Source organism: Streptomyces sp. NPDC051104 (assembly GCF_040682835.1).
Taxonomy (GTDB): Bacteria; Actinomycetota; Actinomycetes; order Streptomycetales; family Streptomycetaceae; genus Streptomyces; species Streptomyces cynarae.
This window is the reverse complement of record NZ_JBFBBS010000048.1, coordinates 1-41,334: the sequence shown is the minus strand read 5'-3', so window position 1 is coordinate 41,334 and position 41,334 is coordinate 1. Positions and strand designations below refer to the sequence as shown.

Here is a 41,334-nt window from a genome sequence, read left to right as displayed (position 1 = left end):
GTAGCCGAGCATCGTGGTCGGGGAAGACGGCACGAACGGCGGGTTGTGGTGCTCGCCCGTCGCGAAGACGTCCAGACCGACCTCCTCCGCCTTCAGCGCGATGGCGACCATGGCCTTGATCCGCTCGCGCTCGGTCGGCGTCCGGCCGGTGGTCGGGTCCGGCGTGACATCACCGACGCTGAAGATCCCGAACTGCATGATCGCTCACACCCTCCAAGTTGTTTACGATTCAACTATACCCGCAAACGGTTCCGCCCTTCCCGGTATTCCGCCCCTGTCGGTGCCCCCTCGTACGATCCCGGACATGGCCGCCCCACGCCGTGACACCAGAGGAATCGTCGACGCGGCGGAGCTCTTCGCGCGCGTGGACTTCCGCCGCCGCGAACCGGCCGCACCCCTGCGGCCGTACCTGGAGCACTACTGGCTGATCGACTGGGACCTGACCCGGCCGTACGCCTCACACGTGGTCCCGCACCCGTCCGTGAACATCGTCTTCCAGCAGTACGCGGACCGGGAGCCCTTCGCCGAGCTCGCCGGCATCGGCCTGGAGCTCTTCACCCAGAAACTGGAGGGGAAGGGCCGGGTCTGCGGCATTCAGTTCCGCCCGGGCGGCTTCCGCCCCTTCTTCCCCAACCGGCCGGTGTCGGAGTGGACGGGCAAGCGGCTCCCGCTCCCGGAAGCCGACGCGGCCGCCGTCCTCGCCCCCGACGACGAGGACGCCCGTGTCGCCGCCCTGGACACCTTCCTCCTCGACCTCGCCCCCCGCCCCGACCCCCGGGCCGACCTCGCCATGGCCCTGGTCGACCGCATCCGAACGGACCGCACCATCCGCCGCGTCACCGACTTCGCCCGGTCCGAGGGCATGTCCGTACGGGTCATGCAGCGCCTGTTCGCCGCGTACGTGGGCGTGGGCCCCAAGTGTGTCGTCCTGCGCTACCGCATCCACGAGGCCCTGGAACGCGCGGAGACCGAGAGGGCGGTGGACTGGGCGGGCCTGGCGGCCGACCTGGGCTACGCGGACCAGGCCCACCTGGTGCGGGACTTCACGGCGACGGTGGGGGTGCCCCCCACGGCCTACGTTCGGCACAGCCCCCATGAGGGCCGCTAGAAGGCGTACTCGTCCCCCGTCTCCAGCGCGAGCACCTGCTGCCGGTCCCCGACGGGGTCCCGGTCGGCGGCGTCGCCGTTGTGCAGGGTCTCGACCTCCAGCCGCACCTCGGCGGGCGCCCCCGCAAGACCCACCCGCAGCCGGATCTCCCGGCCCACCCCGCCCGCCGCGAGCGGTCCCGTCCCGCACACCACCGTGTTCGAGTCGGCCGCCGCACAGCCCTCCGGCAGCTGCTGCGGACCGCTCAGGGCGCGCGAGAAGCGCAGCCGCACGGTGGCCCCGGCGACGGCGGCCCACCCGTCGTTGCGCGGGGTCAGCCGTACGTCGGCCCGGCCACCGGTCAGGGTCACATACCCGTGAGAGGCGATGGCAATCTTGGGCACCACCGCCACGGCGGGCACGGCGGCACCCACCGCCAGGGCCGCACCCAGCACACCTGCGATCCGCTTCCGCATACGTCACTTCCTCCGCGTCGGTCCCCGGACGATCACCGCATGTATGCCACGCGGACGACGGGACAGGCGCCGCCGGGCAGGTGAGGTGCGAGCGGAAGTCGGCGGTGAAGCGCTGGGGCCGGTGGACATGGCACGGTCCCTCCCGTTCGTGGTGCGGGCAGGCCGGTCCGACTGCGGCCCCGGCTGCCGTGGCGCCAGGCTTCGCCCCACGCCCGTCCGGGACCGGCCGGCATGCGAGGGTGGCCGCATGCTGATCCTCCGCTCCGCCGCCCTGTTCCTCCTCGCCGCGCTGTTCGAGATCGGCGGCGCCTGGCTGGTCTGGCAGGGCGTGCGCGAACACCGCGGATGGCTGTGGATCGGCGCGGGCGTCATGGCTCTCGGTATCTACGGCTTCGTCGCCACATTCCAGCCGGATGCCCACTTCGGCCGCGTCCTGGCGGCGTACGGCGGTGTCTTCGTGGCCGGTTCACTGGCCTGGGGCATGGTGGCGGACGGCTACCGCCCCGACCGCTGGGATGCGACCGGGGCGCTGATCTGCCTCGCCGGAATGGCCGTGATCATGTGGGCGCCCCGGGGCCACTGACCACGCCTCGGGCACCAAGCCGGGCGCGTGCCCCCGCCGCCTATCCTGGGCAGAGGCCACTCATACGCCCCATGAACGAGCAACTGCCGAACGACCGTCGAGGAGTCGACCATGACCGCCGCAGCACCCTCCGCCGCCTCCCGTATCGCCGTCGTCACGGGCGCGAGCAGCGGAATCGGCGCCGCGACGGCCCGGCAGCTCGCCGAAGCGGGCTACCGCGTGGTCCTCACCGCCCGCCGCAAGGACCGTATCGAGGGGCTCGCGGAGGAACTCACGGGCGCCGGCCACTCGGCGACGGCGTACGCGCTCGACATCACCGACCGTGCGGCGGTCGACGAGTTCGCCACCGCCTTCAGGACGATCGGCGTCCTCGTGAACAACGCGGGCGGCGCGCTCGGCGCCGACCCGGTCGCGACCGGCGACCCCGAGGACTGGCGCCGGATGTACGAGACGAACGTCCTCGGCACCCTCAACGTCACCCAGGCCCTGCTGCCCGCCCTGACCGCGAGCGGCGACGGCACGGTGGTCGTCGTCTCCTCCACCGCCGGCCACGCCACGTACGAGGGCGGCGCGGGCTACGTCGCCGCCAAGCACGCCGAGCACGTCCTCGCCCAGACCCTGCGCCTGGAGATCGTCGGCATCCCGGTCCGCGTGATCGAGATCGCCCCCGGGATGGTGAAGACGGACGAGTTCGCGCTGACCCGCTTCGGCGGCGACGAGGACAAGGCGGCGAAGGTCTACGAGGGCGTCGCCGAGCCCCTGACGGCGGACGACGTCGCCGACACGATCGCCTGGGCGGTCACCCGCCCCAGCCACGTCAACGTCGACCTCCTGGTGGTCCGCCCCCGCGCCCAGGCCTCGAACACCAAGGTCCACAGGGACCTGTGATACCCGACCCGGTCCCAGCGGACGACCCGGAGCAGGCCGCCGAACAGGAACGCCTGGCGCTGGAGAAGAAACGCGAACGCTATGTCTGGTACTACCTGGCGTACTTCCTCTTCGGCATCCACATCGTGGCGTTCGTGATGATCTACGCGGTACGACACGCCAAGTGAATCCGGGACGCCGGATTGAGGGGACGGGCCATGGGCGCGGCAGATGACCGCCGCGCCCGTCCCGGCACTCAGCCCTTCACACAGATGAACTGCTTCAGCTTCGCCACGACCTCGACGAGGTCACGCTGCTGCGCCATCACTTGGTCGATGTTCTTGTAAGCGGCTGGAATCTCGTCCAAGACTCCCGCGTCCTTGCGGCACTCGACGCCTCGCGTCTGCTCCTCCAGGTCACGTACCGTGAAGCGTCGCTTGGCCGCGTTGCGGCTCATGCGCCGACCGGCGCCGTGCGATGCCGAGTTGAAGGCCTTCTCGTTCCCCAGGCCCTTCACGATGTACGAGCTGGTGCCCATCGAGCCCGGGATGATTCCGTACTCACCGGAACCCGCGCGGATCGCTCCCTTACGGGTGACCAGCAGGTCCATACCCTCGTACCGTTCCTCGGCCACGTAGTTGTGGTGGCAGGAGATCTCCGGCTCGAAGGCCGGCTTCGCCTTCTTGAACTCCTTCCGGATCACGTCCTTCAGAAGTGCCATCATGATCGCACGGTTGTACTTCGCGTACTCCTGCGCCCAGTAGAGGTCGTTTCGGTATGCGGCCATCTGGGGTGTGTCCGAGACGAATACCGCCAGGTCACGGTCGACCAGGCCCTGGTTGTGCGGGAGCTTCTGCGCGACGCCGATGTGGTATTCGGCCAGCTCCTTGCCGATGTTGCGGGAACCGGAGTGCAGCATGAGCCAGACCGCACCCTCGGTATCCGTGCAGCACTCAACCAGGTGGTTCCCGGCTCCCAGCGTTCCCATCTGCTTCAGCGCCCGCTCCTCGCGGAACCTCACCGCTTCGGCCACCCCGCCGAACCGCCCCCAGAACTCCTCCCACCCCGAGGTGGCGAACCCGTGCAGCCGCCCCGGGTCGACGGGGTCGGCATGCATCCCCCGCCCCACCGGAATCGCCTGCTCGATCTTCGAGCGCAGTCGTGACAGATCCCCCGGCAGGTCGTTCGCCGTCAGTGACGTCTTCACGGCCGACATTCCGCACCCGATGTCGACCCCGACCGCCGCCGGACACACCGCGCCCCGCATCGCGATCACCGAGCCGACCGTCGCGCCCTTGCCGTAGTGGACGTCCGGCATGACCGCCAGGCCCTTGATCCACGGCAGGGTCGCCACGTTCCGCAGCTGCTGCATCGCGGCGTCCTCGACCGTGGTCGGGTCCGTCCACATGCGGATCGGGACCTTCGCCCCCGGCACCTCTACGTACGACATATCGTCCTCAATCCCCCGGAATCACAACAGAAGTCTGTAAGCGCAAAACCGGCGCCAAGGTCGACGTAAGGGACAACGGACCGGCGTCCACGGCAGTGCGTGCGATACACATTGTCTCCAGGGGTCCGCCCCGTGCGGCAACCGAATAACCAGCGGCCCCACCCCGCGGAACACCGTCGAGAGGAGCCTGACCGTGCAGCGGAAGGCGTACGTACCGGGCGCCGCCGTGCTCCTCGCGGCCCTGTTGGCCGCCTGCACCGGCGGTTCCGGCAGCGGTGGCCGGGCCACGGATCCCAAGGCCGGTTCCACCACGAGCGCCGCCGCCCCGCAGCCGGGCAAGTACCGCACCCTCGCCGACGCCTGCAGTGCCGTGACCCATGACACCCTCGACGCACTTCTGCCGGGCCTGACGCGCATGGCGGACCAGGAGCAGCGCGACAAGGCGTACCAGGGCGATGCCGCCCTCACCTACAACAACGACCGCCGCTCCGGCTGCCGTTGGAAGGCGGAGTCGACCGACGCCACGGACCATCTGTTCGTGGACTTCGAGCGGGTGGTGTCGTACGACAACGCGGTCTCCGACGACAACGCCGCCCACCAGGTCTACGCCACCAAGGAGCAGGCCGCGAACCTTCCGGAGCCCAGCGCCGGTTCCAGTTCGAGTTCCGGTTCCCCTGCGAGCCCGAGTCCCGGTTCCGGTTCCGGTTCCGGCTTCGCTTCTCCGTCCTCATCCGCCTCCGCCTCCGCCACCGTTTCCGCCGCCGGGGCCAGTGGCAGTCCCGACCCCTCGGCATCGGCGTCCGGCTCTCCCTCCGGCAGTCCCTCCGTCACCGGAACCCCGGCGGATCTCCAGCCACGCACTCTCGACGACCTCGGCGACGAGGCGTTCATCGACGACGAGCTGAGCACCGCCCAGCAGCGGACCGTGACTGTGGTGTTCCGCACGTCCAACGTGATCGTGACCATCGAGTACGACGAGCAGCCGGCCGCCCCCGGGACCACCCCGAGCAGCGAGGACATGCAGGACAAGGCCAGGAAACTGGCCGGACAGCTGGCCGGCTCGCTCGGCTGAGGGACCCCCTCGCCGCGGTCTCGCGAGGGAACCGGATCTCACCCCGCATGCGTCCCCACCGCGTACCGTGGCCCCTCGGACCCGTTCCGACCGAACGACCACGAGCGTCACAAGCGTCATGAGTGAAGGAACCATGCACCGACCTGCACAGCGAGAGCAGCGAGACCAGCACGATCACAGTGATCAGGGCGAGCGGGGCGAGTGCCGGCCGGGCCGGCGGGGTTCGCGCGTGAGCCGTTTCCTCGTCTGCGCGGCCGCCGTCCCTGCGGTGCTCGTCGCCGCCGGGTGTTCCTCGGGCTCCTCCGGTTCGGGCTCGGGCGGCGACGCCAAGCCGCAGGCGCAGGAGTCGAGCGCACGGCCCTCGCAGAGCGCGTCGGCGAACGCGGTGCGGCCCGCCGCGTACGCGACGCTGCCCCAGCCCTGCTCCGTGCTGTCCCAGAAGACCCTGGGCGATCTGGTCCCGAAGGGTGCCAAGTCCGGCAAGGCGGGCTCGACGGACGACGCGAAGACGCGGTCGAGCTGCGCGTGGAGCAGCCTGCAGAACAACGGCGTCAAGGGCTCCCAGTTCCGCTGGCTCAACGTCTCCCTGCTGCGCTTCGAGTCGGACGCCACGCGCGGCGACGGGAACAAGCTGGCGCAGCAGTACTACGACCAGCAGGTGCAGGACGCCAAGGCGGTCGACGGCGCGAAGGGCACCAAGGCGGTGCCGGTTTCCGGGGCGGGCGACGCGGCGACGGCGGTGACGTACGACCTGAAGAAGAAAGAAGGCGACTTCAAGCAGCAGACGGTGGTGGCGCGCGTGGAGAACGTGGTGGTCACCGTCGACTACAACGGCGCGGGCCTGGCCGGCGACAAGACGCCGGACGCGGACGACCTGACCAAGGCGGCGGAGAAGGCCGTCAAGGAAGTGGTGTCCGCGGTGTCGGCCGCGAACAACGACGGTGGCAAGGCGGCGGGCGGGTCCCCGTCGCAAGGTGCGTCGAAGGGCGCCTCGCCGTCGAAGTCGGCGTCGCCGTCGTCCTCCGCGTCGGCGAGTCCCGCGAAGGGCGGGTCTCCGTCGGCGTCGGCCTCGCAGAAGAACTGAGCCGGCTGCCGCGCGGAACTCGTAGCGCGCGCAGGGCGGTTGCGGGGGTTCGGTCCGGTGCGGATGGGGGGGTCTCCCCATACCGGCCACCCGTTCACCGCACGCGTGTGCCACCCTGTTGCGCGCAACAACAGGCACTGGGAGGGGAGTACGGGTGACCGCGCCACTGCAGTTGACACGGATGCACCGGATTCTCATCGGTGTGGTCGTCACCGGTGCAGTCATCATCGCCGGGATCGGTTTCGCGGGTTCGTACGCGGCCGTCCGTGAGCTGGCCATCAAGAAGGGCTTCGGGAACTTCAGTTATGTCTTCCCGGTCGGTATCGACGCGGGCATCTGTGTGCTGCTGGCCCTGGACCTGCTGCTGACCTGGATCCGCATTCCCTTCCCGCTGCTGCGCCAGACGGCGTGGCTGCTGACGGCGGCGACGATCGCGTTCAACGGCGCGGCGGCGTGGCCGGACCCGCTGGGTGTGGGCATGCACGCGGTGATCCCGGTGCTGTTCGTGGTCGCGGTGGAGGCGGCCCGGCATGCGATCGGCCGGATCGCGGACATCACGGCGGACAAGCACATGGAGGGCGTCCGTCTGACCCGCTGGCTGCTCTCGCCGGTCCCGACGTTTCTGCTGTGGCGGCGGATGAAGCTGTGGGAGCTGCGGTCGTACGACCAGGTGATCAAGCTGGAGCAGGAACGCCTCGTCTATCAGGCGCGCCTGCGCTCCCGCTTCGGCCGGGCGTGGCGTCGTAAGGCTCCGGTGGAGTCGCTGATGCCGCTGAGGCTGGCGCGGTACGGCGTCCCGCTGGCGGAGACGGCTCCGGCGGGCCTGGCGGCGGCGGGCATAGAACCGGCGCTGATACCCCCGGCGCCGAGGCTGGAGGCGGCCGCGGGCAGTCGTGCGCCCGGGGCGGCTCCCGTCCCGCAGCAGGCGGTCCCTCCCGGCGGGCAGCGCCCCGAACTCCAGGGCAACCAGAACGCCGGACAGCCGGGATACGAGGAACTGGACGACCAGAGCCCCTGGTTCCAGGCCCAACGGCAGATCGACTACCACGGCGGCTACGACCCGACGTACGAGCCGGAACCCCCGTACGACGACTGGTACGAGGACCAGCACCCCGAGCAGTTCGAGCAGACCGTCCCGCAGAAGTTCCAGGCGCCCGTCCCGCAGGGCTCGCAGCAGCCCGGCCCGCAGGGACCCCCGCAGCCGTCCCCCGAGGACACCGGCAGCTTCCCCATCCCCGTCGGCCCGAACCGCACCCGCGAGCTCGGAGAGGGCGGCGGCACGCCCCAGCCGGACGAGGACGCGTACTACCAGGTCTTCAAGCAGTCGATCAACGGCAGCTACCCGACGCCCCGTGAGTTCAGCGAGAACGTCGAGGCGGAGTTCAGCATCGGCCTCCCCCCGGAAGAGGCCAAGCGCATGGTCAACCGCTTCACGAACCGCTACAACGCGGAACTGGAAGAAGACCACATCGCCTAGATCCTGCGTGGAAAGGCGCCCGGTGCCGAGGAGCACCGGGCGCCTTCTCTTTGGCTTACTCCCCGAGGAGGGCCCGCACCCGGTCCTGGCCCACCGCGAGCAGCAGCGTGGGCAGGCGCGGGCCGGTGTCGCGGCCGACGAGCAGGTGGTACAGGAGCGCGAAGAACGACCGCTGGGCCGTCTTGATCTCCGGCGGCAGCTCCTTGGGCGTGGCGTCCGCGGAGAATCCGGCCTGGACCTTGGGCACGCCGTACACGAGGTGGGTGAGCCCGTCCAGCGACCAGTGGTCCTCCAGGCCGTCGAGCAGCAGCCGGATGGACTGCTGGGAGGGCTCGTCGAGGGACTTCAGCAGTTCGACGTCGGGCTCGTCGCGGACGATGGTGCGCTGGTCGGCGGGGACGTGGGTGTTGATCCACGCCTCGGCCTTGTCGTACCGCGGGCGGGCCTCGTCGAGCGAGCTCAGCGGGTTGGCCGGGTCGAGGTCGGACAGGATGCGCAGCGCCTGGTCCTGGTGGCCGGCGGTGATGTCGGCGACGGACGCGAGGGTGCGGTAGGGCAGCGGGCGGGGCGTCTTCGGCAGCTCACCGGCGGCGGTGCCGACGGCGCGGGTGTACGCGGCGACGTCACCGGGGAGGGCGGAGCCGTCGGCGACCTTGCCCGCGAGCTTGTCCCACTCGTCGTAGAGGCGCTGGATCTCCTGGTCGAAGGCGATCTTGAAGGACTGGTTGGGCCTGCGGCGGGCGTAGAGCCAGCGCAGCAGCTGGGGCTCCATGATCTGGAGGGCGTCGGCCGGGGTGGGGACGCCACCGCGGGACGACGACATCTTCGCCATGCCGGAGATGCCGACGAAGGCGTACATGGGCCCGATGGGCTGCTTGCCGTCGAAGATCCCGACGATCTGTCCGCCGACCTGGTACGAGGAGCCCGGCGACGAGTGGTCGACACCGCTCGGCTCGAAGATCACGCCCTCGTAGGCCCAGCGCATCGGCCAGTCGACCTTCCAGACCAGCTTGCCGCGGTTGAACTCGCTCAGCCGGACCGTCTCGCAGAAGCCGCACGCGGTGCAGGTGTACGTCATCTCGGTCGAGTCGTCGTCGTACGCGGTGACCGTGGTGAAGTCCTTGCCGCACCGGCCGCAGTACGGCTTGTACGGGAAGTAGCCGGCGGAGCCGGAGCTGCCGTCGTCCTCCGACGCGGCGCCCGAGCCCTCCTCGGCCTCCAGTTCGGCCTCGTCGACGGCCTTCTGCTGCTGCTTCTTGGCGGGCTTCGCCTTGGTGCGGTACTGGGCGAGGACCGCGTCGATGTCGCCGCGGTGCTTCATCGCGTGCAGGATCTGCTCCCGGTACGCGCCCGAGGTGTACTGCGCGGTCTGGCTGATGCCGTCGAACTCCACGCCCAGCTCGGCGAGCGAGGCGATCATGGCGGCCTTGAAGTGCTCGGCCCAGTTCGGGTACGCCGAGCCCTCGGGGGCCGGGACGGAGGTCAGCGGCTTGCCGATGTGCTCCTTGAACGTGTCCTCGTCGACACCGGCGATGCCCTTGGGGACCTTGCGGTACCGGTCGTAGTCGTCCCAGGAGATCAGGTGCCGCACCTCGTACCCGCGCCGGCGGATCTCGTCGGCGACCAGGTGCGGGGTCATGACCTCGCGCAGGTTCCCCAGGTGGATGGGGCCGGACGGAGACAGTCCGGACGCGACGACGACCGGTTTGCCCGGGGCCCGACGCTCCGACTCCTCGATGACCTCATCCGCGAAACGGGAGACCCAGTCGGTGGTCTCGGTGCTCTGAGCCACGATCGGCACGTCCTCTTTTTCTGAAGGTTCTCCACGAGCAGCCGGTACGGTCGCACGGCTGACCGCTCCATTGTCCCAGGCTGCGCCACATCCACGAAAACGCCTTTTCAACGCGTTGGACGGGTGAACGGGGGCCGCCGTTCACCGGGCGAGAGGAAAATTCGCTTTACCCCGCATGGGATACTGGCCGTGTCTATCCATCCCCACGAGGAGAACGGCACCCATTCCTATGGCCTCGGTCACGTCCCTCACGTCCGCCGTCCACCAGCGCCTCGCGTCCGCCCTCTCGGCTGCCCTGCCGGAGACCGCCGACGCGGACCCGCTGCTGCGACGCAGCGACCGGGCGGACTTCCAGGCCAACGGGATCCTGGCGCTGGCGAAGAAGGCGAAGGCGAACCCGCGGGAGTTGGCGACGCAGGTCGTCGGCCAGGTGGTCACCGGTGACGTGATCGGGAAGGTCGAGGTCTCCGGTCCCGGCTTCCTCAACATCACGGTCACGGACAAGGCGATCACCGAGAACCTCGCCGCCCGCGCCGCCGACGCCGAGGGCCGCCTCGGCGTGCCGTACACCGAGCAGCCGGGCACCACGGTGATCGACTACGCCCAGCCGAACGTGGCGAAGGAGATGCACGTCGGCCACCTGCGTTCCGCGGTGATCGGCGACTCGGTCGTCAAGCTTCTCGAGTTCACCGGCGAGACGGTGATCCGCCGGCACCACATCGGCGACTGGGGCACCCAGTTCGGCATGCTCATCCAGTACCTGGACGAGCACCCGCACGAGCTGGACCACAAGGCCGCCGAAGTGACTGGCGAGGAGGCTATGTCGAACCTCGACCGCCTCTACAAGGCCGCGCGCAAGCTCTTCGACTCCGACGAGGAGTTCAAGACGCGGGCGCGGCGCCGGGTGGTCGACCTCCAGGCCGGCGATCCGCGCACGCTCGCCACGTGGCAGAAGTTCGTCGACGAGTCGAAGATCTACTTCTTCTCGGTCTTCGAGAAGCTGGACATGGAGATCCGGGACCCCGACATCGTCGGCGAGTCCGGCTACAACGACATGCTGGCCGAGACCTGCCGTCTCCTGGAGGACTCGGGCGTCGCCGTCCGCTCCGAAGGGGCGCTCTGCGTCTTCTTCGACGACATCAAGGGCCCCGACGGCAAGCCGGTCCCGCTGATCGTGCAGAAGTCGGACGGCGGCTACGGCTACGCGGCGACGGACCTGTCCGCGATCAGGGACCGTGTCTTCAACCTGAAGGCGAACTCGATCATCTACGTGGTGGACGCCCGCCAGTCGCTCCACTTCAAGATGGTCTTCGAGACGGCACGGAGGGCCGGCTGGCTGAACGACGACGTGAAGGCGTACCAGCTCGCCTTCGGCACGGTCCTCGGCAAGGACGGCAAGCCGTTCAAGACCCGTGAGGGCGAGACGGTGCGGCTGGTGGACCTGCTGGACGAGGCGATCGACCGCGCCTCCGCCGTCGTACGGGAGAAGGCGCAGGACCTGTCCGAGGAGGAGATCGCCGAGCGGGGCGCCCAGGTGGGCATCGGCGCGGTGAAGTACGCGGACCTGTCGACGTCGGCGAACCGGGACTACAAGTTCGACCTGGACCAGATGGTCTCGCTCAACGGCGACACGTCCGTCTACCTCCAGTACGCGTACGCCCGTATCCAGTCGATCCTGCGCAAGGCCGGCGACGTGCGGCCGTCCGCGCATCCGGAGCTGGCGCTGACGGACGTGGAGCGCGCGCTCGGCCTGCACGTGGACGCCTTCGCGGAGACGGTGGCGGAGGCGGCGGCGGACTACGCCCCGCACAAGATGGCGGCGTACCTGTACCAGTTGGCGTCGCTGTACACGTCGTTCTACGACAAGTGCCCGGTGCTGAAAGCTCAGACGCCGGAGCAGGTGGAGAACCGCCTGTTCCTGTGCGACGTCACGGCCCGGACGCTGCACCAGGGGATGGCGCTGCTGGGCATCCGGACGCCCGAGCGGCTCTGAGCCCCACCCTGCCAGGGCCGCGGCCCGTCCTCTCCCCCGTGGGGAGGACGGGCCGCGGTGCTTTGGGAAGGGCGACTCTCGCAGGCGGTCGTCAGGCGTAGTGGTTGGCGAACCACTTGAAGGCGGCCCTGGTGTCCTTCCCGGCGATTCCGTCGATCTTGCCCTTGTAGCCGCAGTACTTCTTCAGCATGCGCTGCAGCGCCTTCACCGTGTCGCTGCCGACGACGCCGTCGATCTTCTTGTTGTAGCCCCAGTACTTGTGGAGGTAGCGCTGCATGGCCTTCCAGCTGTCGGTGCCGAGCCGGCCGTCGATGGCTCCCTTGTAGCCCCAGTCGCGCTTCAGCACCCGCTGGATGCCCTTGGCCTCCTTCGTGTTCAGGCCGAGGTTGTTCACCGCCTGCACGGAGACGGCCTGGGCGCTCATCGCCGGCTTGGCGGTCGGCGCGGAGGCCGCGAAGCCGGCGGTCGCACCCGCGAGGCTCCCGGCGGCGATCCCGGCGACGGCGGTGGCGGCAACGAGGGTCCTCGCCATGAGGTTCGGTCGCATGCGTGTCCCTTTCGGGTGATCGGGCGGCGCCTGAGGTGGTGGGCGCCGCTGGCAACTCGAGAGTGCGGGCCGGGCGCCGAGCTCCGCCACGGGCGCCGCCGCAATGACGACTTCGTGGGACGTCCCGGGCGCTGACCTGCGGGGACACGTCTTGGCAGGACGCCTGGGCGGGACGCTTCGACGCGACGGCGGCGGGGAGCGGGTGGGGCGGGCGGGTGGCCTATTCGGTGCCGGGGCGGGAACCGATAGGTGGGGTGCGCCGTGAAAGTTCATGCAGAATGCGGCGGAAACAGGGACCGACGACCAAGGTCCCGGGACGCGAGTAGGGGGGAACATGCCGCGTTGGAAAGCGCTGCCCGCAGACCTGGATCCGCGTGTGCGGCAGTTGGTGGTGCGATTACGGCGGCTGAAGGACCACGGCGATCTGAGCATGCATCGGCTGGCGGCGAAGACCGGCTACAGCCAGAAGTCGTGGGAGCGGTACCTCAACGGCAGGTCGCTGCCGCCCCGGGAGGCCGTGGAGGCACTGGCCCAGGTCGGCGGTGAGGATCCGACACGGCTGCTGGTGCTGCACGAACTGGCCGCGGAGGGCTGGGAGAAGCGGCGCCGGGGCACGCAGGTGGCGGAGGCGGACGGGGAGGAGCCTTCGTCGGCCGAGGCCGGGCCGTCCTCGGCCCACGACGAGACCCCGGTCGCGGCGGACGGCAGGGCGGCGCGGCCGCACGGACGTTCGTTGCGCCTCGCGGTGGCGGCCGGAGCCGTGGCCCTGGTGCTGGCCGTCGTCTCGGCGGTTCTCCTGGCCGTCCGCCTCACGGACCACGGCACCGACGACAAGGCGGCTGCGACCCGCCCCGCCTCGACCGCCGGAACCTTTCCGACGTCGGGGTCGGCGCCGTCGTACACCTGCCGCATCCAGCGGACGGACGGCCACTGGTACGCGGGCAACAGCCGTACGCAGGACGCGATCCTCGCCCAGGGCGTGGCGGGGCCGGACGTGGCCGAGGCGCAGTGTCTGCTGCGCCGGGCGGGCTTCTCCCCGGGCGGCATCGACGGCGTCTACGGACCGCTGACCGAGCGCGCGGTCAAGGACCTGCAGAAGCGGGCCGGACTGCCCCCGGACGGCATCGTCGGACCGCACACCTGGGGGGCGCTCCGCAAATGACCCGGCCGACGGGGACGCAGGGGACGACGTCCGCGGAGCGGGCGCGGCTGGCGGCCGAACTGCGCGCGCTGAAGGCACGCACCGGTCTGAGCCTGGCCCGCCTGGAGGAACGCACCCCGTACAGCAAGTCGTCCTGGGAGCGCTATCTCAACGGCAAGACCCTGCCGCCGCGCCAGGCCGTGCTGGATCTGTGCCGCCTCGCCCACGAACCCGCCGGTCGCTGTCTGGCCCTGTGGGAACTGGCGGAGTCGGAGGCGAGCGGACGCGCACGGGCGGAGGAGCCGCCGCCCACGGCCCCGGTACAGCAGTCACCCCCGCCTCCGGCTGCTTCATCCCCTTCCCCCTCCACGGACGGGGACACGGCGGGAGCCACGGATGCGGACGCGGCGAAGGACGCGGCGAACGCCACGGACACGGCGAAGGCCACCGGCACCGCCCCTGCCCCGGCCGAGGAAACCGGACACGCCGTCCGGAAGGGCGCGGCCGCCGCGCTGGTCACCGCCGTATGCGCCCTCGCCACCGGGGCCGTCGCCCTGGCCCTCTTCCTCCTGCCGCACCCGGGCGGCATCCCACGGCCGTTTCCGTCCCCGCCCCAACCCGCCCTCGCCCCGCTCTGCGGGGGCGCCACCTGCGAGGGCGGGGACCCGATGGCCCTGCACTGCGGCCCCCACCCGGCCACCCTGGCGTCGCGCCACACCGCCGCCGGCGTCGGTATGGAACTTCGCTACAGCACGGAGTGCGGCGCGAGTTGGGCCCGGGTGTGGGGCGCCCATGTCGGCGACCGGATCGAGGTGACCGCGGACGGCCGTAGTCACTCCGCCCGGGTCAAGGACGCCGACGAGGCGAAGGACTACGTCTACACCCCCATGGCCGCCACCCGCCCCGGCACCGCCGTCCGGGCGTGCTACCGGCCGACGGCGGGCGGGCAACCGGCGTGCGTCGAGGGCCGCGTCACGGCCCCGCCACCGACCCCGGCGAGCCGACCCTCCGGATGAGGAGGTGGTGTGCCGGCTGAACTGCGACACATCTGGGAAATGTGTCGCACCTGCGGATTCAACGGCCTGCCGGCAGTCGCTCCACACATGGCCGTGGACGTGACCTTCGCGTGCGTCGCTGACATCGAGCCGAACTTCACGAGGCCATACGAACTCGCACCACACCACCTTGCCGGGGTCCCGCTCCCCCACCCCCCACTTGTCCGAGAGCGCCGCCACCAGGAGCAGGCCCCGGCCGCCCTCGTCCGCCTCCAGCGGAATGCGCGGCTCACCGGGACCGCTGTCGTGCACCTCCACCCGCAGCACCACGCCGTCGTACCGCAGGAACACCCGGAAGCAACGGCCCGGCGGTACGCCGTGCACCAGCGCGTTCGTCGCCAACTCGCTGACACACAACAGCACGTCGTCGCCGCGCTCCGCCTTCGCGAGCCCCCAGTCGGCCAGGACCTCGTACGCGAACTGCCGTGCGGCCGGGACGGACCGGCGCTCCCGCCGGAAGAACCTCTCGCGCAGGGGCGGGAGTTGGATCATCTCGTTCACGGGACGAGTGTTGCGGAGAGTCACTACCGTGGATCACTCGGTGAACCCGTACGGTTTTTTTGTACGGGTTCCTTCGGGGTCGCGAACGGGCACGCACGGGGAGTTGGACCAGCATGACCTCCAGGAAGCCTCCACGGAAGAAGAACGTCTCGGCCATGAAGATGCTGGGCGTCCAGCTCGGCACGGCCCGCCGCGCGGCGGGCTACACCCAAGGGTCCCTGGCCCGAGAGCTGATGGTCGACGAGGAGACCATCGCGTCGATCGAGCAGGGGCGACGGCCGCTGAAGCCGGACCTGGCCGAGGTGCTGGACCAGCTCCTGGACACGAAGGGGTTATTGACCGCAGGGGTGGCCAACCTCCCGGAGATCGACCAGTTCCCGATGTGGGCCGAGCTGTACATGCAGCACGAGCAGGAGGCCATCGTCCTTTCCTCGTACGCCAACCAGGTTCTGCCTGGCCTCCTCCAGACCGAGTCGTACGCGCGCTCCGTACTACGCGAACGCGTTCCGGCGTACGACGCGGACGAGATCGAGACCAGGACCGCCGCCCGCGTCGGCCGCCAGGACATCCTGCACCGCAAGGTCCCGCCTACGGTCAGCTTCGTCATCTGGGAGCCAGTGCTGCACCTGGAGATCGGCGGCCCCAAGGTGCGCAACGAGCAACTGCGCCACCTGCGAGAGTACGCCGAACTGCCGGGTCTTTCCGTGCAGTTCCTGCCGCTGGCCAGCCCGTCCCATGCCGGGCTCAACGGCCCATTCGTACTGCTGGAAACCCCGGACCACCAGCACCTGGCCTATATCGAGGGCCAGCGAGGCAGCCAGTGGGTCTCTGACCCGGACGAGGTGTCCATCCTGTCGCGCAAATATGCGATGCTGCGGGCACAGGCCCTGACTCCCCAGGAGTCGAAGGGACTGCTGGACCGACTGCTAGGAGAGCAATGAGCACCGCACTCGAGTGGTTCAAGTCGACCTACAGCGGCGATGAGGGCGGCGAATGCCTCGAAGTCGCCTTCCCCACCCCCCAGTCCAACGACAACGCGGCGGTCCACATCCGCGACTCCAAGAACCCCACCGGCCCCACCCTCCGGGTAACCCCTGCCACCTGGGTCGCCTTCGCCACCTACGCGGCCCGCTAGGCGACCCTCAGCTGAGCCCCTTCCCGAGCCTGCGCAACCCCTCCTCGATCTCCCCCGGCGTGTGCGTGACGAAGCACAGCCGCAGGGTCGACCGGTCCGGCACGTCGGCGTAGAACGGCGCACCCGGGACGTACGCCACGTCCTGCTCCACCACCCGCGACAGCAGCGCCGTGGTGTCGTACCTCTCGGGGAGTCGCGCCCAGAGGAACATGCCGCCCTGGGGGCGGTTCCAGACGGAGCCCTCGGGCAGGGCCTCCGCGAGGCCGGCGAGCATCGCGTCGCGGCGTTCGCGGTACGCCGCGGCGACCCGGGCGACGTGCGCGTCGAGGTCGCGGTCCGCCAGGTACCGTGCGGCGGCGAGCTGGTTGACGGACGGCGTGTGCAGGTCGGCCGCCTGCTTGGCGATCGCGCAGGCCCGCCGCAGCGCCGCCGGCGCCCGCAGCCAGCCGAGGCGCAGGCCGGGGGCCATCACCTTGGAGAACGACCCGAGGAGCGCCGCGCGGTCGTGGGCGTCCTCGTACGAGGCGATCCACGGGACGCGCTCGCCCTCGAAGCGGAGCTCCCCGTACGGGTCGTCCTCGACGACCCACAGGCCGTGCCGGGCGGCGCCGCCGGCGATCGCGGCGCGGCGGTCGGCGGGCAGGGTGCGGCCGGTGGGGTTCTGGAAGGTGGGGACGGTGTAGAGCAGCTTGGGGCGTTCCCGCACCACCAGCTCCTCCAGCGCGTCGGGGTCGATACCGTCCTCGTCGCAGGGGACGGCGACGACCCTGGCGCCCGCGAAGCCGAAGGCCTGGAGGGCGGCGAGGTAGCAGGGGTTCTCCACGAGAACCGTGTCACCGGGCTCCAGCAGGGCGGTGGCGAGCAGGGAGAGTGCCTGCTGGGAGCCGGTGGTGACGAGCAGGTCGTCGGGGCCGGTGGCGAGACCGCGCGCGGTGGTGCGGTCGGCGAGCGCGGCGCGCAGCGCCGGTTCGCCCTCGGTCGTCGAGTACTGCAACGCCCGCTGCGGGACCTCCGTCAGCACGGCCTGGAACGCGGCGGCGACGCCCTCGCTGTCGAAGAGCCCGGGGGCGGGCAGGCCGCCCGCGAAGTTGACGACTTCGGGACGCGCGGTGACGGCGAGGATGTCCCGAACGGGGGAACCGCCGACCGAGGCGACCCGGGCGGCGAACGCGGGCTGTGGCGGACCGCTGGGCGTGCTGTCGCTGGAGGTCACGGAGGGCGGCTCCTCAAATGTACAGGTGTTCATCAGACGTAATACGTCATAGGGAACACCACTCGAAAACACCTCGTTCATGCACCTTAGGGAAATCGCTGTCCCTTACAACAGTCTCGTTTCGCCATGCGGACGGCGGTCCGCGGGCCCTAGCATGCGGCGCATGCTGCCGAGCGTCGACACGAACGACGAGTTGAAAGCCATGGTCTCGGACGAGGGGGTGTTACGCCCGGCCGTGCTTCATCTGCTCGACCAGATGGGCCTCGTGGGGCTGGCGGTGCGCCGCTTCCCGGACGGGACCCTGCCCGTGTACGCCGTCGGGGGCGACCTGGTGCTGAAGCTGTATCCGCGGTTCGAGGCGCGGGAGGCCGTGCGTGAGGCACGGGTGTTGCACCACCTGTGGGGCCAACTCAAGCTCCCGACACCGCGGTTGATCGGCACCGAGGAGTTCGTGAACGGCTGGCGGTGGGTGCTGATGTCCCGGCTGCCCGGCTGGACCCTCAACGACGTCTGGCACCGGCTCACCGCCGCGGAACAGGACCGTATCGTCACGGAGTCGGCCGAGGCGCTGGCCTCGCTGCACGCGATGTTCTGGAACCCTCTGACGGACATCGTCGGGCCGCCGGACTGGACGGCGTTCCTGCGCAGCCAGCGCGCCGGGGCGGTCGAGTGGCACCGACACTCCGGGGTGACCGAGCCCTGGCTGAGCCGGATCCCCGACTTCCTGGACTCCGTGCCGCTGCCCGTGTCCACCGAACGCGTGCTGCTGCACACCGAGTTCATGAGCGAACACCTGACCATCGACATGCGCGGCGGGCGCGTGCTGACCGGTATGTTCGACTTCGAGCCGGCGATGATCGGTGACCCGGCGTACGACTTCGTCAGCGTCGGCCTGTTCATCACCCGTGCCGACCCGCGCCAGCTCCGCCGTTTCTACGAGGCCTACGGACGCGCCCCGTACGACCCGGACCAGCTGATGGCGTGCACGCTGCTGCACGTCTTCAGCGATCTGCCCTTCCACCTCCACGAGCTGCCGCGTCCGGCCGAACCACGTTTCGACGCACTCGCCGAGCTGTGGTTCGGCACGGACGGCTGACACCGGGGAACGCTCCCGGCGTCAGGCCTTTCGGCCGGTGGCCGCGTACACGTTGATGTCGGCGTCGGTGACGTCGTTGATGTCGCGGTAGCGGACCTTCTCGATGTCGTCGAGGGTGGCGAGGTGGGCGGGGTCGACGGCCTCGGGGACGGGTGCCGCGCCGTCCTGGTGCCAGTGGTGGACCGGGACGACGCCCGGCTCGTCCAGCGTGAGACCCGGGGTGTCGGTGAAGAACCGGGCGACCTCGTCCCTGGAGCGCAGCACGAAGGTGAAGCCGCGCTCGGTGTAGGTGCGCTGGACGGCGCGGATGTTCTCCGGGTTGAGATCCTCGGTGAGGTGGCTGAGCACCAGCCGGCTCCCGGAGGGCAGCTCGTCCATCAGCTCGCGCACGATCGGGTACGCCTCCTCGTCCTCGACGAAGTGCAGGATCGCCACGAGCACGAGGGCGACCGGCTGGTCGAGGTCGAGGGTCTTCGCGGCCTGTTCGAGGATCCGGCCGGGGCTCTTGAGGTCGGCGTCTATGTAGTCGGTGCGGCCCTGGAGGCCGCTGGTGAGCAGGGCGCGGGCGTGCGCCAGGACGACCGGGTCGTTGTCGACGTAGACGACCCGGGAGTCGGGGTTGATGCGCTGGGCGATCTGGTGGACGTTGTCGGCGGTCGGCAGGCCGGTGCCGATGTCGAGGAACTGCCGGATGCCGTCCTCCTTCGCCAGCCGGTTCACGGCGCGGCGCAGGAAGTCGCGGTTGTGCCGGACGTCGAGGTAGCCGCGCGGGTTGGCGGCGAGCGCCGCGGCGGCGGCCGCGCGGTCCACCGGGTAGTTGTCCTTGCCGCCGAGGAAGACGTCGTAGACGCGGGCCGGATGGGCCTTGGTGGTGTCGATCCGCTTGCGCAGCTCGGCCGGGTCCTGGCTGAGGGCATCGTCGGACATGGCGTCTCCCTGGTCGTCGGCGTAAGGAGTCGGTCGTTCCATCGGTCGATCGGTCGATCGGCCGTTCCCCCGGTTGTTCGTCAAGCGACCGATGTGAAGGTCAACAACGTAACTCCCAAGGCCAGTTGGAAGTGCCCGGTCCGCTTCCGGCCGAGGCCAGCCGTCCCGGATTTCCCTCCCAAGGGACGGCGTTTGCGCAGGTCGGGAAGTGTTCCACCGGCTCGGCGTCCCGAATTCGGCGGCGACTGTGGCGGGGCGGGCGAACCACCGGTCAAGCTGAGCCGCCGAGGCCTCCGCTCCCGCCGACCGGTCGAGTGGAGCTGTCACCCCCCAACTCGCACGTCCGAAGGGCCCCGACCATGTCCTTTGCTCGTACCGCCCGTCCCACCCGTGCCGTCCGCCCCCGGCTGCTCGCCGCCGTCACGGTCGCGCTCGCCGCGCTCGCGTTGCCGGCGTGCGAGAACGGCGAGGGCGTACGGGACGAGGGCCCCTCCTCGCTGCCCGGCTCTTCCGTCCGGGACACCGGGCGCCCGGGCAGGGCGGTCCCCTGCTCGGGCAGGCACATGCGGGCGACGGTGACGCGGGTGAGCGAGCCGGTGAACCACCTGCTGCTGACGGTGACGAACACGGGCGCCGTCAACTGCTCCCTCAACGGCTACCCGAAGGCCCGCTTCGGCGATTCCGGCGCCCTCGCGCCGCCGGCCCGGGAGCCGAAGCCCCGGGGGTCCCGGATCACCCTCTCCCCCGGGGGGTCCGCCTACGCGGGCGTGCTGCTGTCGGCGGCGGACGGCACCGGCGGTCACGGCCGCACCGTCACGTCTCTCACGATCACGCTCCCCACCGGCCCGGCCGCCAACCCGGCGCTCCCGCCCAAGGGCGTGTACGTCGACGACACGCTGCGGATCACGTGCTGGCTGCCGAACCGGAAGGCGGCGCTGACGTACTAGCCGACGTACTGGCCGACGTACTAGGCGTCAGCGCGGAGCTTGCGGGCCACCTCGGTGGCCCAGTAGGTGAGGATGTTCCGCGCACCGGCGCGCTTGATGCCGGTCAGGGTCTCCAGGATGGCCCGGTCGCGGTCGACCCAGCCCTTCTCGGCGGCGGCCTCGATCATGGCGTACTCGCCGGAGATCTGGTACGCGGCCACGGGCACGTCGACCGCGTCCGCGACCCTCGCCAGGATGTCGAGGTAGGGCCCGGCCGGCTTGACCATCACCATGTCGGCGCCCTCCTCGAGATCGAGGGCGAGTTCACGCAGGGACTCGCGCCAGTTGGCGGGGTCCTGCTGGTAGGTCTTGCGGTCGCCCTTCAGCGAGGAGGCGACGGCCTCGCGGAACGGCCCGTAGAAGGCGGAGGAGTACTTGGCGGTGTAGGCGAGGATCGCGACGTCCTCGCGCCCGATCTGGTCGAGCGCGTCGCGGATGACGCCGATCTGCCCGTCCATCATCCCGCTGGGCCCGACGACATGAGCACCGGCGTCGGCCTGGACCTGCGCCATCTCGGCGTACCGCTCGAGGGTGGCGTCGTTGTCGACCCGGCCCCTGGCGTCCAGCACACCGCAGTGCCCGTGATCGGTGGTCTCGTCCAGGCACAGGTCCGACATGACGAGGAGGTCGTCGCCGACCTCGGCGCGCACGTCCCGGACGGCGACCTGAAGAATCCCTTCCGGGTCGGTGCCCGAGGTCCCGACGGCGTCCTTCTTCGACTCCTCGGGCACACCGAAGAGCATGATCCCGGAGACCCCGGCCTCCACGGCCTCCAGCGCCGCCTTCTTCAGGCTGTCCCGGGTGTGCTGCACGACACCGGGCATGGACGCGATCGGCACGGGCTCGCTGACTCCCTCACGCACGAAGGCCGGGAGGATGAAGTCGGCGGGGTGCAGCCGGGTCTCGGCGACCATACGGCGCATGGCGGGCGTGGTGCGCATCCGCCGGGGACGGGTACCGGGGAAGGATCCGTACTTCGTCATGCCTTCTACGCTACGCCCGGCCGGGAGGTCCTTTTGCCGACGCTGCGTCGGCCCTGGCGACGGGGCTGTTCCAGGCCCCGTCGGCCGGTCGGTCGTCGTCGCTCGCCCACTGCACGCCGGTGCCGTAGGCGATGATGTTCACCGAGCTGTGCCCGCTCAGGCTGCTCCTGCTCGGGGCATGCGCGGGGGAGGTGAAGCCGACCCCCAGCACCGCGTCGTAACCGAGCTCGACCGCCCTGAGCAGAAGCTCCTCGTAGGCGTCCTCCATCGTGGACCTGGCCGCCCCCCAGATCACCCCGCCCTGTGCAAAGGGCCGTGACGCATGGCCGAGCGTGCTCGCTTCGATCTCGAGCGCCCTGCCACGACTCTCTTCGTCCTCTTCTCGCCTCTTACGCGCGTTGTCTCTCCACCCCATCCGGCCATTGTGAGGCAGAGACGTGCGGCAGCGATGACTTTCCGGCCCGTACGGCGTCTACCACCCGTAACCCCGACGACCGAGGAGCAGGGCCATGGGAAAGATCGTCTCGAACTTCTTCATCTCGCTGGACGGCGTGGTCGAGTCGCCGGACAAGTGGCACTTCCCGTACTTCAACGACGAGATGGGCGCCGCGATCCAGGCGGGCATGCAGAGCGCGGCCGCGTTCCTGATGGGCCGCAGGCTGTACGAGGAGTGGTCCGCGTACTGGTCGACGACGGAGGCCGACCAGGACTTCGCCACGTTCATCAACAGCGCCGACAAATATGTGCTGGCGAACACCCTGGAGAAGGCCGACTGGACCAACACCACCGTCATCTCGGGCGACGTCGCGGCCCAGGTGCGTGAGCTCAAGGAGCGGACCGACGGCGACATCCAGATGTCCGGCTCCGCGACGACCGTGCGGTGGCTGCTGGCCGAGGGCCTGCTCGACGAACTGAACCTGCTGGTCCATCCGATCGTCGTCGGCCAGGGCAAGCGGCTGTTCGAGGGCACCGCGACGCACTCGCTGAAGCTGACCAGGTCAGAGACGTTCCGGACCGGCGTGCTCCACCTGACGTACGTCCCGGACGCCAGCTGACCAGGACTCCCCAAGGGCCGCCTGTGGGCAGTCGCCCCAGGCGGCCCTCAGGTCAGGTCGTCGACCGACGCCTCCGCGCCCCCGGCCTCCGCTCGCTCGGACGCGTCACCGGATCCCCGGCCGCCAGCGCGGCGGCCCGGCGCTTGAGGCCGAAGTCCGCCAGCGCCTCCGCCAGCTTGTGGACCGACGGCTCCGGGGCCATGACGTCCACGCGCAGGCCGTGCTCCTCCGCCGTCTTCGCGGTCGCCGGGCCGATGCAGGCGATCACCGTCACGTTGTGCGGCTTGCCCGCGATGCCGACCAGGTTCCGGACCGTGGAGGACGACGTGAACAGGACCGCGTCGAAGCCGCCACCCTTGATAGCCTCACGCGTGTCGGCCGGCGGAGGCGAGGCGCGGACCGTCCGGTAGGCCGTCACGTCGTCGACCTCCCAGCCGAGTTCGATCAGGCCCGCCACCAGCGTCTCCGTGGCGATGTCGGCGCGCGGCAGGAACACGCGGTCGATCGGGTCGAAGACCGGGTCGTACGGGGGCCAGTCCTCCAGCAGGCCGGCCGCCGACTGCTCGCCGCTCGGCACCAGGTCCGGCTTCACGCCGAAGGCCACCAGCGCCTTCGCCGTCTGCTCGCCGACCGCCGCGACCTTGATGCCCGCGAAGGCGCGCGCGTCGAGGCCGTACTCCTCGAACTTCTCCCGGACCGCCCGCACCGCGTTGACCGACGTGAACGCGATCCACTCGTAGCGGCCCGTCACCAGGCCCTTGACCGCCCGCTCCATCTGCTGGGGCGTGCGCGGCGGCTCGACGGCGATCGTCGGGACCTCGTGCGGCACGGCCCCGTAGGACCTCAGCTGGTCGGAGAGCGACACCGCCTGCTCCTTCGTACGCGGCACGAGGACCCTCCAGCCGAACAGCGGCTTGTTCTCGAACCACGACAGCTGGTCGCGCTGGGCGGCGGCGGAACGCTCACCGACCACGGCTATCACCGCACGCCCGCCCTCGGGGGACGGCAGGGCCTTCGCCTGCTTCAGCGTCTGCGCGATGGAGCCGAGGGTGGCGGCCCAGGTGCGCTGCCGCGTCGTCGTACCGGCGACCGTCACCGTCATCGGGGTGTCCGGCTTGCGGCCCGCGGCCACCAGCTCCCCGGCCGCGGCCGCCACGGAGTCCAGCGTCGTGGACACCACGACCGTGCCGTCGGACGCGCCGACCTCCGTCCAGCAGCGGTCGGAGGCGGTCCGGGCGTCCACGAACCGGACGTCCGCGCCCTGCGCGTCCCGCAGCGGCACCCCCGCGTACGCGGGCACGCCCACGGCGGTAGCGACGCCGGGGACGACCTCGAACGGCACGCCCTCGGCGGCGCACGCCAGCATCTCGCCGGCCGCGTACGCGTCCAGGCCGGGGTCGCCGGACACCGCACGGACGACCCGCTTGCCGCCCCGCGCAGCCTCCATGACAAGATGTGCGGCATCCCGCAACGCAGGGACACCAGCGGCTGTTGACTCGCCGTCAACAACCGTCAGCTGAGGCGTGCCCGTGCCCGGATACGGCCCCGTCGAGGGGTCCGTGTCCGTGTTGAGCTCGGCGACGCCCGCTCTGGCATGCGTGCGCACGACGTCGAGCACCTCGTGCTCGCCGACGAGGACGTCCGCGTTGGCCAGCGCCTCGACGGCGCGCAGTGTGAGAAGCCCCGGATCTCCGGGTCCGGCACCGAGGAAGGTGACGTGCCCGTGTTCAAGGCCGGCGGGAAGGGTGGTGGGGCTCAATGTGCTCGCTCCCCCATCAGACCGGCCGCGCCCTTGGTGAGCATCTCGGCGGCGAGTTCGCGACCGAGCGCCATTGCCTGGTCGTGCGTCTCGGGCACGGGACCGGTGGTGGACAGCTGCACCAGCGTGCGGCCGTCGGGCGTTCCGACGACTCCGCGCAGGCGCATTTCCTTGACAACGTGCCCGTCGGCATGGGGGTCCCCCCGCTCGAGCGGAGCCGAGAGTGGGGGAAGGTCGGCCAGCGCGCCCACGGGGGCGCTGCAACCGGCCTCCAGGGCGGCGAGCAGGGACCGCTCGGCGGTCACGGCGGCCCGGGTGAACGGGTCGTCGAGCTCGGCGAGCGCCGCGATCAGTGCAGCATCCTGGGCGGTGTTCCCCACCCTGCACTCGATCGCCAGTGCCCCCTGGCCAGGGGCGGGCAGAACCGTGTCGACCGACAAAAAGTCGGTCACCTCGTCGATCCGCCCGATGCGGTTGAGCCCGGCCGCGGCGAGGACCACGGCGTCCAGCTCTCCGCTGCGGACGTATCCGACTCGGGTGTCGATGTTGCCGCGGATCGGGACGGTCTCGATGTCGAGGCCGTGGCCGCGCGCGTACGCGTTCAGCTGCGCCATGCGGCGCGGCGAACCGGTGCCGACGCGCGCCCCGCTGGGCAGGTCGGTGAACTTCAGGGCGTCGCGCGCGACGATCACGTCCCGCGGGTCCTCGCGTACCGGCACGGCGGCCAGCACCAGCTCCTCGGGCTGCGCGGTCGGCAGGTCCTTCAGCGAGTGCACCGCGAAGTCGACCTCGCCGCGCAGCAGCGCGTCGCGCAGGGCCGTCACGAAGACACCGGTGCCGCCGATCTGCGCGAGGTGCTCGCGGGAGGTGTCCCCGTACGTCGTGATCTCCACGAGCTCCACGGGCCGTCCGGTCACCCGGCGCACGGCGTCGGCGACCTGCCCGGACTGGGCCATGGCCAGCTTGCTGCGCCTGGTCCCGAGCCTCAGTGGTGACTGCTCACTCATGCTCGCCCTCGGTTCTTGGCGTTCTCGGTGTTCTCGGTGCTCTTGGTGTCGTCGGCCCGGGAGACGGAGGCGACCGTCTCGGGGTCCAGGTCGAACAGGGTGCGCAGCGCGTCCGCGTAGCCGGCGCCGCCGGGCTCGGCCGCGAGTTGCTTGACCCGTACGGTCGGCGCGTGCAGCAGCTTGTCCACGACGCGCCGCACGGTCTGCGCGATCTCGGCGCGGTGCTTGTCGTCGAGGCCGGGCAGCCGCCCCTCCAGGCGGGCGATCTCGCCGGCCACCACGTCGGCGGCCATCGAGCGCAGCGCGACCACGGTGGGCGTGATGTGCGCGGCGCGCTGGGCGGCGCCGAACGCGGCGACCTCGTCGGAGACGATACGCCGGACCTGGTCGACGTCGGCGGCCATCGGCGCGTCGGCGGAGGCCTCGGCGAGCGACTCGATGTCGACGAGCCGCACCCCGAGCAGCCGGTGCACGGCCGCGTCGATGTCGCGGGGCATCGCGAGGTCCAGCAGCGACAGCACGGGCGCGGGGCGAGGAACCTCGAAGACGGGCTCCGGACGGCGGCGCTCCGGGATCCGGCCGATCGTGGCGACGGTCGCGGCGAGCGCGCTGATCAGCTCGGCCTCGGTCTCCGGGTCCGCGGCGACGGCCCTACGACCGCTGCGCGGCTCCCCGGCGCCCTTGTCCACCCAGGCGGCGTGCTGCTCCAGCTCGGCGGCCGGCATACCGGCGACGGCGGCCTCGCCGAGCACCGAGAAGTGGGCGGTGCCCTGCACGGCCGAGAGGTCGAGCGGGCGGCCCTCCTCGGTGCCGAGGCTGGTGGGCGGCAGGTCTCCGCGTATCGGCGCCGGGCCGGTGATGCGCGCGGCAGGCGCGGCTCCGGCGTCCGGGGCGACCGGCCCTTCCACCCGGCCATCGAGGGCCGCGGCGACCGACTGGGCGGTGAGGACGAGACCGGTCGCGCCCGTACAGGACACCACGACGTCGGCACGTGTCAGCGCGTCCGGAACCGTCTCCATCGGCACCGCACGCGCCAGTACGTCCGTGTCGTCCCCTTCGGTGAGGATCTGCGCCAGGCGCTCGGCGCGCTGCAGGGTGCGGTTGGCGATCACGACCTCGGCGACGCCGGCGCGCGCGAGCGTCGCGGCGGCCAGCGACGACATCGAGCCGGCGCCGATCACCAGGGCACGCTTGCCCTTGGCCCACGTCTCCACCGGCGCACCGGCCGACAGCTGCTCCAGGCCGAAGGTGACCAGGGACTGCCCGGCACGGTCGATGCCCGTCTCGGAGTGTGCGCGCTTGCCGACCCTGAGGGACTGCTGGAACAGGTCGTTCAGCAGGCGTCCGGCGGTGTGCTGCTCCTGCGCGGTGGCCAGGGAGTCCTTGATCTGCCCGAGGATCTGCCCCTCGCCGACGACCATGGAGTCCAGCCCGCAGGCCACCGAGAACAGGTGGTGGACGGCCCGGTCCTCGTAGTGGACGTAGAGGTAGGGGGTCAGCTCGTCGAGGCCGACCCCGCTGTGCTGGGCGAGCAGGGTGGACAGTTCGGCGACACCGGCGTGGAACTTGTCGACGTCCGCGTACAGCTCGATGCGGTTGCAGGTCGCGAGCACCGCGGCCTCGGTGGCCGGCTCGGCGGCGACCGTGTCATGGACCAGCTTGACCTGGGCGTCCGCGGTCAGCGCGACCCGCTCGAGGACGCTGACCGGTGCGCTGCGGTGGCTCAGCCCGACGACGAGGAGACTCATGCCGGCATCACGGCGGGGACATCCCCGTCGGGTCCCTTGTCGGCGGACTCCGTGGTCGTGGCGGCAGCGGCCGGCAGGCCGTCGGGCAGCGCATCGGCGATGGCCTCCTCGCCGGCCTTGCGCTGCTCGTGGAAGGCGAGGATCTGCAGCTCGATGGAAAGGTCGACCTTGCGGACGTCGACACCGTCCGGAACGGTCAGCACGGTCGGCGCGAAGTTCAGGATGGAGGTCACACCCGCGCCCACGAGCCGGTCGCAGACCTGCTGGGCGGCGCCCGCGGGGGTCGCGATCACGCCGATCGAGACGCCGTTGTCCTTGATGATCTTTTCCAGATCGTCCGTGTGCTGGACCGGGATCCCGGCGACCGCCTTGCCGGTGAGGGCCGGGTCGGCGTCGATGAGGGCCGCGACCCGGAAGCCGCGGGAGGCGAACCCGCCGTAGTTGGCCAGCGCCGCGCCGAGGTTACCGATACCGACGATCACAACCGGCCAGTCCTGGGTCAGGCCCAGTTCGCGGGAGATCTGGTAGACGAGATACTCGACGTCGTAGCCCACGCCCCGGGTGCCGTAGGAGCCGAGGTAGGAGAAGTCCTTGCGCAGCTTCGCGGAGTTCACGCCCGCGGCGGCGGCCAGCTCCTCGGAGGAGACCGTGGGTACCGAGCGCTCCGACAGCGCGGTCAGGGCTCGGAGGTACAGCGGAAGCCTGGCGACGGTGGCCTCGGGAATCCCTCGGCTACGGGTCGCCGGTCGGTGAGTTCGGCCAGTTGCCACGGTGCTCCTGCGGGTAGAGCGGGGCTGCGGGCGGTCACACGTCCCCGGACCGCCCCGTCGAATGCAGGCTATGTCTTTGTGAACGCGTGCACAAAGATGGTGTCCGATTTGCCCGGTCAACGTGACCGGGGTCACGCGCGGTACTCCTGGGGGCCTCACCGCACACTCTCCTCAACGATCCCCGCCCCCACGACCGGTCGCCCTCGATCCTAGGCGACTTTGCGGACCTCTTTGGACTACTCGGTCAGCGCCCTGCGCAGCCGCTGCTCGTCGACACGCCAGAAGGTGTGCTGGGCGCCGTCGACGAGGACGACGGGGATCTGCTCCCAGTACTCGTCGTGGAGCCGCTGGTCCTGGGTGATGTCCTTCTGCTCCCAGGGCACGCCGAGCTCGCCGCACACCTTCTCGATGACGACCTGCGCGTCGTCGCAGAGATGACATCCGGGCTTGCGGATGAGGGTGACGAGCCGCTCGTCGGGGTTCTGGCCGCTGTTCTTACGCCGAAAGATGGGACTCATGTCGGTCATTCTCACTCCGGGGGACGGCGGCGGCAGCCTGCGCTCACCACCCGGCCGGGCCCACGGCCACCGCCCGTGCCACGCCGAGGGGATGACTCCTAGGGAGACCTTTAACGACTCGGTCGTGGAGAGTTCACAGCCTCCAAACCTCTCGAGTCCGGAACCACCGAACAGAGTGGCTATGCTCGCGTCATGGCCGCTCTCGGATGGCTCACTCCCCGTAGGCGCTCCGCCACGGCGCGGAGCGTGTTGGCAGGCGAGGCCTCGGCGGAGGCAGCGCGCAAGACCTCGCAGGACGTCTCCGACCAGGAACAGCAGTTCCCGGTGCACGGCGACGACAAGGCGGCGGCGTTCTTCGACCTGGACAACACGGTGATGCAGGGCGCCGCACTGTTCCACTTCGGCCGGGGCCTGTACAAGCGGAAGTTCTTCGAGACCCGCGATCTTGCGAAGTTCGCCTGGCAGCAGGCGTGGTTCCGGCTGGCCGGGGTGGAGGATCCCGAGCACATGCAGGACGCGCGGGACTCGGCGCTGTCGATCGTGAAGGGCCACCGGGTCTCCGAGCTGATGTCGATCGGCGAGGAGATCTACGACGAGTACATGGCCGAGCGGATCTGGCCGGGTACGCGGGCGCTGGCGCAGGCGCACCTGGACGCGGGCCAGAAGGTGTGGCTGGTGACGGCCGCACCGGTGGAGATCGCCACGGTGATCGCACGCAGGCTGGGCCTCACCGGAGCCCTGGGCACGGTGGCGGAGTCGGTCGACGGCGTCTACACCGGCCGCCTGGTGGGCGAGCCCCTCCACGGTCCGGCGAAGGCGGAGGCGGTCCGCGCGCTGGCGGTGGCGGAGGGGCTCGACCTCTCGCGCTGCGCGGCGTACAGCGACTCGCACAACGACATCCCGATGCTGTCGCTGGTGGGCCACCCCTACGCGATCAACCCGGACGCCAAGCTCCGCAAACACGCCCGCGCCTGCGACTGGCGCCTGCGCGACTACCGCACGGCCCGCAAGGCCGCGAAGGTCGGCCTGCCGGCAGCGGCCGGGGTGGGCGCGGTGGCCGGGGGCACGGCAGCGGCGATCGCCCTGCACCGCCGGCGCCGCTGACACCGGCTTCTTCACCCCGGCGCCGCTGGCTTCTTCACCCCGGCGCCGCCGACACCGGCCCCTGCACCGCCGGCCCCGCCGACACCGGCTTCTTCGGCCAGGGGTGACCTCCGGCCGGGGCCGCACCGGACCCCCCGCAGGGCGGCCGTACCGGTGGCCCCCTCCCTCGGGCCTGCACGAAGCTGTCGGCCTGAGCGACTCCCGGCAACCGCGCCGCGGCAGCGGCGGCCCGCCTGCGCACGCCTGGATGCGGACCGGTCGCCGCGCGCCTGGGGCGCGGACGTCAGCAACGCCGTAACGCCACCCACGGCTGCTGTCCGAGCCCCAGCTCCCGCCCGTCGCTCACACCCTCCCCGGCCTCCGCTCCCTGTACGCACCGTGCACGGAGCGTTCCCGCGCCCGTCTTCCGCGCCCGCCTCGGCCCCTCCTCGGTGGGGGGCCGGGGGTCGGCAGCCCCCGGGAGGGGACGGGTACGGGCGGCGGGGCCAGCAAAGTGCCGTGGTCAGCGGTGACTTGTGGCGGACGGGTGCATTCGGGCGTTTCTACCCCGCCCCCGGCCCAGCACTCCTCCCACCCCGCACCCGGCCACAACACGCCCCGCACTCAGACGGAAGCCGAACTCAACCGATCAACAAACGGTCACTATGCGGCACTTGAGCAGGCGTCAATCGGTTACAGAAGCGACGTAATCGATGATTTGAGCAACTGGGTGTAGCGCTGCCTGTACTAAGCGTTATTCTCCTCAGACGCAATCCGGTACCCCTCCGTCGCTACGACGGGTGAACGGTCCCGTACTGCATGTGATGGAAGCTCTGCCTCTGGGAGTCCCGTGTACCCACACGTCGGGGTTGACGCCTCGGGCCTGGCTACGCTCCGCGCGACGGTCCACGAACTGTTGCGCGGCCTCGTCCCCACCGCGTACGCCGCCCCCGCCTTCGCCACCGCCACGCCCGTCGGCCCGTGCTACGCACTGGCGGACGGCAGCGCCGCGGTCGGCAGGCGCGGCCGCTCGGGCGCGGGCGCCGCCCCCGCACGCCGCCCGGCCGCGGACAGCGACAGCGCCCGCATGATGGACCTCGTGGAACGCGCCCAGGCCGGCGACGCCGACGCCTTCGGGCGCCTGTACGACCAGTACAGCGACACCGTCTACCGCTACATCTACTACCGCGTCGGAGGCAAGGCCACCGCCGAGGACCTCACCAGCGAGACCTTTCTGCGCGCCCTGCGCCGCATCGGCACCTTCACCTGGCAGGGTCGCGACTTCGGCGCCTGGCTCGTCACCATCGCGCGCAACCTCGTCGCCGACCACTTCAAGTCCAGCCGCTTCCGGCTGGAGGTGACGACCGGCGAGATGCTCGACGCCAACGAGGTCGAGCGCTCCCCGGAGGACTCCGTGCTGGAGTCGCTCTCCAACGCGGCCCTCCTCGAAGCCGTGCGGCGACTCAATCCCCAGCAGCAGGAGTGCGTCACGCTCCGCTTCCTCCAGGGCCTGTCCGTCGCCGAGACCGCCCGCGTGATGGGCAAGAACGAGGGCGCGATCAAGACCCTCCAGTACCGGGCCGTCCGCACCCTGGCCCGACTCCTCCCCGAAGACGCCCGCTGAGCCCCCGGACCGCCCTCGCCCATCCAACGGGCGAACACTTAGCGCGACCATCAACTCACCATCTGTGCAAGCCCGTTGTGTTCGCGATCCGATCATCCGCCGTCCGTAACCCAAGTGCCGAGCCGCTCGTTGTGCGGGATACAGGCTCCCTGTGGTCACACCCTGACCCTCTTTGATCACTCGATCGTGTGGATGCGGTCAGCGTGTGCAACCCTCAGGACCCCCTGGGGAGTCGACCGTCATGACGAGAGGAGGTGCCGCCAGTGATCGCGAACGTATCGGCGCACCGGCGGGCGAACGCCTTCGCCCAGGCCCTGGAGGAGCAGTCCGACGACCGGGGCGCGGCGGCCGAGCAGCCCGAAGGGCCGGCCCCGGCTGCGGCGGAACGGACCGATGAGGCCCGCCTGTTGGGTCTAGCGACCCGTCTCGGCGAACTGCCCGGGCCGACGCTCGACCCGGAGGTCAAGGTCGTCCAGCGTGCGCGGCTGGTGGCCGCGATGGAGGCCATGTTCCGGGAGGGCGCGGCCCCGGCAGGCGAGGCGGCAGGCCCTTCGGTGCCGGAGCAACGACACGGGCGGGGCGCCCATCGTGCAACCACGCTGGGGAAGTTGCGACCGCGGACACGGCTCACCAAGGGTCTCGCTGCGGGCGGACTCAGTGTCGGAGTGGCCGCGGCCTCCTTCGGGGGAGTGGCCGCCGCGAGTTCCGACGCCCTGCCCGGTGACTCCCTCTACGGCCTCAAACGCGGCATCGAGGACGTCAAACTCGACATGGCCGACGGGGACGACGACCGCGGGCAGCTCTACCTCGACCAGGCGTCGACCCGGCTGAGCGAGGCCCGCCGACTGATGGAGCGCGGCCGCGCCGGCGACCTCGACCACGAGTCCCTCACCGAGGTCCGCCGCACCCTGTCCGGCATGCGGCACGACGCGGCCGAAGGCCACCGCCTGCTGCACGAGGCGTACGAGAGGGACGGCTCACTCGTGCCCATCCAGACCCTCTCCACCTTCTCCGAGTCGCACCGCGAGGCCTGGGGCGCCCTGCGCGAGCGGCTGCCCGCCCAGCTCGGGGACGTCAGTCAGGAGGTCTCGTCGGTCTTCGACGCCATAGACCGGGATGTCGCACCGCTGCAGTCGCTGCTGCCGCAGCCCCCGTCCCAGGGCGGCCCCGGCCGGCACCGCAGCTCCGCCCCGGGCTCCGCCGGCTCCGACGCCCCGGCCCCCAGCACCACCGGCGGCTCCGCCCCGGGCACCCACAGCAGCAGCGGCAACCCCCAGCCGTCCAGCTCCAACAGCACCGGCGACGGCCTGCTCGGCGGCAACACGGGCGGTCTCCTGGACCCCCCGAAGGACAGCGCGAGCAGTTCCCCCTCGACGAGCAAGACCCCGTCCTCGGGGCCGAACGTCACACTCCCGCCGTTGCTTCCGGGCCTGCTACCGGGCCTGGGCATCGAAGGCGAGGAGAACAGGTAGGGAACCAGGAAACCGCATGGGGGCGCCCCTTCCAGCAAGGGGCGCCCCCATCGTCGTACCGCAAACCCCGAATCGCTCAGAAGAACACGGACCTCCGCTGCACCAGCAGCTTGTACAACGTGTGCTGAATCTGCTCCCGTACCTGATCCGTCAGGTTGAACATCAGCATCGGATCCTCCGCGGCCTCCGGCGGATACCCGTCCGTCGCGATCGGCTCCCCGAACTGAATCGTCCACTTCGTCGGCAGCGGAATCGCCCCCAACGGCCCCAGCCAGGGAAACGTCGGGGTGATCGGAAAGTACGGGAACCCCAGCAACCGAGCCAGCGTCTTCGCGTTGCCGATCATCGGGTAGATCTCCTCCGCGCCGACGATCGAGCACGGAATGATCGGCGCCCCGGCCCGCAGCGCCGTGGACACGAAGCCGCCACGCCCGAACCGCTGCAGCTTGTACCGCTCACTGAACGGCTTCCCGATCCCCTTGAAGCCCTCCGGCATCACCCCGACCACCTCACCGCGATCGAGAAGCCGCTCGGCGTCCTCCGCGCACGCCAGGGTGTGGCCCGCCTTGCGGGCCAGTTCGTTCACCACCGGCAGCACGAACACCAAGTCGGCCGCCAGCAGCCGCAGATGGCGTCCCGCCGGATGGTTGTCGTGCACGGCGACCTGCATCATCAGGCCGTCCAGCGGCAGCGTCCCGGAGTGGTTGGCGACGATCAGCGCCCCGCCCTTGTCCGGGATGTTCTCGACGCCCTTCACCTCGACCCGGAAGTACTTCTCGTACACCGGCCGCAGCAGCGACATCAGGACCTGGTCGGTCAGCTCCTCGTCGTAGCCGAAGTCGTCGACCTCGTAGTCGCCCGTCAGGCGTCGGCGCAGAAAGGCCAGTCCTCCGGCGATACGCCGCTCCAGGCCCCCTTCCCGGGAGCGGGCCGGCGGCCTTTCCTCACCTGTCACGGGAACATCATCCTGCGGGAGGGCCCCGCCGTGCAGGGGCTGGACATCGCGGACCCCCGCGGGCTCCCCCTTCAGCCGGCTGCTCCCCGCGCTCCGGCGCCGCGACGGCCGCTGCACGGCAGCCCCCCGGGACCGGTCGTCGTCGAACGGAATGACCTTGGCGTCCGCCATCGTTGATGCGCTCCTCAGTCGGCGGTAGGCGTCGGGGGGTGGCCACCGCCCAGGACGGGCAGTGCGGCGATCCGGTCGACGGCCCCCGCGAGGGCCTCCGGCGGCAGCAGTCCGGGCCCGCGGCTGCGCGCGAAGTCCGCGAAGGTCTCCGCGGTCGTGTACTTCGGCTCATAGCCGAGCGTCTCGCGCATCTGGTCCGTGGCCACGACCCGGCCGTGGGTGAGCAGCCGGATCTGCTCGGGCGAGAAGTCCGTCATGCTCAGCGTGCGCATCGCGGACCCGACCCAGGTGACGGCGGGCAGCAGCAGCGGCACCGTGGGTCGGCCCAGGCGCCGCGCACACTGCGACAGCAGCAGCACCCCGTCGCCGGCGACGTTGAACGTGCCGCTGTTGAGGGTGCCGCGCCGCGGCTCGTGCGCGCCGATGCGCAGCACCTCGATCACGTCGTCCTCGTGCACGAACTGCAGCCGCGGGTCGTAGCCGAACGCGGTGGGCAGGACCGGCAGCGAGAAGTACGACGCGAGGGGGGTGCCGGCGTGCGGTCCGAGGATGTTGGCGAACCGCAGCACGCACACGGCGACATCGGGCCGGCGCCGCGCGAAGCCCCGCACGTACCCCTCGACCTCGACGGCGTCCTTGGCGAAGCCGCCGCTCGGCAGCGACTTGGGCGGGGTCGTCTCGGTGAACACGGCCGGGTCGCGGGGGGCGGACCCGTACACGTTCGTGCTGGACTTCACGACCAGCCGTTTGACGCTCGGGGACTTCTGGCAGGCACCCAGCAGCTGCATGGTGCCGATGACGTTGGTCTCCTTGACCGTGGCCCGGCTGCCGCTGCCCAGCGCGGTGCCGGTCACGTCCATGTGGATCACCGTGTCCACGGAGTGCTCGGCGAGCACCCGGGCGATGGTGGGCTGGCGGATGTCGGCCCGGATGAACTCCGCGCCGCCCAGATGGTGCTCGGGCGGTACCGCGTCCACCGCGATGACGCGGTCGACCTCCGGGTCACGCTGGATCCGTCGTACGAACCGGCCGCCGAGCCGGCGGGCCACTCCGGTCACGAGCACGACCTTGCCCAAGATCAGCGCCTCTCTTCCCGTCGCGTCCAGTAGTGGACGTAGCTCTGTCCGCCAGCCTGCCGCGTTCCCCGTATGCGGCCAACTTAGCGGGTCGATGTTGCGCTGTGATGACCGCCCGATGCACGAAGTGACGACCCACCCGTACGTACGACCAGACCAAGCCATTCGCTTCACAGGCGTACGCACCGCCGGAACGCGTCGGCACACGCGCACCCGGGACGCACCCATCCGGAAAACGACAAACACCCCCCACCGGTGGTGGGGGGTGTTGCGCGCGTTCACGCACAGAAGAAGGGGCGCCCCCGGACGGGGCCGCACCTTACTTCTTGTTGCGACGCTGAACGCGAGTGCGCTTGAGCAGCTTGCGGTGCTTCTTCTTGGCCATCCGCTTGCGCCGCTTCTTGATAACAGAGCCCACGACTACCCTCGCTCACTTCTCATCACTCGGTGCTGGGCGCCATGGGCCCATACGACCTACGAGGGGCTAGCCTACCCAACCCGAGCGCTGAGGTTGTAATCGAGGTCCCGCCGGAGACCGCAACGACCTCCGGCGGGCCGCCGTCAGACCGTCTCCACCCCCACATAGCTGTCGCGGAGGTACTCGTGAACCGCTTGCTCCGGGACCCGGAAGGACCTCCCCACCCGGATCGCCGGCAGATGACCACTGTGCACCAGCCGGTACACGGTCATCTTCGACACCCGCATCACCGAGGCGACTTCCGCCACGGTCAGGAACTGAACCTCGTTCAGAGGCCTCTCGCCAGCTGCAGCCATGACACACCTGCACCTTCCGCACTCGACGGCCACCGGCTTCCCCTTCCGGTGACTCTTCGTCGCTGCGCGCTCACTCCCCAATGTAGGTGCAGATGATGCAAGTGGGGAAGAGGGGATGGCATCCGCGGCCTACTGTGACAGACACGCTCGATTGAGTACATAGCGAGTAAGCGGTCGGTAGTAATCGGACCGCACAGCGTCATCAAGGGGAACGACCACGGACACCCGCCCCTCCGCCTCGCCGACGAAGAGCGCGGGATCGTCCGTATCGGCGAGGCCGATCGCGTCGAACCCCAGCTGACCTGCTCCGCAGACCCAGCCGTGGTCCCCGATGACCAGTTCCGGCAACGGGCCGCCGGCTTCCGCCGCGGCGGCCAGCGCGGTGCGAAGCGGCAGCGGCGAGTGCGTGTGTGCGCCGGGCTCACAACCGGCTCTTCCGGATCCTGGTTCTCGCACGAGGGCGACTCCTCGTACGTAATCAAGGTTGTACGTGCGTAGACCGAACCGGGTCGTTATGTCGACACAGCGACCCTGCGCCGGGGTGAGGACGGTACATCCCGCCGCCGACAGGGCGTCCGCGAGCGCGGCGTAGAACCCGAGCAGCCGGTGCGGGTGCCCGGTGCCGAGCAGCACCGCCTCGCGGTGGCGCGCGGCCCTGGCGACACGCTCGGCGAACGCCTCGAGCCCCTCCAGCGTGCGCTCCGGATCGATCACATCATGGCCGGACACATACCGTGGATCGGCCGAAACCCCACACTTGTCCGCCATCAACTCGATCAAATCCTCAGAACTCCATGTCCATTCGGGATCGAGTCCGATCAGAGCGCGGGGGTCGCGGGCAGCGAAGAGCCGATAGCTGCGCAGGCTCTCCTCCCGGGAGGTGGCCACGGGCCCGGCCAGCCGGGCGGCCAGCAGATGCGCACGCAGTGCGCCGGTGCTCAACACCCCAGCGATGCTGTCCCAATCACCTCCGCCGCACGTCCGGAATGCAGGGAACACCCCACAGTCGGCGTAATCGCCCCCCACCCGGGGCTGCGCCCCCAGACCCCCCTGTCGGCCTTGCGGCCTCGTCCTGGAAAGGCCGGAGGGGCTGAATTCCGCCCCTCCGGCGTTTGAGGAGCGGAGGTCCGGGGGCCTGGCCCCCGAACGGGTCTGGGGCGAAGCCCGGGCAGGGTTCCGGGGGCGGAGCCCCACGAGGGGTGCAGGGGACGCAGTCCCGCCAGGGTTGTAGGGGGCGGAGCCCCGCGAGGGTGCAGGGGCCGCAGCCCCCGCCCCAGGTCTGGGGCGAAGCCCGGGCAGGGTTCCGGGGGCGGAGCCCCACGAGGGGTGCAGGGGACGCTGTCCCCGCCGGGGTTGTAGGGGGCGGAGCCCCGCGAGGGTGCAGGGGACGCAGTCCCCGCCCCAGGTCTGGGGCGAAGCCCCAGCGGGGTGCAGGGGACGCAGTCCCGCCAGGGTTGCGGGGGCGCAGCCCCGCGAGGGGCGCAGGGCCGCAGCCCCGCCCGAAGTCTGGGGCGAAGCCCAGGCGGGGTGCAGGGGACGCTGTCCCCGCCGGGGTTGTAGGGGGCGGAGCCCCGCGAGGGTGCAGGGGACGTAGTCCCGCCCCAGGTCTGGGACGCAGTCCCCACCGGGGTTGTAGGGGGCGGAGCCCCCGCCCGAGGTCTGGGGCGAAGCCCCAGCGGGGTGCAGGGGACGCAGTCCCCACCGGGGTTCCAGGGGCGGAGCCCCTGGAGGACGGGAAGGGTAGGGGCGGCGGGGGCGAAACCAACCCGGGGCGCGCCCGGGGGCTACGGCAGCAGCCCGCGCAGCGGATACACCGCCTTCCGCGCCGCCAGCACCGCCTGGTCCAGCCGATCGGCCGGATCGTACCCGGACTCCCACCCCGAGAACGCCACCGGCCACCGCCCATCCGTCATCCGCGCGGGCGCCAACTGCCGCGTCCGCGCGAAGACTTCCTGCCGCCACCCCTCCGGAATCACCGTCTCCGGCTCAATCGGCCGCCCCGCCGCGATCGCGACGAGATGCGTCCAGGACCGCGGCACGACCTCCACCACCGCATAGCCGCCCCCGCCCAGCCCGACCCACCGCCCGCCCGCGTACTCGTGCGCCAGGTCGTGACACGCGACCTGCACCGCCCGCTGCGCGTCCAGCGACACCGCGAGATGCGCGAGCGGATCCTCGAAGTGGGTGTCGGCCCCGTGCTGCGTCACCAGCACCTGCGGCCGGAACTCCGCGATCAGCTCCGGCACCACGGCATGGAAGGCCCGCACCCACCCCGCATCACCCGTCCCCGCCGGCAGCGCCACGTTCACCGCGCTGCCCTCCGCGTTCGGCCCGCCCGTCTCCTCCGGCCATCCGGTCTGCGGGAACAGCGTCCGCGGATGCTCGTGCAGCGACACCGTCAGTACCCGCGGATCGTCCCAGAACGCCGCCTGCACCCCGTCCCCGTGGTGCACGTCCACATCGATGTACGCCACCCGCTCCGCCCCCAGCTCCAGCAGCCGGGCGATGGCGAGCGCGGCGTCGTTGTAGATGCAGAAGCCCGACGCGCTGCCCGGCATCGCATGGTGCAGCCCGCCCGCGAAGTTCACCGCGTGCAGCGCGTCCCCGCGCCACACCCCCTCCGCCGCCCCGACCGACTGCCCCGCGATCAGCGCGGACACCTCGTGCATCCCGGCGAACGCGGGATCGTCGAGAGTCCCGATCCCGTACGACCCGTCGGCCGCCCCCGGGTCCGTGGACGCGGCCTTCACCGCCTCCACGTAGTCCTGCCGGTGCACCAGCCGCAGCGTCGACTCGCCCGCGGGCTTCGCCGCGACCACGTCGACGTCCCTGTCGAGCCCGAAGGCGTCGACCAGTCTCCGGGTCAGCGCGAGCCGGACCGGATCCATCGGATGGTCCGGGCCGAAGTCATAGCCCGTTACTGCCTCGTCCCACATCAGCTGTGCGCGGCCGCTCATGTCCGCCACCGTATCGGTCTTGTCCCGGCTTGAACGAACGGGCGTACACCAATGTCACCAGGACCAACGCCATCGGTACGAGCATGGCGCCCCGGTAGTTCCAGGCGTCCCCGAGCGCCCCCACCAAGGGCGAGCCGATGAGAAAGCCCACATAGTTGAAGATGTTCAGCCGCGCGATCGCCGTGTCCGAAGCCCCCGGGAACAGCCGCCCGGCGGCCGCGAACGTCTGCGGCACCAGCACGCACAGCCCCAGCCCCAGCAGGGTGAACCCCAGCATCCCGACCCACGCCCCGGGCGCGCCCGCCACCACGGCGAACCCGAGCGCCGCCACCAGCGCCCCGAGCCGTACGACGGCCACGGCCCCGAACCGCCGCACCCCGAAGTCGCCGATGGACCGCCCCAGCAGCGTGGTGATCATGTAGACGTTGTACGGAACGGTCGCCAGCTGCTCCGAGCCGCCGAGCGTGTCCTGGAGGTACTTCGCGCTCCAGTTGGAGACGGTGGAGTCCCCGATGTAGGCGAACGTCATCACCAGGCAGAGCGGCAGCAGCAACCGGAAGACGACGGTCCCGGCATCCGCCTCCCGGACCTCCGGTGTCTCCTCCGCATCCCCGTCCTCCGGGGCCTCCCGGGCCCCCGGGACCGGGGCCGAGCCCCCGTCGACATACCACCGAGTGCCCACGAGAGCGGCCGGCAGCAGCACCGCGACGACCGGCAGATATGACACCCACAGCGCCAGATGCCAGTGCGCGCCCACCCAGGCGAGCGAGGCACCGACGATCCCGCCGAGGCTGTACGCGGCGTGGAACCCGAGCATGATGCTGCGCCCGTACGTCCGCTGGAGGCTCACCCCGAGCATGTTCATGGAGGCGTCCAGCGCGCCGACGGTCAGCCCGAACGCGGCCAGCGCCACCGCCAGCTCGGCCATGTGCCCGCCGGCCCCCACACCGAGGAGGGCGAGCAGCACGACGGGCTGCGACCAGCGCAGCAGCCGGCTGGGCCGTACGCGCTTCACCAGCTGCTCCGTCGTCACGCTGCCGACACCGGCGAGGACGGGCACCGCGGCGAGGAAGACGGGAAGCAGCGCGTCGGAGACGCCGTACCGGTCCTGGATGGCCGGAATCCGCGTCACCAGCAGGGCGAAGGCGGCGCCTTGAGCGAAGAAGCTGAACGCCAGCGAGGCCCTACCGCGCCGCAGCACATCTGTCATGGCGGCGAGCGTAGGGCCCCGGTCTACCCGTGGGTAGATCCAGCCGAAGATGATTTTTGTTCAGCTTTACTCGGCCGGTTACTTGGAGAAAGAGGGCGCGGGGGCGGCGGCAGGGGCGGCACCGGCGTTCGCGTCGGCGTTCGTTTCAGCGGCCAGTATGTGGGCCATGGGCCCGGCGGCCAGGGCACCGCTGACGAAGAACGCGAGCACCATCGCGACGGCGAGGACGACCGAGCCGAGCCAGACCATCGTGTCCACGGGCAGGGTGTAGGCCCCCACGACCCGCACGACGCACTCACCGAGGAGCACCACACCCCACACCACCGAGAAGACCCGCTCGGCCCGCCGGAAGGCCCCGGACCCACTCTGCAACCGCGCCCAAGCTGCCTCTCTGGCCGCGTCACCCTTCACCAGCCAGGGCTTCATCCCGGCGGTCATCATCGGCTTGCCCAGCGCCACGGAGACCAGGATCCCGATCCCGATCGTGCTGCTCACGCCGCTGTCTTTGGCGAGCATCAGCCGCGGGTCACCCGAGACGAAGCTGAGCAGCAGCCCGACGACGTTCACCACGAGGATGAGGACGGCGAGGGCGTTGACCCTGCGCTCCTTCACCACGCCGAGGACGGTACGCACGGCGGGCGGGACGCTGCTCCAGGCGAGCGCCGCGAAGGTGCTCATACCGAGGGCGTCCTTGAGGAGGTAGTACGACCCCACGGGCACCACCACGTCCATGATGAGCGGCACCAAGTTCTGCTTCTTGCTCTTGCTCTGGCTCTGGCTCTGGCTCCGGGACACCGTGTTCGTCGTCATGCCCCTAGCTTCGCCGCAAGGAGGGGTCCGCCAGTAGAAACGATCGTCCGGAGCTCGGCATGACAAATGTCAGTGCCTGGCCCTGGTGCGGGTCACACGAGCAGGTCGGCCAACTCACCCATCGACGCGAAGAGTTGGGTTGCACCGGCGAGACGGTCGGCAGGCGTCATGGCGGTGAACCCGTACACGTCCATGCCGGCGGCCACGGCGGCCTGCACACCGAGCGGACTGTCCTCGACGACCACACATCTCTGCGGCGCGACCCCCATCCGCTCGGCCGCGTACAGGAACAGGTCGGGCGCCGGCTTGCCCCGCCCCACGTCCTGCGCGCTGAAGACGCGGCCGTCGTCGAACCACCGGTCGAGACCGGTCGTCCGGTGCCCGACCCGGATCCGGTCATGGCTGCCCGAGGACGCCACACAGAACGGCACTCCATCGGCCGTCAGCTTCTCCAGCACGTTCTCGACGCCGGCGACCGGCTTCAACTCCCGCTCGAACGCGGCGAAGACGCGTGCGTGGAAAACGTCGTCGAAGTCGTCCGGCAGCCGCTCTCCGGTCCGCTCCAGGAGGAGGTCGTGGATACGGTGCATGGCCGAGCCCATGTAGTCGCGGATGGAGTCCTCGTAGGTGGTCGGGTGCCCCAACTCGGTGAGGTAGGCGGCCAGGAGCCGGTTGGAGATGGGCTCACTGTCGACGAGGACGCCGTCGTTGTCGAAGATGACGAGGTCGTAGCGCATGCCTCGACCCTAGACGCAGAAAACCCCCGTGCTGAATAGCACGGGGGTTTTCTCAAGAATTGTTCGGCGGTGTCCTACTCTCCCACAGGGTCCCCCCTGCAGTACCATCGGCGCTGTAAGGCTTAGCTTCCGGGTTCGGAATG

General features: G+C 70.7%; 41 protein-coding genes, 1 rRNA gene and 1 pseudogene. 18 read left to right on the top strand and 25 right to left on the bottom strand.

The features are described from left to right. Window positions 1-198: LLM class flavin-dependent oxidoreductase (locus AB0N14_RS35125; protein ID WP_366029753.1), on the bottom strand; the 198-nt coding region annotated here is incomplete at its 3' end. 106 nt (window positions 199-304) lie between these two features. On the opposite strand from AB0N14_RS35125, the gene AB0N14_RS35120 reads away from it, so the two are divergent. Further along, window positions 305-1,108: a helix-turn-helix domain-containing protein gene (locus AB0N14_RS35120; protein WP_366029752.1), complete on the top strand. Its 804-nt coding sequence runs from the start codon at window positions 305-307 to the stop codon at window positions 1,106-1,108. Here the strand turns inward: AB0N14_RS35120 and AB0N14_RS35115 are convergent. Beyond that, the gene (locus tag AB0N14_RS35115) at window positions 1,105-1,563 is read right to left on the bottom strand and encodes a hypothetical protein (RefSeq protein ID WP_366029751.1); all 459 of its coding nucleotides are present in this window, start codon (window positions 1,561-1,563) and stop codon (window positions 1,105-1,107) included. The two genes, AB0N14_RS35120 and AB0N14_RS35115, sit on opposite strands and share 4 nt — an antisense overlap. A 247-nt stretch (window positions 1,564-1,810) precedes the next feature. Here AB0N14_RS35115 and AB0N14_RS35110 point away from each other — a divergent pair, with 247 nt between their 5' ends. The 3 genes from AB0N14_RS35110 to AB0N14_RS35100 all read left to right on the top strand — a co-directional run bounded on the left by AB0N14_RS35110 (window position 1,811) and on the right by AB0N14_RS35100 (window position 3,201). Then, window positions 1,811-2,146: a YnfA family protein gene (locus AB0N14_RS35110; protein ID WP_366029750.1), complete on the top strand. Its 336-nt coding sequence runs from the start codon at window positions 1,811-1,813 to the stop codon at window positions 2,144-2,146. A 111-nt stretch (window positions 2,147-2,257) separates the two neighbouring features. Continuing rightward, complete coding sequence (locus AB0N14_RS35105; RefSeq protein WP_366029749.1) at window positions 2,258-3,034, top strand: SDR family NAD(P)-dependent oxidoreductase; 777 nt, start codon at window positions 2,258-2,260, stop codon at window positions 3,032-3,034. Next, the gene (locus AB0N14_RS35100; RefSeq protein WP_366029748.1) at window positions 3,031-3,201 is read left to right on the top strand and encodes a hypothetical protein; all 171 of its coding nucleotides are present in this window, start codon (window positions 3,031-3,033) and stop codon (window positions 3,199-3,201) included. The genes AB0N14_RS35105 and AB0N14_RS35100 overlap by 4 nt, the downstream gene beginning before the upstream one ends. 68 nt (window positions 3,202-3,269) lie before the next feature. Here AB0N14_RS35100 and AB0N14_RS35095 read toward each other — a convergent pair whose 3' ends face one another. Continuing rightward, window positions 3,270-4,463 (bottom strand): RtcB family protein, encoded by a 1,194-nt coding sequence (locus AB0N14_RS35095; RefSeq protein ID WP_366029747.1) that lies wholly within the window; start codon window positions 4,461-4,463, stop codon window positions 3,270-3,272. A 193-nt stretch (window positions 4,464-4,656) separates the two neighbouring features. On the opposite strand from AB0N14_RS35095, the gene AB0N14_RS35090 reads away from it, so the two are divergent. The 3 genes from AB0N14_RS35090 to AB0N14_RS35080 all read left to right on the top strand — a co-directional run bounded on the left by AB0N14_RS35090 (window position 4,657) and on the right by AB0N14_RS35080 (window position 8,096). Further along, window positions 4,657-5,535: a DUF3558 domain-containing protein gene (locus tag AB0N14_RS35090; protein ID WP_366029746.1), complete on the top strand. Its 879-nt coding sequence runs from the start codon at window positions 4,657-4,659 to the stop codon at window positions 5,533-5,535. A gap of 118 nt (window positions 5,536-5,653) precedes the next feature. Then, a complete protein-coding gene (locus tag AB0N14_RS35085) occupies window positions 5,654-6,619 on the top strand; it encodes a DUF3558 domain-containing protein (RefSeq protein WP_366029745.1) in 966 nt (321 codons plus the stop codon). 181 nt (window positions 6,620-6,800) lie between these two features. Further along, window positions 6,801-8,096 carry a DUF2637 domain-containing protein gene (locus tag AB0N14_RS35080; RefSeq protein ID WP_366029754.1) on the top strand — a complete coding sequence of 432 codons (1,296 nt, stop codon included), beginning with the start codon at window positions 6,801-6,803 and terminating at the stop codon, window positions 8,094-8,096. A gap of 55 nt (window positions 8,097-8,151) precedes the next feature. On the opposite strand, the gene lysS is transcribed toward AB0N14_RS35080, so the two are convergent. Next, window positions 8,152-9,897, bottom strand: coding sequence for a lysine--tRNA ligase (gene lysS, locus AB0N14_RS35075; RefSeq protein WP_366029744.1), 1,746 nt, complete (start codon window positions 9,895-9,897; stop codon window positions 8,152-8,154). A gap of 220 nt (window positions 9,898-10,117) precedes the next feature. On the opposite strand from lysS, the gene argS reads away from it, so the two are divergent. Beyond that, a complete protein-coding gene (argS, locus tag AB0N14_RS35070; RefSeq protein WP_366029743.1) occupies window positions 10,118-11,881 on the top strand; it encodes an arginine--tRNA ligase in 1,764 nt (587 codons plus the stop codon). Between the two features lie 91 nt (window positions 11,882-11,972). On the opposite strand, the gene AB0N14_RS35065 is transcribed toward argS, so the two are convergent. Beyond that, window positions 11,973-12,428, bottom strand: coding sequence for a peptidoglycan-binding domain-containing protein (locus tag AB0N14_RS35065; RefSeq protein ID WP_366029742.1), 456 nt, complete (start codon window positions 12,426-12,428; stop codon window positions 11,973-11,975). A 334-nt stretch (window positions 12,429-12,762) separates the two neighbouring features. Here AB0N14_RS35065 and AB0N14_RS35060 point away from each other — a divergent pair, with 334 nt between their 5' ends. Continuing rightward, the gene (locus tag AB0N14_RS35060; RefSeq protein WP_366029741.1) at window positions 12,763-13,590 is read left to right on the top strand and encodes a peptidoglycan-binding protein; all 828 of its coding nucleotides are present in this window, start codon (window positions 12,763-12,765) and stop codon (window positions 13,588-13,590) included. Next, window positions 13,587-14,585, top strand: coding sequence for a DUF2690 domain-containing protein (locus tag AB0N14_RS35055; RefSeq protein ID WP_366029740.1), 999 nt, complete (start codon window positions 13,587-13,589; stop codon window positions 14,583-14,585). Before AB0N14_RS35060 ends, AB0N14_RS35055 begins: the two co-directional genes overlap by 4 nt. Window positions 14,586-14,735: 150 nt before the next feature. On the opposite strand, the pseudogene AB0N14_RS35050 reads toward AB0N14_RS35055, so the two are convergent. Then, window positions 14,736-15,116: pseudogene (locus AB0N14_RS35050) on the bottom strand (ATP-binding protein); the annotation flags it as partial. Between the two features lie 122 nt (window positions 15,117-15,238). On the opposite strand from AB0N14_RS35050, the gene AB0N14_RS35045 reads away from it, so the two are divergent. After that, window positions 15,239-16,066 (top strand): helix-turn-helix transcriptional regulator, encoded by an 828-nt coding sequence (locus AB0N14_RS35045; protein ID WP_366029739.1) that lies wholly within the window; start codon window positions 15,239-15,241, stop codon window positions 16,064-16,066. Continuing rightward, window positions 16,063-16,260: a DUF397 domain-containing protein gene (locus AB0N14_RS35040; RefSeq protein ID WP_366029738.1), complete on the top strand. Its 198-nt coding sequence runs from the start codon at window positions 16,063-16,065 to the stop codon at window positions 16,258-16,260. Before AB0N14_RS35045 ends, AB0N14_RS35040 begins: the two co-directional genes overlap by 4 nt. A 7-nt stretch (window positions 16,261-16,267) precedes the next feature. Here the strand turns inward: AB0N14_RS35040 and AB0N14_RS35035 are convergent, their stop codons facing one another. Next, the gene (locus tag AB0N14_RS35035) at window positions 16,268-17,473 is read right to left on the bottom strand and encodes a PLP-dependent aminotransferase family protein (RefSeq protein ID WP_366029737.1); all 1,206 of its coding nucleotides are present in this window, start codon (window positions 17,471-17,473) and stop codon (window positions 16,268-16,270) included. Window positions 17,474-17,636: 163 nt separating this feature from the next. Here AB0N14_RS35035 and AB0N14_RS35030 point away from each other — a divergent pair, with 163 nt between their 5' ends. Further along, window positions 17,637-18,569, top strand: a complete 933-nt coding sequence (locus tag AB0N14_RS35030) for an aminoglycoside phosphotransferase family protein (RefSeq protein ID WP_366029736.1) — start codon at window positions 17,637-17,639, stop codon at window positions 18,567-18,569. A gap of 21 nt (window positions 18,570-18,590) precedes the next feature. On the opposite strand, the gene AB0N14_RS35025 is transcribed toward AB0N14_RS35030, so the two are convergent. Next, complete coding sequence (locus AB0N14_RS35025) at window positions 18,591-19,496, bottom strand: SAM-dependent methyltransferase (RefSeq protein ID WP_366029735.1); 906 nt, start codon at window positions 19,494-19,496, stop codon at window positions 18,591-18,593. 359 nt (window positions 19,497-19,855) lie between these two features. Here AB0N14_RS35025 and AB0N14_RS35020 point away from each other — a divergent pair, with 359 nt between their 5' ends. Then, the gene (locus AB0N14_RS35020; RefSeq protein ID WP_366029734.1) at window positions 19,856-20,443 is read left to right on the top strand and encodes a DUF4232 domain-containing protein; all 588 of its coding nucleotides are present in this window, start codon (window positions 19,856-19,858) and stop codon (window positions 20,441-20,443) included. Between the two features lie 20 nt (window positions 20,444-20,463). Here the strand turns inward: AB0N14_RS35020 and hemB are convergent, their stop codons facing one another. Together hemB and AB0N14_RS35010 are read right to left on the bottom strand one after the other, a co-directional pair. Then, entirely contained in the window at window positions 20,464-21,465 is a 1,002-nt protein-coding gene (gene hemB, locus AB0N14_RS35015) for a porphobilinogen synthase (RefSeq protein WP_366029733.1), read from the bottom strand. A gap of 10 nt (window positions 21,466-21,475) precedes the next feature. Continuing rightward, window positions 21,476-21,880 (bottom strand): hypothetical protein, encoded by a 405-nt coding sequence (locus tag AB0N14_RS35010; protein WP_366029732.1) that lies wholly within the window; start codon window positions 21,878-21,880, stop codon window positions 21,476-21,478. 94 nt (window positions 21,881-21,974) lie between these two features. Here AB0N14_RS35010 and AB0N14_RS35005 point away from each other — a divergent pair, with 94 nt between their 5' ends. Beyond that, window positions 21,975-22,520 carry a dihydrofolate reductase family protein gene (locus tag AB0N14_RS35005; protein WP_366029731.1) on the top strand — a complete coding sequence of 182 codons (546 nt, stop codon included), beginning with the start codon at window positions 21,975-21,977 and terminating at the stop codon, window positions 22,518-22,520. 52 nt (window positions 22,521-22,572) lie between these two features. Here AB0N14_RS35005 and AB0N14_RS35000 read toward each other — a convergent pair whose 3' ends face one another. From AB0N14_RS35000 to AB0N14_RS34980, 5 genes are all read right to left on the bottom strand, one after another. Then, window positions 22,573-24,279, bottom strand: coding sequence for a uroporphyrinogen-III synthase (locus tag AB0N14_RS35000; protein WP_366029730.1), 1,707 nt, complete (start codon window positions 24,277-24,279; stop codon window positions 22,573-22,575). Then, on the bottom strand, window positions 24,276-25,286 hold the full coding sequence (gene hemC / locus AB0N14_RS34995) for a hydroxymethylbilane synthase (RefSeq protein WP_366029729.1): 1,011 nt from the start codon (window positions 25,284-25,286) through the stop codon (window positions 24,276-24,278). The genes AB0N14_RS35000 and hemC overlap by 4 nt, the downstream gene beginning before the upstream one ends. Next, complete coding sequence (locus tag AB0N14_RS34990) at window positions 25,283-27,034, bottom strand: glutamyl-tRNA reductase (RefSeq protein WP_366029728.1); 1,752 nt, start codon at window positions 27,032-27,034, stop codon at window positions 25,283-25,285. Before AB0N14_RS34990 ends, hemC begins: the two co-directional genes overlap by 4 nt. Continuing rightward, entirely contained in the window at window positions 27,031-27,804 is a 774-nt protein-coding gene (locus AB0N14_RS34985; RefSeq protein ID WP_200418671.1) for a redox-sensing transcriptional repressor Rex, read from the bottom strand. Before AB0N14_RS34985 ends, AB0N14_RS34990 begins: the two co-directional genes overlap by 4 nt. Before the next feature lie 236 nt (window positions 27,805-28,040). Then, the gene (locus AB0N14_RS34980) at window positions 28,041-28,331 is read right to left on the bottom strand and encodes a glutaredoxin family protein (protein ID WP_366029727.1); all 291 of its coding nucleotides are present in this window, start codon (window positions 28,329-28,331) and stop codon (window positions 28,041-28,043) included. Between the two features lie 183 nt (window positions 28,332-28,514). Here AB0N14_RS34980 and AB0N14_RS34975 point away from each other — a divergent pair, with 183 nt between their 5' ends. The 3 genes from AB0N14_RS34975 to AB0N14_RS34965 all read left to right on the top strand — a co-directional run bounded on the left by AB0N14_RS34975 (window position 28,515) and on the right by AB0N14_RS34965 (window position 32,501). Continuing rightward, window positions 28,515-29,426, top strand: a complete 912-nt coding sequence (locus AB0N14_RS34975; RefSeq protein ID WP_200418669.1) for an HAD-IB family hydrolase — start codon at window positions 28,515-28,517, stop codon at window positions 29,424-29,426. A gap of 829 nt (window positions 29,427-30,255) precedes the next feature. Then, the gene (locus tag AB0N14_RS34970; RefSeq protein WP_366029726.1) at window positions 30,256-31,029 is read left to right on the top strand and encodes an ECF subfamily RNA polymerase sigma factor, BldN family; all 774 of its coding nucleotides are present in this window, start codon (window positions 30,256-30,258) and stop codon (window positions 31,027-31,029) included. A gap of 263 nt (window positions 31,030-31,292) precedes the next feature. Then, window positions 31,293-32,501, top strand: a complete 1,209-nt coding sequence (locus AB0N14_RS34965) for a DUF5667 domain-containing protein (RefSeq protein ID WP_366029725.1) — start codon at window positions 31,293-31,295, stop codon at window positions 32,499-32,501. Window positions 32,502-32,577: 76 nt separating this feature from the next. Here the strand turns inward: AB0N14_RS34965 and AB0N14_RS34960 are convergent, their stop codons facing one another. The 10 genes from AB0N14_RS34960 to rrf form a co-directional block, all read right to left on the bottom strand. Beyond that, window positions 32,578-33,627 (bottom strand): lysophospholipid acyltransferase family protein, encoded by a 1,050-nt coding sequence (locus tag AB0N14_RS34960; RefSeq protein WP_366029723.1) that lies wholly within the window; start codon window positions 33,625-33,627, stop codon window positions 32,578-32,580. Window positions 33,628-33,641: 14 nt separating this feature from the next. After that, window positions 33,642-34,703 carry an NAD-dependent epimerase/dehydratase family protein gene (locus AB0N14_RS34955; protein ID WP_366029722.1) on the bottom strand — a complete coding sequence of 354 codons (1,062 nt, stop codon included), beginning with the start codon at window positions 34,701-34,703 and terminating at the stop codon, window positions 33,642-33,644. Between the two features lie 319 nt (window positions 34,704-35,022). Next, window positions 35,023-35,121 (bottom strand): AURKAIP1/COX24 domain-containing protein, encoded by a 99-nt coding sequence (locus tag AB0N14_RS34950; RefSeq protein ID WP_003948845.1) that lies wholly within the window; start codon window positions 35,119-35,121, stop codon window positions 35,023-35,025. Window positions 35,122-35,264: 143 nt separating this feature from the next. After that, a complete protein-coding gene (locus tag AB0N14_RS34945) occupies window positions 35,265-35,477 on the bottom strand; it encodes a helix-turn-helix domain-containing protein (RefSeq protein ID WP_158712621.1) in 213 nt (70 codons plus the stop codon). Window positions 35,478-35,606: 129 nt separating this feature from the next. Next, the gene (locus tag AB0N14_RS34940; RefSeq protein WP_366029720.1) at window positions 35,607-36,422 is read right to left on the bottom strand and encodes a phosphatase; all 816 of its coding nucleotides are present in this window, start codon (window positions 36,420-36,422) and stop codon (window positions 35,607-35,609) included. Between the two features lie 839 nt (window positions 36,423-37,261). Further along, window positions 37,262-38,434, bottom strand: a complete 1,173-nt coding sequence (locus tag AB0N14_RS34935; RefSeq protein ID WP_366029719.1) for an acetoin utilization protein AcuC — start codon at window positions 38,432-38,434, stop codon at window positions 37,262-37,264. Next, on the bottom strand, window positions 38,385-39,644 hold the full coding sequence (locus AB0N14_RS34930) for an MFS transporter (RefSeq protein WP_366029718.1): 1,260 nt from the start codon (window positions 39,642-39,644) through the stop codon (window positions 38,385-38,387). Before AB0N14_RS34930 ends, AB0N14_RS34935 begins: the two co-directional genes overlap by 50 nt. Window positions 39,645-39,722: 78 nt before the next feature. Continuing rightward, window positions 39,723-40,454, bottom strand: a complete 732-nt coding sequence (locus AB0N14_RS34925; RefSeq protein ID WP_366029717.1) for a VC0807 family protein — start codon at window positions 40,452-40,454, stop codon at window positions 39,723-39,725. A 92-nt stretch (window positions 40,455-40,546) separates the two neighbouring features. Continuing rightward, complete coding sequence (locus AB0N14_RS34920) at window positions 40,547-41,191, bottom strand: HAD family hydrolase (protein WP_366029716.1); 645 nt, start codon at window positions 41,189-41,191, stop codon at window positions 40,547-40,549. A gap of 61 nt (window positions 41,192-41,252) precedes the next feature. Continuing rightward, window positions 41,253-41,334: ribosomal RNA gene (gene rrf / locus AB0N14_RS34915) — 5S ribosomal RNA — on the bottom strand; the annotation flags it as partial.

Bases quoted from the DNA above. Each gene is read 5' to 3' on its own strand.
- AB0N14_RS35105 (WP_366029749.1), top strand. From the start codon at position 2,258: ATGACCGCCGCAGCACCCTCCGCCGCCTCCCGTATCGCCGTCGTCACG.
- AB0N14_RS35060 (WP_366029741.1), top strand. From the start codon at position 12,763: ATGCCGCGTTGGAAAGCGCTGCCCGCAGACCTGGATCCGCGTGTGCGG.
- hemC (WP_366029729.1), bottom strand. From the start codon at position 25,286: ATGAGTGAGCAGTCACCACTGAGGCTCGGGACCAGGCGCAGCAAGCTG.
- AB0N14_RS35005 (WP_366029731.1), top strand. From the start codon at position 21,975: ATGGGAAAGATCGTCTCGAACTTCTTCATCTCGCTGGACGGCGTGGTC.
- AB0N14_RS35055 (WP_366029740.1), top strand. From the start codon at position 13,587: ATGACCCGGCCGACGGGGACGCAGGGGACGACGTCCGCGGAGCGGGCG.
- AB0N14_RS35020 (WP_366029734.1), top strand. From the start codon at position 19,856: ATGTCCTTTGCTCGTACCGCCCGTCCCACCCGTGCCGTCCGCCCCCGG.
- AB0N14_RS35110 (WP_366029750.1), top strand. From the start codon at position 1,811: ATGCTGATCCTCCGCTCCGCCGCCCTGTTCCTCCTCGCCGCGCTGTTC.
- AB0N14_RS34960 (WP_366029723.1), bottom strand. From the start codon at position 33,627: ATGGCGGACGCCAAGGTCATTCCGTTCGACGACGACCGGTCCCGGGGG.
- AB0N14_RS35095 (WP_366029747.1), bottom strand. From the start codon at position 4,463: ATGTCGTACGTAGAGGTGCCGGGGGCGAAGGTCCCGATCCGCATGTGG.
- AB0N14_RS35030 (WP_366029736.1), top strand. From the start codon at position 17,637: ATGCTGCCGAGCGTCGACACGAACGACGAGTTGAAAGCCATGGTCTCG.
- AB0N14_RS34990 (WP_366029728.1), bottom strand. From the start codon at position 27,034: ATGAGTCTCCTCGTCGTCGGGCTGAGCCACCGCAGCGCACCGGTCAGC.
- AB0N14_RS34980 (WP_366029727.1), bottom strand. From the start codon at position 28,331: ATGACCGACATGAGTCCCATCTTTCGGCGTAAGAACAGCGGCCAGAAC.
- AB0N14_RS35065 (WP_366029742.1), bottom strand. From the start codon at position 12,428: ATGCGACCGAACCTCATGGCGAGGACCCTCGTTGCCGCCACCGCCGTC.
- AB0N14_RS34925 (WP_366029717.1), bottom strand. From the start codon at position 40,454: ATGACGACGAACACGGTGTCCCGGAGCCAGAGCCAGAGCCAGAGCAAG.
- AB0N14_RS35045 (WP_366029739.1), top strand. From the start codon at position 15,239: ATGACCTCCAGGAAGCCTCCACGGAAGAAGAACGTCTCGGCCATGAAG.
- hemB (WP_366029733.1), bottom strand. From the start codon at position 21,465: ATGACGAAGTACGGATCCTTCCCCGGTACCCGTCCCCGGCGGATGCGC.
- AB0N14_RS35080 (WP_366029754.1), top strand. From the start codon at position 6,801: ATGCACCGGATTCTCATCGGTGTGGTCGTCACCGGTGCAGTCATCATC.
- AB0N14_RS34930 (WP_366029718.1), bottom strand. From the start codon at position 39,644: ATGACAGATGTGCTGCGGCGCGGTAGGGCCTCGCTGGCGTTCAGCTTC.
- AB0N14_RS34975 (WP_200418669.1), top strand. From the start codon at position 28,515: ATGGCCGCTCTCGGATGGCTCACTCCCCGTAGGCGCTCCGCCACGGCG.
- AB0N14_RS34945 (WP_158712621.1), bottom strand. From the start codon at position 35,477: ATGGCTGCAGCTGGCGAGAGGCCTCTGAACGAGGTTCAGTTCCTGACC.
- AB0N14_RS35025 (WP_366029735.1), bottom strand. From the start codon at position 19,496: ATGTCCGACGATGCCCTCAGCCAGGACCCGGCCGAGCTGCGCAAGCGG.
- argS (WP_366029743.1), top strand. From the start codon at position 10,118: ATGGCCTCGGTCACGTCCCTCACGTCCGCCGTCCACCAGCGCCTCGCG.
- AB0N14_RS35115 (WP_366029751.1), bottom strand. From the start codon at position 1,563: ATGCGGAAGCGGATCGCAGGTGTGCTGGGTGCGGCCCTGGCGGTGGGT.
- AB0N14_RS34935 (WP_366029719.1), bottom strand. From the start codon at position 38,434: ATGAGCGGCCGCGCACAGCTGATGTGGGACGAGGCAGTAACGGGCTAT.
- AB0N14_RS34920 (WP_366029716.1), bottom strand. From the start codon at position 41,191: ATGCGCTACGACCTCGTCATCTTCGACAACGACGGCGTCCTCGTCGAC.
- AB0N14_RS35120 (WP_366029752.1), top strand. From the start codon at position 305: ATGGCCGCCCCACGCCGTGACACCAGAGGAATCGTCGACGCGGCGGAG.
- AB0N14_RS35040 (WP_366029738.1), top strand. From the start codon at position 16,063: ATGAGCACCGCACTCGAGTGGTTCAAGTCGACCTACAGCGGCGATGAG.
- AB0N14_RS35085 (WP_366029745.1), top strand. From the start codon at position 5,654: ATGAGTGAAGGAACCATGCACCGACCTGCACAGCGAGAGCAGCGAGAC.
- AB0N14_RS35010 (WP_366029732.1), bottom strand. From the start codon at position 21,880: ATGGGGTGGAGAGACAACGCGCGTAAGAGGCGAGAAGAGGACGAAGAG.